Annotated in this window: 43 protein-coding genes (2 of these 43 only partly in view); 25 read left to right on the top strand and 18 right to left on the bottom strand. The window is 40.3% G+C overall.

The features are described 5' to 3' along the window. Positions 1–599, top strand: the end of a protein-coding gene (locus tag TSYNT_RS08860) for a [FeFe] hydrogenase, group A (protein ID WP_059033198.1). Its footprint begins 1381 nt before the window's first position; the window shows 599 of its 1980 coding nt (coding positions 1382–1980); its start codon lies beyond the left edge, outside the window; it ends in the stop codon at positions 597–599. A gap of 253 nt (positions 600–852) precedes the next feature. On the opposite strand, the gene TSYNT_RS08855 is transcribed toward TSYNT_RS08860, so the two are convergent. After that, positions 853–1371, bottom strand: a complete 519-nt coding sequence (locus TSYNT_RS08855; protein WP_059033196.1) for a permease — start codon at positions 1369–1371, stop codon at positions 853–855. 284 nt (positions 1372–1655) lie between these two features. Here TSYNT_RS08855 and TSYNT_RS08850 point away from each other — a divergent pair, with 284 nt between their 5' ends. Beyond that, positions 1656–3662: a helix-turn-helix domain-containing protein gene (locus TSYNT_RS08850; protein WP_059033195.1), complete on the top strand. Its 2007-nt coding sequence runs from the start codon at positions 1656–1658 to the stop codon at positions 3660–3662. Positions 3663–3892: 230 nt separating this feature from the next. Then, complete coding sequence (locus TSYNT_RS08845; protein ID WP_238142685.1) at positions 3893–5212, top strand: MATE family efflux transporter; 1320 nt, start codon at positions 3893–3895, stop codon at positions 5210–5212. A 251-nt stretch (positions 5213–5463) separates the two neighbouring features. Here TSYNT_RS08845 and TSYNT_RS08840 read toward each other — a convergent pair whose 3' ends face one another. Together TSYNT_RS08840 and TSYNT_RS08835 are read right to left on the bottom strand one after the other, a co-directional pair. Next, entirely contained in the window at positions 5464–6027 is a 564-nt protein-coding gene (locus TSYNT_RS08840) for a chromate transporter (protein ID WP_059033191.1), read from the bottom strand. Continuing rightward, complete coding sequence (locus tag TSYNT_RS08835; protein WP_059033189.1) at positions 6024–6566, bottom strand: chromate transporter; 543 nt, start codon at positions 6564–6566, stop codon at positions 6024–6026. The genes TSYNT_RS08840 and TSYNT_RS08835 overlap by 4 nt, the downstream gene beginning before the upstream one ends. A gap of 206 nt (positions 6567–6772) precedes the next feature. On the opposite strand from TSYNT_RS08835, the gene TSYNT_RS08830 reads away from it, so the two are divergent. The 4 genes from TSYNT_RS08830 to TSYNT_RS08815 are packed head-to-tail and all read left to right on the top strand — an operon-like array spanning position 6773 to position 19264. Continuing rightward, entirely contained in the window at positions 6773–9832 is a 3060-nt protein-coding gene (locus TSYNT_RS08830) for a hypothetical protein (RefSeq protein ID WP_238142684.1), read from the top strand. Positions 9833–9842: 10 nt separating this feature from the next. After that, positions 9843–16091: an IPT/TIG domain-containing protein gene (locus tag TSYNT_RS08825; protein WP_114272613.1), complete on the top strand. Its 6249-nt coding sequence runs from the start codon at positions 9843–9845 to the stop codon at positions 16089–16091. 6 nt (positions 16092–16097) lie between these two features. Beyond that, positions 16098–17750, top strand: coding sequence for a hypothetical protein (locus TSYNT_RS08820; RefSeq protein WP_059033187.1), 1653 nt, complete (start codon positions 16098–16100; stop codon positions 17748–17750). An 8-nt stretch (positions 17751–17758) separates the two neighbouring features. Beyond that, positions 17759–19264: an S-layer homology domain-containing protein gene (locus tag TSYNT_RS08815; RefSeq protein ID WP_083497722.1), complete on the top strand. Its 1506-nt coding sequence runs from the start codon at positions 17759–17761 to the stop codon at positions 19262–19264. Between the two features lie 373 nt (positions 19265–19637). On the opposite strand, the gene TSYNT_RS08810 is transcribed toward TSYNT_RS08815, so the two are convergent. From TSYNT_RS08810 to TSYNT_RS08795, 4 genes are all read right to left on the bottom strand, one after another. Further along, the gene (locus tag TSYNT_RS08810) at positions 19638–21002 is read right to left on the bottom strand and encodes a PFL family protein (protein ID WP_059033185.1); all 1365 of its coding nucleotides are present in this window, start codon (positions 21000–21002) and stop codon (positions 19638–19640) included. 12 nt (positions 21003–21014) lie between these two features. Continuing rightward, complete coding sequence (locus tag TSYNT_RS12130; protein ID WP_059033256.1) at positions 21015–21284, bottom strand: ACT domain-containing protein; 270 nt, start codon at positions 21282–21284, stop codon at positions 21015–21017. 345 nt (positions 21285–21629) lie between these two features. After that, the gene (locus TSYNT_RS08800) at positions 21630–21938 is read right to left on the bottom strand and encodes an ArsR/SmtB family transcription factor (protein WP_059033183.1); all 309 of its coding nucleotides are present in this window, start codon (positions 21936–21938) and stop codon (positions 21630–21632) included. 36 nt (positions 21939–21974) lie between these two features. Beyond that, on the bottom strand, positions 21975–23327 hold the full coding sequence (locus TSYNT_RS08795) for a radical SAM/SPASM domain-containing protein (protein ID WP_059033181.1): 1353 nt from the start codon (positions 23325–23327) through the stop codon (positions 21975–21977). Positions 23328–23691: 364 nt separating this feature from the next. Between TSYNT_RS08795 and TSYNT_RS08790 the strand changes: the two genes are divergently transcribed. After that, on the top strand, positions 23692–25194 hold the full coding sequence (locus TSYNT_RS08790; protein WP_059033179.1) for an aminotransferase class I/II-fold pyridoxal phosphate-dependent enzyme: 1503 nt from the start codon (positions 23692–23694) through the stop codon (positions 25192–25194). Between the two features lie 60 nt (positions 25195–25254). Here TSYNT_RS08790 and TSYNT_RS08785 read toward each other — a convergent pair whose 3' ends face one another. Continuing rightward, entirely contained in the window at positions 25255–26202 is a 948-nt protein-coding gene (locus tag TSYNT_RS08785; RefSeq protein WP_059033177.1) for a slipin family protein, read from the bottom strand. 159 nt (positions 26203–26361) lie between these two features. Between TSYNT_RS08785 and murI the strand changes: the two genes are divergently transcribed. Then, a complete protein-coding gene (gene murI, locus TSYNT_RS08780; RefSeq protein ID WP_059033175.1) occupies positions 26362–27174 on the top strand; it encodes a glutamate racemase in 813 nt (270 codons plus the stop codon). 7 nt (positions 27175–27181) lie between these two features. Here murI and aroQ read toward each other — a convergent pair whose 3' ends face one another. The 10 genes from aroQ to pheA all read right to left on the bottom strand — a co-directional run bounded on the left by aroQ (position 27182) and on the right by pheA (position 35778). Beyond that, the gene (aroQ, locus tag TSYNT_RS08775) at positions 27182–27622 is read right to left on the bottom strand and encodes a type II 3-dehydroquinate dehydratase (protein WP_059033172.1); all 441 of its coding nucleotides are present in this window, start codon (positions 27620–27622) and stop codon (positions 27182–27184) included. 13 nt (positions 27623–27635) lie between these two features. Beyond that, a complete protein-coding gene (locus TSYNT_RS08770) occupies positions 27636–28145 on the bottom strand; it encodes a shikimate kinase (RefSeq protein ID WP_059033170.1) in 510 nt (169 codons plus the stop codon). 27 nt (positions 28146–28172) lie between these two features. Continuing rightward, positions 28173–28991 (bottom strand): shikimate dehydrogenase, encoded by an 819-nt coding sequence (gene aroE / locus TSYNT_RS08765; RefSeq protein WP_059033168.1) that lies wholly within the window; start codon positions 28989–28991, stop codon positions 28173–28175. Beyond that, positions 28988–29248, bottom strand: a complete 261-nt coding sequence (locus TSYNT_RS08760) for a chorismate mutase (protein WP_059033254.1) — start codon at positions 29246–29248, stop codon at positions 28988–28990. The genes aroE and TSYNT_RS08760 overlap by 4 nt, the downstream gene beginning before the upstream one ends. Then, entirely contained in the window at positions 29236–30345 is a 1110-nt protein-coding gene (aroC, locus tag TSYNT_RS08755) for a chorismate synthase (protein WP_059033165.1), read from the bottom strand. The genes TSYNT_RS08760 and aroC overlap by 13 nt, the downstream gene beginning before the upstream one ends. Then, entirely contained in the window at positions 30323–31627 is a 1305-nt protein-coding gene (aroA, locus tag TSYNT_RS08750) for a 3-phosphoshikimate 1-carboxyvinyltransferase (protein WP_059033164.1), read from the bottom strand. The genes aroC and aroA overlap by 23 nt, the downstream gene beginning before the upstream one ends. Before the next feature lie 22 nt (positions 31628–31649). After that, positions 31650–32717 carry a 3-dehydroquinate synthase gene (gene aroB, locus TSYNT_RS08745; RefSeq protein WP_059033162.1) on the bottom strand — a complete coding sequence of 356 codons (1068 nt, stop codon included), beginning with the start codon at positions 32715–32717 and terminating at the stop codon, positions 31650–31652. Further along, positions 32686–33570: a prephenate dehydrogenase gene (locus TSYNT_RS08740; protein ID WP_059033159.1), complete on the bottom strand. Its 885-nt coding sequence runs from the start codon at positions 33568–33570 to the stop codon at positions 32686–32688. The genes aroB and TSYNT_RS08740 overlap by 32 nt, the downstream gene beginning before the upstream one ends. An 11-nt stretch (positions 33571–33581) precedes the next feature. Beyond that, positions 33582–34595: a 3-deoxy-7-phosphoheptulonate synthase gene (aroF, locus tag TSYNT_RS08735; protein ID WP_059033157.1), complete on the bottom strand. Its 1014-nt coding sequence runs from the start codon at positions 34593–34595 to the stop codon at positions 33582–33584. Positions 34596–34926: 331 nt separating this feature from the next. After that, positions 34927–35778: a prephenate dehydratase gene (gene pheA, locus TSYNT_RS08730; RefSeq protein ID WP_238142681.1), complete on the bottom strand. Its 852-nt coding sequence runs from the start codon at positions 35776–35778 to the stop codon at positions 34927–34929. A gap of 368 nt (positions 35779–36146) precedes the next feature. Here pheA and TSYNT_RS08725 point away from each other — a divergent pair, with 368 nt between their 5' ends. The 16 genes from TSYNT_RS08725 to TSYNT_RS12125 all read left to right on the top strand — a co-directional run. Beyond that, positions 36147–37067 carry an aspartate carbamoyltransferase catalytic subunit gene (locus TSYNT_RS08725; protein WP_059033153.1) on the top strand — a complete coding sequence of 307 codons (921 nt, stop codon included), beginning with the start codon at positions 36147–36149 and terminating at the stop codon, positions 37065–37067. Next, on the top strand, positions 37067–38362 hold the full coding sequence (locus TSYNT_RS08720) for a dihydroorotase (protein WP_059033151.1): 1296 nt from the start codon (positions 37067–37069) through the stop codon (positions 38360–38362). The genes TSYNT_RS08725 and TSYNT_RS08720 overlap by 1 nt, the downstream gene beginning before the upstream one ends. 100 nt (positions 38363–38462) lie before the next feature. Further along, complete coding sequence (gene carB / locus TSYNT_RS08715; RefSeq protein ID WP_059033149.1) at positions 38463–41645, top strand: carbamoyl-phosphate synthase large subunit; 3183 nt, start codon at positions 38463–38465, stop codon at positions 41643–41645. A gap of 34 nt (positions 41646–41679) precedes the next feature. Beyond that, positions 41680–42477, top strand: a complete 798-nt coding sequence (locus TSYNT_RS08710; RefSeq protein ID WP_238142680.1) for a dihydroorotate dehydrogenase electron transfer subunit — start codon at positions 41680–41682, stop codon at positions 42475–42477. Between the two features lie 12 nt (positions 42478–42489). Then, complete coding sequence (locus TSYNT_RS08705) at positions 42490–43422, top strand: dihydroorotate dehydrogenase (protein ID WP_059033147.1); 933 nt, start codon at positions 42490–42492, stop codon at positions 43420–43422. Between the two features lie 23 nt (positions 43423–43445). Next, the gene (pyrF, locus tag TSYNT_RS08700) at positions 43446–44141 is read left to right on the top strand and encodes an orotidine-5'-phosphate decarboxylase (RefSeq protein WP_059033143.1); all 696 of its coding nucleotides are present in this window, start codon (positions 43446–43448) and stop codon (positions 44139–44141) included. A 62-nt stretch (positions 44142–44203) separates the two neighbouring features. Next, positions 44204–44785: an orotate phosphoribosyltransferase gene (gene pyrE, locus TSYNT_RS08695; protein WP_059033142.1), complete on the top strand. Its 582-nt coding sequence runs from the start codon at positions 44204–44206 to the stop codon at positions 44783–44785. A gap of 91 nt (positions 44786–44876) precedes the next feature. Further along, the gene (argS, locus tag TSYNT_RS08690) at positions 44877–46586 is read left to right on the top strand and encodes an arginine--tRNA ligase (RefSeq protein WP_059033138.1); all 1710 of its coding nucleotides are present in this window, start codon (positions 44877–44879) and stop codon (positions 46584–46586) included. Between the two features lie 126 nt (positions 46587–46712). After that, positions 46713–47351, top strand: a complete 639-nt coding sequence (locus TSYNT_RS08685; protein WP_059033137.1) for an MBL fold metallo-hydrolase — start codon at positions 46713–46715, stop codon at positions 47349–47351. 139 nt (positions 47352–47490) lie between these two features. Beyond that, entirely contained in the window at positions 47491–49092 is a 1602-nt protein-coding gene (locus TSYNT_RS08680; RefSeq protein WP_059033136.1) for a CTP synthase, read from the top strand. A gap of 90 nt (positions 49093–49182) precedes the next feature. Continuing rightward, positions 49183–50265: a lipid II:glycine glycyltransferase FemX gene (locus TSYNT_RS08675; protein ID WP_059033134.1), complete on the top strand. Its 1083-nt coding sequence runs from the start codon at positions 49183–49185 to the stop codon at positions 50263–50265. A gap of 12 nt (positions 50266–50277) precedes the next feature. Then, the gene (locus TSYNT_RS08670; protein ID WP_059033133.1) at positions 50278–52662 is read left to right on the top strand and encodes a Lon protease family protein; all 2385 of its coding nucleotides are present in this window, start codon (positions 50278–50280) and stop codon (positions 52660–52662) included. 320 nt (positions 52663–52982) lie between these two features. Further along, entirely contained in the window at positions 52983–56432 is a 3450-nt protein-coding gene (locus tag TSYNT_RS08665; protein WP_059033132.1) for an S-layer homology domain-containing protein, read from the top strand. A gap of 486 nt (positions 56433–56918) precedes the next feature. Continuing rightward, positions 56919–57155: a hypothetical protein gene (locus tag TSYNT_RS08660; protein ID WP_059033131.1), complete on the top strand. Its 237-nt coding sequence runs from the start codon at positions 56919–56921 to the stop codon at positions 57153–57155. 78 nt (positions 57156–57233) lie between these two features. Next, positions 57234–57530: a BlaI/MecI/CopY family transcriptional regulator gene (locus tag TSYNT_RS08655; protein ID WP_238142679.1), complete on the top strand. Its 297-nt coding sequence runs from the start codon at positions 57234–57236 to the stop codon at positions 57528–57530. Between the two features lie 2 nt (positions 57531–57532). Then, a protein-coding gene (locus TSYNT_RS12125; protein ID WP_059033127.1) for a M56 family metallopeptidase crosses the window boundary here: on the top strand, positions 57533–57671 show its 5' portion. It continues 107 nt past the right edge of the window; 139 of the gene's 246 nt are visible here — the first part of the coding sequence; it begins with the start codon at positions 57533–57535; its stop codon lies off the right edge, out of view.

Below are 57671 nucleotides of genomic sequence, written 5' to 3'. Positions count from 1 at the left end.
CAGTTTCGGGATTAGGTAATGCAAAAAAACTTCTTGAAGACTTAAGAGCCGGGAATAAATATTATGACTTGATAGAAGTAATGGCATGTTCTGGCGGATGTATAGGAGGCGGCGGTCAACCTCAGCCGAACAGCAATGATATAAGAAAAAGCCGAAAACAAGGTCTCTTTGGACATGAAAAACTTATGCAGCTTAAATCTCCCCTGGAAAACCCGGTAATAAAAGACCTATATAAAGACAATCTCGGTGAGCCGGGAAGTGCTAAAGCTCATGCAATGCTCCACACGACATATACAAATCGAAAGAGAATCAATGAAAGTATATGCTTTTTTGAAGAACAATTAAATACTGCTAAAAAAAGAGTTGTAAAAGTGTGTGTGGGCACATGCTGCTATCTGTCAGGTGCCTATGACCTGTTTTCGACCTTAAAGGATAAGTTGAGCCAAGAGGATTTTAAGGATAAAGTAGAACTTGCTGCAACATTCTGTTTCGAAAATTGCACACAAAGCCCATGCGTTATGGTCGATGATGTGCTGATTGGAGAAGCCACAGTTGAAAAAGTAATTAATGAAATTTTAAAACAAACTGCAGTGCAGTAATTAAAAACTCGATTTTAAGAGTAGTAACATAAGAAAAAATTAAAAACAGAATAAAATCAAAGAGCACAGAGAAGAACACAGTAGTAGCAAAAATCTTTAGCTACATCGGCGCCAACCACAGAACACAGAGGGACGGTTCTTTTGTGTTGTCTGACAACACAAAAGAACCGTCCCTCTGTGTTCTGTTGCCTCTCTCCTCTCTGTGCTCTGCATGCAACAGATGAACAGATGTACTTGGTCAAGTCATACTTGGTCAAGTCATAAACCACGGTATAGTCTCCAGGAACCATGCCACTAGTCCGGCGAGAATCGGAAGAATAAAACTGCTTATTACCTGAATCATAGTAAACTTTGCGCCCATGACAGCGGCTTCTAAAGGAATACGGCCAATGGACCACAGACCCCATGCACATACCATGGCCACAGTAGCAGGCACACTTGCTCCCATACGCATGATGCCGGCAAAAAACGGCAGTGCGGCATATGGAGAGCCGGGAGTCAGACCGCCTATAAGGCTTCCTAAAAATATACCTTTAAAACCGGAAGCGCCGCCAAGATATGAAGTTATCAGGTCTTTAGGAATTAGCGCCTGAATATAGGCGGCAATGAGCATAGAGGAAATTATAAGCACTGCATATCTTACAAAAAGGGTTAAACCGTCTTTTGAAGCAGATACGGCCAATGATGCATCTTTAATCAGTACAATAATAAATAATGTGATTGCAGCCGCCATAAAACCCAAAGTGGTAGAATCAAATATCTTACTTAACAATTCTCCTTTCCCTCCCTTGCTTTTTAACGACAAATTGTAAAACAACTTTTAGTTGTGATACATAATCTTCAAATGCAGCATAAGCAATTGACTCAAATTTTGTCATAACTAACAGGTGTATAGTAAGTAATATATATTAGTTACTATAATACTAGCACGAATTATCAAAAAAATCTATCATCAATTATATAGTAGGGGCGCTCATCGACTGACCGCTCACATCTCGCCTTTTATGATATAATAAAGGTATCAGGGCAAACTAAGATTTGCAAGGAGCATATCATATGCGAAGAGAACATATAAAATATATGGAAAACATACCCATCAACATTGAGCTTTTAGATATCAGAGAATATCCCATACATTGGCATGAAGCTATAGAAATTCTGATGATATTAAAGGGCTCCATAGAGGCTACGGTGGAATCCGACACTTACAGACTTATTGAAAATGAAGTGGAAATAATAAACTTAGATGAGGCTCACAGTTTATCTTCAAATGAGCCAAATCTTGTGCTTATGCTGCATATAGATCCTAATTTCTTTCAAAAGTATTATGAAGATATCAGAAATATATACTTTTATACAGACTGTGCTTTTGAAGGAGAGCCTCAGGTAGGGGATAATTATGAGATTTTTAAGAAGTATCTTTCAACAATACTTTGTGAAGCGGTGCAAAAGGGCGAGGATTACGATGTTTACATTCGGGAAACTCTTGTTGAGCTTTTGTATCTTTTGATAAATGAATTTCATTATTTAATATATGAAAATAGAGATTTAAAAGACAACGCCGAACAGCTTCAGCGCTACCACAGGATAGCAAAATATATATTCAACAACTATAACAATAAAATTTCATTGCAAGATATAGCAAAAAAGGAGTTTTTAAGCGCTCAGTATCTTTCCAACGAAATTAAATATGCACTGGGAATAAGCTTTCAGGATTTTGTAAACCTGACAAGGGCTGAAGAATCTGTAAAGTTGCTGCTTGATACAGATATGAGTATCTCTGAAATATCTGAAGAAGTAGGTTTTTCCCATACCAGGTATTATAACAAACACTTTAAGCGCCATTACAAAATGACCCCTCTTCAATACCGCAAAAAATACAAAATGGATGAAGAAAAATTTAATAAGGCAAAGCAAATAACTTCCTACGATCTTGGCGAAGCCTTAAAGTATATTTCATCTTACCTGGAAAATTATGAAAGGTACAATTATGAAGAAAAAATTTCAAAAATTAATGTAGATGTTTACAAAAACGAGGGAGAATTTTTCCATACTTACAAAGATGCAATAATTCTTCCTAAAGCCTCTGCTATCCTAGAAAAAGAAATTCAAGAATTTCTCATTACAATCCAAAAAGAAATCGATTTTGACTACGGAATTTTAAGAGATTTGTTCTCAAGAGAGATTGGGATATATCCTGAAGGAAATATAAACTTTAGATACGCAAAAAAAATTATAGACTTGATTCTTTCTGTTAATTTACGTCCGGATATTATTTTTGGTTTCAAAGAATTTACACCGGCCCGTTATAAAGAAATTATTACAAATTTTTTAAATTATTTTCAAGAAGAATATGGGACCTACGAACTTAGCAAATGGAGATATAGTATTGAAAAGGATGCTCCAGAGGATTTCAAAAAGATATTTTATGGCATCTTAAGTGACGAATGGGGCTTTACCGCAAAGGAAGAAGATATAAAAGACCGTGATATAAATTCAGTCTATGATATGGCATCTATGGTACCACTTGTTATAGATAAAGCGGTAAATGGCGACGACCCCTATGTATTAAAGGCAATAGACGATATCGCAAGGGAAGAAAATCCGGAAAATGCCGTATTTTTTGGCGATAAGGGGCTTTTAAACTGGGAAGGCATTAAAAAGCCCGCATATCACGCCTTTTACTTTTTAAGTAAGTTAGGAGATACGGTAATAGAAAAGGGAGAAGGATATATTGTCACATCTAAAGGGGAAGATTTCCAATTGCTTTTATATACTACAGGAAAAGAGAACACTGAAAGGAACCTATCACTAAACATAGTAAACTTATGGCGCGATTACCGGGTAGTAATGTACGAAGCAAGTGAAAATACAAACAGCGCCTACAATCTCTGGAAGGCTCTGGGAGAGCCACTGTATCTTACTGATAATGAAGTTGAACTCCTGAAACTTGCGTCAATTCCTAAGATAACAACAGATTTTAGGAAAAAGAAGCCTGTCCAGCACTTTAAATTAAAAATCCGCGGCTGTGGAGCGATTCTCCTGATGTTTTACGCAACTTGATTATTAAAACACCTTACACAAAGGTGTTTTTTCTTTTTCCCGAAAAAAGCGTTTTTTGCAAACACCTTAAAAGAGTACCTCAAATCATGCTGAAGAAGTGAATGAAAACTGCATACCTGATAATATACAATAGGTACTGTAATAAATGTGTTATATAAAAGACGAATTTAGGAGCGTGTTAGTATGGGATAAACACTAAAGCTTTTGCTGAAGGTAAAGTAGAAAAGGTATTGCTTCGATTTGCTCTGCCGGCGATAATCTCCTTGCTTGTCTCTGAGCTTTATGGTATGGTGGACACATTTTATGTCGGCAGATATGTAGGCCCGAATGCTATTGGAGCATTAACCGTGGCTTTTCCTATTCAAAGGCTTTTATCGGCTACAGGGCTTTTAATAGCTGTAGGCGCATGCACGAAAGTTGCGAAATATTTTGGAGAAAAGGATTACGAAAATCTTAAAATTACAATTACAACTGCTATAGTGCTTACTACAATTGTAATGACCGTGATGCCGCTTTCTATATATTTCTTTTTGGACAAGATTTTAATAAAAATTGGAGCAAGCAACGTTACTTTGCCTATGGCAAAAACTTATGCCGCAGTGGTGCTGGCCGGCGGGATTTTTCAAGGATTGACCTTTGTTACTTGTTATATCATAAATTCCCTGGGAAATCCGAAAGTTACATTATATGCTACATCGCTGGGCACAGTGGCAAACATAATAATTGATGCAATCTTTGTTATCGGCTGCAACATGGGCGTAAAAGGTGCGGCAATAGCAACGGTAATATCTCAAATTGCATCGTGCAGTTTTGCGCTTTACAATTTCTACAAAGTTTCAAAATCTATTAACCTAATGGACAGTTTTAAATTTGATATAGAAATACTAAAATCTATAATAGCAATAGGTTTTACAACATTTGTCATAGAGATATCAGATGCTGTCGTAGCAGTTATACTTAATAATGTGCTTTTTGCCCACGGCGGTGATAGGGCAATAATTATATCAGGCACGATTATGAAGGTATCCATGTTTATGTATATAAACATTATTGGGATAACCTCGGCCATGCAGCCTATAGTAGCTTTTAACTATGGTGCCGGAGATTTTGACCGCTTAAGGGAAACTATAAAGAAAACTATTAAGGTAGTTGCCCTTTCATCTATATTCCTGTGGGGGATAATGATGCTGTATGCAGAACCCATGATAGCAAGTTTTGTAAAGGATGAAGCATTGGTAAAAGAATGTGCCCGGGCATATAGAATTATGATAAGTATTTTCCCAACTGTGGGCCTGTATTATGTAGCAATTTACGCGTATCAGGCCATGGGGGATGCAGGCACAAGTTTTCTCCTTTCGATATATAGACAGCTCGTTATTTTTATACCGGTTATGCTCATATTTGTAAGACACTGGGGCGTGACTGGTGCCTGGTTTGCATATCCTGCATCGGATTTTATTGCTGCGATTACGGGAATTATATACATTCAGCGAGTCAAAGAGGACATAAATGAATATGCAGACGATATGGAAGCTGAAATGATAGTATAGAATAAGCTAAATACTCTAATCCAAAATAAACTGAAGTAACTAATGCAAAAAGAGGGGCGTCTTTACCCCCTCTTTTTTTTACATTGTTCTTTGCCTAAACACAGATCTTTCGCTGACATTTAGGAAATAGAAATGTTAGCGAATATTCAGGATGGCATATATGCAGCGGATACTTAGGATGATAGATGCACCAACGGATGCCGCGAAAGACAGATTTTATTGTTCAATACACCAATTTTATGTTTATTTTACTAGAATTTGAATACAATTCCTATTATAGCCGCTCCTACTAAAAAGTATATGGGATGTTTCTTGTATTTATTCATTAAAAACACAATGATTGCAAAAAGTGCGATGGATTTTAAGTTAAAAAGCGCAAAAAGATTATGCGTCTTTAAGTAAGCTTCAATATTAAACAGCGCAATTTTTGCAACCTCAAACCCTGCCGCTGCTATAAGACCTGTTACAGCAGGTCTTACTCCGTAAAAGCCTGCCTTCACCAACGGTTGTTCACTAAACCGCATGTAATAATATGCGATTAAAACTATTATAATAATTGAAGGAGTCACTTCTCCAACTACAGCAATTATTGCTCCTGCGAATTTAGCAGTTTTATAACCTGCATATGTAGCCATATTAATGCCGATAGGGCCGGGAGTAGATTCTGAAATTGCTATCATATCCACTAATTCTCGCAGACTAAACCATCCCGTTTTTTCTGATATATCCTGGAGAAAGGGGATAGTCGCAAGACCGCCGCCTATTGCAAATAAACCTGCCTTAAAAAATTCCACGAATAATCTTATATATATCATTTTACATCAGTCCTCACACGCATCCCGGATATTCCCAGAAGCGCAGAAATCACAACTACAGGAATAGGAGAAATATTAAAAAAAGCCACTGCTAAAAAAGATCCGGAAAATATAATAATTCCCAGCCAATCCTTTACAGATGTTCTCCACATTTTGATTATTGTGTTTAAGATAAGAGCTGCCACAGCGACTCTTATTCCTCCGAAGGCATGCTGAACCACTGCATAATCCTCAAAATTAGTGAGATAGGCTGCAATAACGCTAATTACTACAACGGAAGGAAAAACAACGCCGCATGTAGCAACTATTGCACCTATTATTCCCCTCTGCTTAAAACCTATAAAAGTTGCAGTGTTTACTGCAATTATCCCCGGTGTGCACTGGCCAATGGCATAATAATCTATAACTTCTTCATCTGTTGCCCAGTGATTCTTTTCCACAACCTCTTTTTGGATAAGGGGAAGCATCGCATAGCCACCGCCAAATGTAAATGCTCCAATTCGGCAAAAAACGATAAAAAGTTTCCAAAGCTCTTCCATCCTGCACCACCCCTTTGCTAGTCTACTAAAAAGTTTAACACTTATATCATGGAAAAGCAAAAATATTAGAAGGCGAGGACGGCCCCCCATTCCTTTTGCAAAAGTTTTCTTCGATAAGTTAGAATTTATGTAATTCTATGGTATAATAAGGAAAAATGGATAAGAATTAGCAAGCGTTAAGCGTATGGGATGGAGGAAGTGCCGGCATGAATATTAAACAGCAAAAAAATAAAATCGCAATTTTTTTGTTAGCTTTGATTATAATTTCTTCTCAAGCTTTTTTTAATGCAAATAGCGTGTATGGTGAAACTTACATAAATACTCTTTCTGATGATGGTCCGCAAAATGGCTCCCCGGAAGAGATAATTGAAAATACTTACCCTTTAAACAATCAAACACAGGTTGAGGTTAAGCCAACTATAAAGATAACTTTTAAATACCCCATAGAAATACTAGACAAATCAAAAATTATACTTAAAACCGGTGATGATTCCTATCCCGTAGATGAAGAGGAGATATATCTTTCGGAAGACGAAAAAACTTTGTGCTTTGATGTGGGAAGAATCGGGAAACCTCCATTAATGAGAAACACCCTTTATCGTTTTGCGGTTTTAGAAGGTGCTGTAAAACTTAAAGACTATGAGATTACAAACCGGGATATAATTGTAAATTTTATTACAAGAAGCGCAGGCCAAAGTCCTAAAATTCTCGGCTATTCTTCAGATGTATCAGGCAGTGATGATATCACTTCAATATCAGGAACGGGCCTTTCTGCCGACGGTTCGGTATATATTCGTTTTGACAGAAATATTAAATGGGCGAAAAACACCGATAAAGAGCGACTTTTAGAAAATACTAAACTCTACCGCATACCCAAACCCCTAGAAACCGATTATGACGATTCCGGTAATTTGTATGACAAAGTATTTGAATTTAATCCTGAAATCACGGAATCCCAACTGAAAAGTGAAGAATACCAGCAAGAGACAGCAGTTAAAGATATTGAGATAGTAAATGGAAATACTGTAAAAGTAACACCTGCTCTGCCGTATCTAAATCTTACTCAATATCACCTCATTATTAAAAAAGAATTTATAGAAGATATGAACGGTTATGCCCTAGAAAATGATGTGGATTTTTATTTTTGGACGATACCAAAAACAGAAAAGACTCCTTTAAGCTGGTACGGTATTCAAGACATGGTACCTGATACCATTAAAGATGACCCTTTAACAGGAGGAAAGGTGTGCACCGTAAACGGCACCTGGGCTTATGGTCCGGAAAACCCTTTTGTTTTTTATATTGAGGGCCGTGTGCTGCCCCGCGCCGGTGAAATATCTTTTCTTAAAAGGATTACACTTGTAGAAGGATACGCACCGGAAACTGCAGTAAAGATTTCTAAAGTTCGCTTCGAATATTATAATGAGGGCGACAAGCAAAAGACAAAATTGGTTATTTATCCGGAAAATAGCCTAGATTGGGGCAAATATTACATACTTAGTATATCAAAGGATGTATTACAAGACCGAAGCGGCACATTTTTACCTCGCTTTGATATGAAATTTACAGTAGGTGGAAAACGAAACGGGGATATTGGGATTTACAAAACGGAACCTGACACCTTCCGGCTTTCAGATATTTATAAAGGAACAGCATCTTTTATTATCAAGGGATATAACTTTAATGAAGATATAGAGTATATAAAACTTAAAATGATAAGCGGCAAAAATGCCGGAATGATTTCCGAGACAATAGATAAAAAATATATAGAATTTAGCAGCATCACCGAATTAAATGTAAAAGTAGAAGATCCAAATGTAATCGATAGTATTTATAAGGGCGGCAGTGGCGAGTATTCGATCGAGATATTTTTTAATGACGGACGCTCAGTGTCGAATCCTAATACGACAGTAAAAGTCTTGTCTGCCGGAAAACCTCAAGTAATTGCAACAGAACCGGCAGGCGGCACATGGTCAAATGAAAAGATGTTAAATCCCAAAACTATCGACGGCACAACCCGCTACTTTTTGAAAATAACCTTTGAAGATGAAAATGACAGGCTGCAATTTGATAAAGAGAAAGGCCTTAGCCTGCTTCAAACGTCTACGGTATTTTCCGAAGGGCAAAATGAAGTATCCATGATAGATCAAGAATTTCTCAATTATATACAAAATCTGGAGGATATTGCTAAGCGAGATGCCTACATCGCAAATTATATTTTTATAAAAGACAGGACAGCCAATAGGGCTTACTTATTTGTGCCTGTAAAGCCGCTGATGTCTCAGACGGTTTATTCAGTTATGATAAATGAAGGAATAGTCTATTTTGCCGGAGCAGAGGAAGATACTGAGCGAAACGAGAAAGTTAGCTGGACGTTTACCACGATGGCAACCCCTGTAATTACCTTAAATAAAACCGGAAGTGTTGTGGAAAATTATGATGAAGATGTGCCTATAATTCTTTATGGAGATTTTCTCTATGAAGGTAGCGTAAAAGTCTATTTTAACAACATTCCCTCAAGAAGGGTTAAAATATCTACCGACGATGATGGCAAAACCATTCTAAAAGTATACCTGCCTGCAGGCAGCGACCGCCTAGATCCGGGCATTTACTCCATTTTAGTACAAAATGATAAAGATCATAAAACCGAGGTATTTGGTGCGCTAAGTGTGGTAAAAGAAGGAGACTATGTCCCTAATGAAGATTATAAAATAATAGATGATACAAAGTTTGGCAAAGCAATGGGAGACCTTTTGCGCAGTGAAGATACCTTGGTTCTAAATAGAAATTATACCGACAGGCGCCTTGTGGAAATTGATTTAGATGATATTATGGGGGCTGATAGTCTTATTAGAAAAATATGTTTTGACGGCAGAAGAAATGACAGGATATCCACCTTGAAGACTTTTTCAAAATGGGCGGACATAATCTTTTATAATGTAGGAATTGATGATTATTCAAGGGATAAGAAGGCGTGTGCCGTCCTTGGCCGAACAGATCCTTTAGCTGCAAGAAATTTAAAGCAAAAACTTGCAGGCCAAAAAATAAAATCAGAATTTATTCAAGTATCATGTGAAAATCTCGATTTTACCAGATTTAAAGTTGTAATTCCGTTTAAAGAAAGTGATGGGGAAAACCTTAAAGTGATAAGATATGATCCGGCTATGCTGGAGTTTTTTGAAGAAGATTTTTCAATAGACATCTTCAGCAAAACAGTAACTGTTGAGGAAACAGACCCGGGTATATTCGTAGTAGTGGAGGATTAGGAGGGAGAAGATGATAAAGAAAGGTAGAGCAGCAATTTCGGCGCTTCTTGCGATTTTAATACTATTTTCTATGGTTGTGCCGCATAACGCAGAATTGGCATATGGATATGATAAAGATACCTATGCAGTAAGTGAAATAGTTATAGGGAAAGAGCACGACAGCAACAGACTTACCACAGGGATGTCTTTATCAATCAAAGGAAGTGAGCTGGAAGGAGCTCCTGTTTTTATAGAATATGGCTCTAAATTTGAACAGCTTAAAGGCCCTAAGATTAATACATATGGGTTACTTTATTTCGAATTTACAAAACCTGAGGACTGGGAAAAGCTAAAGAATATTAAATCTATAGTAGTGGGAAATGCCTCAATTCCCATTGGCGACAAAGGCGCTATGCCTACTATTACTGATGTCACTCCAAAAGTAAATAAAGATATGGGAACATTGTATATAAAAGGAACAAATTTTGATTTAATCACAGATACCGCCGAAATAACAGTTAAGTATGGAACAGGCGTTCTTTTTAATACCATTCCTAATGATTGCTTTAAAACAAATCCTGCGCAGATAAATGAATTTCAAGAAGGAGAATTAGGCCTTCAAGACATAGAGATTACCAGGAAATTCGATACTGATCCTATAAAATTTAATGATTTGAATTCTGGAAAAAAAGTCAAAATTACCATAAACCACACATATAACGGCCAATTTCGTCTGGTGGAGGATTTGAATATATCTACTGACATTGAAATGTTTCCTAACAGAGGCGCAAAAGGCGGAAAAGTATATTTTAAAGCAAGTCAGCTGCGCCAATATGATGTATATTTCTTGAAAGCTACAGACGGCACAGATCCTTATACAACCGCAAACAAGGGGAAAAACCCCAGCCCCCTCCAGCAAACCGATGACGGCAAATATGTATTTACCGTTGAAGTGCCTGATATTACGCCGGGAGAGTATTGGGTGGTCCTTACAAACCAGGTTCCCGATTATAAAGATCCAATGCAGGCAGTCTCCGGAGAGTATATATATCAAAAGGAAAAATTTACCGTAATCCAAGGATCTAAAAGTGCAAAAATCGATATTATACAGCCCAACAAAGGACCTGATACCGGCTCTACAGCTACCATTACCGGAAGATACCTGGGAAGCCTTAATATAGATGATTTACAAATTGATGAAAACTGCCTTCCGAACATAGACATTTTATCAGATGGCGTTATGAAATTAACATATAAAAGCAGTGATAATGCAGCTGTCGGAACTTATCGAAACTTACCTGTAACAACAGTTGAAAAAACAATAAAAGTGATAATAGGTCCTCAAGCAGATGTCATTAAAGAAGGCTCCACTTTTTCTCCAGATATAGACAAGCTTGCGGTAAAGATAAATGCTGATACCAATGAGAGCAATCCAGTAAAAGATGTAGTAGTGGAAACCACTACGAGAATTGTCATAGGCAGTAATGAAAAGGAATACCTTTTTACTGAAAGAGCAGAGCTTCCAAAAGGCTATACTTTTATACCCAGCAGGATAAAGCCTGAAGCAAACAGCATAGTGCCCGGCGAAATTCACGTAACAAAGAAAAACGATGGCACATATGTAATTCCTCAAGATTTGATGATAGGTATATATGGCAAGAATTTTGCAATCTACAAATATACAGTAGATGGTGCCATAAAAGCTGTATACCCAATTATAAGCTTTGGGGATGTAAAAATTAATAAAAACGAAAATAGCAATATTCAGCTTTATGTAATGGACGATGCCGGAAATATAATGGATGGTTCAACAGGCCAGGAAGCAGGCACCAGGATTCTTTTGACAATACCGAAAGACACCAAAATTCCTGAAGAATATGTAAACACAAATGTTCCTGTAGTAGTTACAAATCCGGTTAGAAATTCCGATGTTCCCGGTCTTTCTTCAGAAAGTTCGCTAATGGTGAAGTTTATATTGTCAAAGGATGACAAAACTCCTGTTATTGAAAGCGTAGTTCCTGATGTAGTAACCGTAAGCGGCGGCGAAACAGTAACTATAAAGGGAAGTAATTTCCTACAAGATGTTAAGGTTTTTATTGATGGAAAGGAAGTTTCGAGTATAAGACGAGAAGGAGACGGCAAAACCATAACATTTAAAGCACCGCCGGGCAGAGAAGGCACTACACAGCTTCAGGTTATAAACCCCGGCGGCGGCATTGCGGTAAAAGAGTTTAATTATGTCAAAACATATACAGACCCGAAGATTACTGATTTTGCTCCTAAGGTAGGCAACACAGGCACGTTGGTCTTAGTTACCGGAGATAATTTTCTTGCGCCTGATCCCACATCTACCGGTACAACCACTTCTGAAATATATAAATTGATAGGCACAAGGATACTTCTTCAAAATCAAGATATAAATGAATACAATACTGATCCGGAAACTAAGCGCATCACACTGCAATATTATGCATCACCGGAAAACGATGAAATTTTAAGCATCGGTGAAACAGTTGATGGCAGAAAGTATTTGAAAATTGCTGATTACTGGCACAGTATAGTTTTCAAAGATTCCCAAGACAAGTTTTACACACTAAAGCAGGATTTTCAAGGAAACGCCATACTTTCCGACGGAGTTAAAAATACATACACAATAGGTATAAAGTATGATGATACTTCTAATGACTATGCACTTATGGCCTCTAAAGAAGGAGGCAGCGATTATAAAATTGAAATTGATACAGTAAATGAAATTATCAACGGCAAAGATGTAAAAGTCACTACACTTTTAATAAAAGAAAACCCGAGCATCAAACTCTATATGCAGACTTTATATAAAGTCGATGACAGCGGTGTTATAGTTGGCAATAACGTAAAAGTAATTGACAAGAATAAAATTATATTTAAAGTGCCGAAACTTTCCGCAGGTGACGGTTATTATGACCTAACAGTACTAAATCCGGATACCAAAAGAGATAGCCGAACAGGCACCCAAGGTTTTTATTACTATACTCAGCCCCAATCAAGACCTAAAATCGTTAAAATTGTCCCTGACAAAGGTTCGACTGACGGAGGATATACTGTAGATATTATAGGTGAAGACTTTAAAGATGACGGCACATATAAGTCTAAGGTTTTTATAAACGGTGTAGAAGTTAAAAAAGAAGATACAATTGTAAGTGTTGATGGAAAAACCATAACAGTAAAAGTGCCTCCCTTCAGCGGCGATTTATCAAAGGAAAAAGGGACGGATCGCATAACAGTTCCCGTAGTAGTGTTAAATCCTGACGGTGCAAGCGCTGGCAAGGAAGATGGCTTTACATACATGGTACCCACCAGTTATCCTCGCATAACTCGGGTAGTGCCGTCTCAAGGCAGTGCTGCCGGCAAGCAAATTGTCGAAATAACAGGCAGCGATTTTAGATATTTTGAACCTTACAACGATGATAACAGAAATCAAATCAAAGATGAAAATGAGATATATCAAGATTTAAACGGCAACGGTATATGGGATGATTTCAGACCTTCCGCGGTAAAGGAAAGACTTGGCAATTCTTTTGACGAAAACAAGGACATTATTCAAAACCTGAAAGACTATTATGGAGAAAATTTTGACAAAATAGTGTTGTCGGTTTTGCCGAAAATATATTTTGGAAATCAGACAGCCGAAATAGTAGAATTTGCTGACGGATATTTAAAAGTTAAGACTCCGGCAGCATCTGCCGGCACAGTAGATGTTTATATAGTAAACAATGATTCCGGAATATCAAACAAAGTAAAATATACCTATACATCCACGAAGCCTGTCATAACTCGGATAGTACCCTCTGAAGGTAAAAAACAGGGCGGCGACCGGGTGGAGGTTTTCGGCTCCGGCTTTGCGCAAAGCGATATGAGGATAGTTGATGCAGATGGAGCAGTAAATTTAAAGCAGATGGCAGCAATTCGATTTGGGAATATCACCAATCGCAATATTCCAAGAGAAGAAGAAAATTCAGGCAGGATAGACAATCAGCGGACCACTGTAAACCTTGCAGGAGGTCTTAGGGTAGAATATGCCAATGGCAAAATATACCTTACGCTTTCAGAAGGCGGCCGTGAGTTTGTAACATTAAATCCCATACCCTTTGACGGAAATGCCATGTTTGTTTCAACACGACTATTAAAAGCAGAAGGAACAAACCCTTATCCTTACAGTGAGCTTATTCGCCTTGAAATTTCCGACAGGAGATTGTTTGTGGAGCGGGGATATGCACCAGAAGTAGAATTCTTAAATAGTGGCCAGCTTGTTGTAACGACGCCTGCATATTATACTATCGGGCAGGTAGAGGTTACCTTGATAAATCCTGATGGTGGAACTGCTCAGAGCACTTTTATGTATAAATATCCTGCCAGCAGTCCGTATATTGTAAATCTAACTAAAGAAGGAAAATCTCCCGAAGATGCGAATATAAACGGCAGAGATATAAAAGTCTTATATTTAACATATAAGGGAGGAAATACGGTAAGCGTTATCGGCGGCGACTTTAGAGAAAACGCCAAGATTCAAATCTCTGACGTGGCAACGATAGAGCCAAAAGATATAACTTACACCCTTCCTACAAAACTTACATTTACAATGCCTCAAGTTCCGGAAAGCGCTGTAGGCAAGCTCCACAGATTAGTTGTTATTAACGAAGATGGCGGGCAGGCGGCATCAGACAAAGTAAGCCCAAAACCCATTTATATTATGTTTGTTAAAGGAGAAACTTCTCCTGCAATAACCAAAATAACGCCAGATAAAGGGCCTTCCTCAGGTGGCACTAGTGTAAAAATTGAAGGCAAAGACTTTCGCGAAGGTTTAAAAGTTTATTTTGGAGAAACTCCGGTTCCGGAGGATAATATACAGGTTATCGACTATAAAACCATACTGGCAGTGACTCCACCCCATGCTTCAGGCACCGTGGATGTAAAAGTAGAAAATCCGGATGGCGAACTTTCAGCTCCATCAGGAAAGTTTACATATCTTAGCACTCCCAAAATATCTGCAGTGGTCGATCCTACAGATCCTTCCGAAACCACTAAGATTACACGAATTTCGATAAACGGTGGCCAAAGGATAAAGATAAAGGGCACGGGCTTTATGACGGGAGCACGAGTAATATTTGCGCCAAGCCTTAAAAAAATTGATAGCGAAAGCGACGCATCAGGCACCATAGTCTATGTAGATGGTATACCCTATCTATTGGAAAACGGCATTGATGGCACTGGTGTAAATGTCATAGATTCTCAAACAATAACTGTCATAACCGCACCGGCAAAACTTGACAGTAAAGGTGTCTTAGTAATAAATCCGGACGGCGGCGCCACTGACATTTACGAGCAGCTTACTTATGGACTGCCGGAACTTAGCGCTCCTATGAATGTAACAGCAGAACTTGTATATGACCGCTATATTAAAATAAGTTGGTCAGCAGTAGAAAGCGCCAAAGGCTACGAAATTTATGCTGTAGTCGATGACAATAATATAGACTTTGTTGGAAATACTGAACTTACCAGCTTCGTTTATAGCGATTTAGAGCCTTATACCATGTATAAATTTGTAGTAAAAGCCCTGGGTGATTTCGGATCTTCGCCTCCCTCCGCCGAAAGCAACACCGTAAGAACAGGCGGCAGGGTAGGGCCTTCAGATGAAGATGGAGGCCTTGTGGAAGAAACTACCACAGAAAAAATCGGCAATACTGTGCGCATAGTTATAGGAACCAAAGATTATAGAAAAGACATTACCGTAAATCTTGTGGACAGCAATTTCCTAGGCGCAAATACTGTGACGATTACGATGCCTGTAGAGATAATATCAAAATCCAACTCCGGTGATATAACTATTCTGGGGAAAGATTTTACATTAAAATTCAATCCTAAAGCCTTCTATACATCTAAAGTTCGGCAGTATGAAGACAAAGACAATACGGGAGTAAGATTTGAAATAACTTATGGCACAGAAAGCACAGGATTTGGAAATCGCACCCTTCTTTCCGGCCAATTGTTAATGAAAGCAGGGCTTTATGTAGGAAGCGACACATTTGATTTAGATTATTTAAACGACTCAATGCAATTTGGCGTTGATTTTGACAGGGCTAAAGCTAATCTAAGAAAAATAACTAACATTGCCTTGTACCGCTACGATGATGCTAAAGGAGATTGGACGAGCATTTATGAAAGATACAGCGGTCCCGATGTGTCGGTTAAGACAACAATTAACCGGCTGGGCAAATACGCAGTTTTTGGAACAAGGGGGTAATGGCAGGTGAAAAAACTCAAAACTGTTTTACTGATCTTTGCAATACTTTGCGGGATGCTGCTGCCTTTTCTGCAAGATAAAAAAACAGCCCTTGCAGCACAGAGCCTTGAAGGCTATATAATAGACATGAATACCCAAGAATCTTGGATTAAGGTAGAAGAATACAACGGAAATCAAAAGCAGTTTAAAGTCACAGCGGACACAGCTTTAAACATAGATCAGATACCCGTCTATCTTAATGATTTAAAAATTGGAATGGAAGTATATGGAGAATATAACAGAGATACACTTATCTATCTTGAAAGTTGGTCTACTGAAAATCCCGGATATATTCCTCCGGGCGGAAAGGTCCGCGCAGGTATTATCAAAAAAATTGACAGAGACCAAATAATATTAAGGCTTACAAGTGGGAAAGAGGAGACATATTATACAACACCTGCCACTATTGCCATAAAAAATAGTGTAAACGTGCCTTTAAGCACTTTGTACGAGGGCGATTGGGTCCGCCTTTACTTTGACGAAAAGGATTCTGATATTATTAGCCGTATGAAAATTCAAGGAGACTCAGTTAAGATTAAAGCTTTATACAAAGGACAATTAGATGCTGCAAGTATGGTAGATGACGCCCTGGTTTTAAAAAATGCCCAGATTTTCCAGAATGGAAGCTGGCAAGAATATAAAAATATATTGCGTATAGACTACTTGACAAATTTCCCGGTGTATTATGCGGGAAAGGCTATACCTTTCAACAATCTTAAATATCTTCAAGGCAAAACTATTTATATAGCGGCAAAGGACTTTTTTGGAAAAGATACGGCAGAAAAAATGGTTATAAAAAGTCAATATGAGACCACATTTAGTGACAAAATACAAGAAATCAACTGGTATGCATCGGCATTTGAACTTAAGAACAAGCGAAATATTGATTTTAACGAGGGTACCATCTTTATAAAAAATCAACGCATAGTAGACGGATACTCGGTGACCCCCGGCACAGACGCTCTTGTGGTAGCCGATGGCAAAGGCGAAAAGGCATTGGCGAGCATCGTATATATTTACGATCAAGATATAAATAATTCGAATATCGGTCAGTATTATTTCTATTCAGGCAAACTGGAAAGTGTTTTAGAAAATAAAGTTACACTTTCAGATTTCTTTATACTCAATCACAATGATTGGGAATCCTTTGACGATGAAAAAGAACTTTACTATGACAATGACACATACATCTTTGACATGGAAAAAATGAAGAAAATAACCCCGGAAGAATTTTTTGCCATGGACTATGGGGTAGGCGAAAGCAGTTCTTCGGACAGAAAATCTTGGTATGCTTACGCCTATACTGATGGCGACAGAATAGCGGCTGTAGTATTAAAAAAGGATATGGATTCATTACTCAGACAGCGGGTAACCATCGGCACAATAAACAAAATCGAAAATGATGGAGCTATTGGAGCCAGTGTTACACTGACAGATGCAAAAGACTGGAGCAGTAGAAATGAAAAATGGATGCCTAAGTCGCTGCCGGTAAAAGTAAGGATTGAAAAAGCATTGCTGATTAAAGATGATAGGGTTATAAGCTTTGAAGATCTGCAGGCAGGAGACAGCATATATATGCTGCGAGATGACTTTGAAGGCAAATTCTTATTAGTAAAGTAGGGAAGTGTATGATTATTAGAAAACTAACCGCATATTTTGTTCTTATAGTATTCTTGACAATTCCATTTCAGGCATATGGAACGCCTTCCGGTTTTGAAGGCGGTGTAAACAATGAATATCTTTATGAAGAGATGGTTTTTGTCAGCGGCAAGCCCATGAAATTTTCCGGCGAACTTGCAATATCAGAAGGTGGGCGAGGCGATACCGAAACTATAACCTATAAGTATAACCTTACCGGTGATGATAGTACAGTAAAAACAAAACTTACCCGAAGCGTTACATTCTCAACAAACTACAATAACCGAAATGATAAAGGGCAAGTTATTGGCCAGACTACTTTAAGCAAGTACTCGGAGAAAATAGAGATAGGTGAAGATAAATACGAACTTGAGGACTTCCAATTTTCAAAGTCTGATGTCATAGACAAGAGGCCGGCCTCAGACTTTTACTCAGGAAATTTTGAGGGCAGAAAGTATTACACCATAAACCGAGACGAGGGCCAAGTAATAGTTACTATTTCCGGGGGCGATGTTGGATACAATAATTTTTGGGGAAGCACGGAAACTCAAATAATTAATTATTATATAACTTCCAACAGAAAGGTAACTGACGAAGAAGGCAACCAGGAAACGGTGTCCTGGGAAGGAAGTGCAAAGGTCCAGGTGTCAGACAGCTTAACGAAAAAATTGGTATATTCCGAAAACGAAGCCACCCTTTCCAGCTTTGACGGGGGATATATCCGCACAACTAATAGAGAGATGGTTTCAAGATATGATTACGACATGCCAAAAATCCAAAATGGCATCATCGACAGCAAGAAACGTTCTAGCGGCAAGGTAAATCTCTCTGCAGAAATGGTGCCGAAAGTGGAGCGTTTGGTTGTTCCTAAATTCCGGGATGTAAAAGGGCACTGGGCTGAAGAATATATAACTAAACTTTATTCACTGGATGTATTTGATGAGAGCCAGACATTTTTTACGCCTGAGATACCGATGACTAGAGCTGAATTTATTAAAGGAGTTATTAGAGCTTGCGATATAAGGCCTACTGTTGAGCAAACAAGCACAGCAAGGACAAGCAGGCGAAAACAGCCTCCTGAAACATCGCCTTTTAAAGATGTAAAGGTAGAGGATAAAAATTATCAGTATATAAAAGAAGGCTTAGAAAAGGGGATAATGACAGGAGTTTCAAGTGTCTATTTTAAACCTAATGACCCTCTCACGAGAGCAGAAGCGGTTACTGTTCTCATTCGCGCCTTAGGATTCGGAAATAGAGCGCCAAACCCCGGATATTATACTTATTTTTCCGATGACGACAAGATTCCATCATGGGCAAAAGATAGCGTATATGTAGCTCGCGAAATTGGCATTCTTGAAGGCGACAGTTATAACAAGTTCAATCCGGACAAAATTATGACACGTGCGGAAGCATCAGCGATGCTGATAAGATTTTTAGAGTTTCTAGAAAAAGATTTACAGCAGGATTATCGAGAAAATATAATCTTGTATAATTAAATCAAAATCCTTCGCTTTGCTTAAAATGACAGTAAGATGTAATACTAAATCGTGCTTTTGTCATTTGTGCGCTAGCGAAGGATTTTTTTTGTTTGTGAACAACCGTTTTAAGACCATTTTCCTATTGCATTTTTTTATCAACATTCATGTGGATAAGTTATCCCCATTGTGGAAAAGTGCATTCAGCTTAGACAAAATCTTAAGGACAAGGTTTAAAGTTATCAACAGCTGTTGATAACTCTGTGGATAACTTAATTATTTAGACCTACATAATCGGTCTATGTATTTTTTTATTATCACTGAAAAGGCTCTACAAAGAAGAAACTAAATTATTTTTTTAAATAGGTCTTATGTTTTTTGCCCTAATTTTTTGCTAATTTGTTAAGCTTTGTATCGGAGGTGGAATTTGCCCGCCTCGCCTGGCAAAGACTGACGAATCAAATGGGTTCACCGGCATTACAGGGGCTCTTCCCAAAAGGCCGCCGAACTCTACAAAATCTCCTGCTTTTTTACCCGGAGCAGGTATTATTCTAACAGCAGTAGTCTTTTTGTTTATAACCCCTATTGCCATTTCGTCTGCAATAATAGCAGTAATAGTCTGGGCTGAGGTATCGCCGGGAACGGCAATCATATCAAGACCTACCGAGCATACACAGGTCATTGCCTCAAGTTTTTCTAATGTAAGCGCTCCGTCAACTGCGGCGCGTATCATGCCTGCATCTTCGCTGACAGGTATAAAAGCCCCTGAAAGACCGCCTACATATGAAGTTGCCATTGCTCCGCCTTTTTTAACGGCATCGTTTAAAAGCGCTAAAGCAGCTGTTGTTCCGGGGGCTCCGCAGCGTTCAAGACCAATCGCCTCTAATATATTGGCCACGCTATCTCCTACAGACGGAGTTGGAGCAAGAGACAAGTCTATAATCCCAAAAGGAACTCCCAACCGTCTTGAAGCCTCACGGCCGATAAGCTCCCCGACCCTAGTGATTTTGAAAGCCATGCGTTTGATGGCCTCTGACACTTCTCCTAAATCTGCATCTTTAGGAAGATTCGATACAACGGTATTTACTACGCCCGGTCCGCTAATTCCTACATTGATGGCGCTTTCCGGCTCTCCTGGGCCGTGAAATGCTCCTGCCATGAAGGGATTGTCATCAGGAGCATTGGCAAAAACTACCAATTTAGCGGCTCCGATTCCATTTTCTTTTTCGGTTAAACGTGCCGTCTTTTTAATAATGCTTCCCATTGCTTGTACTGCATCCATATTTATGCCGGCCTTTGTGGTGGCTGCATTTACAGAGGCACAAACCCGCAAAGTGGAGGACAGAGCTTCGGGAATGCTATTTAAAAGGTTCATGTCCCCCGGCGTAAAACCTTTCTGAACCAATGCGGAAAATCCCCCTATAAAGTCAATGCCAAGTTCTGCCGCAGCCCTGTCCATAGCCGAAGCTATCGGAGCGTAGTCGCTTTCGCTGCAGCTTTCAGCTACGAGAGCTATGGGAGTTACAGAAATTCTCTTATTTACAATAGGAATGCCAAACTCCTTTTCAAGCTGTAGAGCAATCGGCACCAGTTCGCTGCCTCTTTCCATTAGCTTGTCATAAATTTTGCGGGCAGTATAAGAAACTGAAGGACCTGAGCAGTCCCTGAGACTAATCCCCAAAGTTATCGTTCTAATATCCAATTGTTCGGCTTGAACCATGCGTATAGTCTCGATTATTTCATCTCGGGTAAAATTCATTGTGCGGCCTCCTTAAATCCTGTGCATAAAATGAAAGACTTCTTCTCTCTGAGCGTCGACTCGGACTCCGATTTTTTCTCCCTTTTCGGAAAGCTTAACTTTTAAAGCCTCAAAATCTATATTCGCTTTACTTATATCTACTACCATTATCATGGTAAAAAGACCTTCGATGGCAGTTTGCGTAATGTCAAGTATATTCACATTAGCTTTCGCAAGGACATCGGATATGCCTGCGATGATTCCTACCTTGTCTTCGCCTATTACAGATATTACTGCGCGAATACTGGGAATTTCAGCAGAATAAGCGGGTTCCGGCACCTGCTGGCCTCCTACGAATAACTTCATCCCTTCTTTTGCTGCATAGATTTTAGCTTCTTTTGTTATTAGTGTTCCCGGGGGGAATTCAACAACTTCTTCTCCCTTATGCTGTTTTAGTACATCAAGCGTAACAAGTATCTCCAAGTTTTACTTACCTCCTGTTATTTTTGTTGTAATCAGTATAAAGCAAAAACCAAAATGTAGCAACAATTATGTAAATATCTTTTGTCTATCTTGTTACAGATTTATTGAAAAAAAATAAGCTGCCGCCTTATCGTCCGTGCGGCAACTTATTAGAATTTATTAAGATTAAGCACCTTCAAAGGATTTTCTTCGCATTAAAATGAGCATTTCTTCTAGCGAATTTAAGAATTCCGGTATACTTTCATCTCGCAAGCTGTAGTAAACGTACTTGCCTTTGTTTCGACTTTTGACAATACCTGCACTTCTTAAAAGTTTAAGATGTGTTGAGATGTTGGCTTGGGAACTTCCAACAGATTCAACCAGTTCAGATACTGTCCTTTCCCGTTCTTTTAAAGCTTCAATAATCTTTAAGCGTGTATTATCGGCTAAACTTCGTAAAAACTCAACTTTGTATTCAGAAAGGCTCAATACCAACAGAAGAACCTCCTTTCTGCCGGCTAATTGGGTATCTTATTTTACATTAGCTGAGGTTTTAAGGTATTTCTCATCAGCTATTTTCCCCCACTCATCGGCGTAGGGTTTGAGCTTCTCTGCAAATTCTTCCGGTGTCTCATCTGCGCTTAGCTGAGTAGAATATGCTTTGCTCTCTTGTACAATTTCTACCATTAATTCAGGATTGTCAATAAGCGGGCATGGTCTGTGATGATTCATATTAAATGGCTGGCGCTTTTGGTATGCAAGCATAAGCGGCGACCTAAGAGCATCTTTTAGCGATACATCTTTTATGTTGCATGTTGCATAGTGGATGAAGGCACATGGTTCTACATCTCCATGGGCATTGATGTGCAAATAGCGTCTACCTCCTGCGATACAACCATTGGAAGCTTCGCCGTCGTTCCAGAAGTCCATGATGAAAATTGGCTTTGTGCGTCTGTATTCCAGAATTTTATCGTACATATAAGCTCTTTGCTCCGGAGTTGCCATCATTTCTACATCTGCGTCCCGCCCAACAGGTATATAAGTGAAATACCAAGCATAAGTAACACCCTTGTCTACCAGCATATCTACAAATTCTTCGCTTGCAAGTTCTTCAGTATTGTATCTGTTGTATGTGGTGGAAACGCCGTAGATGAGGCCGGCCTTACGCATCCTGTCCATAGCATCCATTACTTTTTTGAAAACACCTTTGCCTCTGCGGGCATCAGTCGTTTCTTCAAAACCTTCAATACTGAAGGTAAGGGTGATATTACCTACACGTTTCATATCTTCGATGAACTTGTCATCTACCAAAGTTCCGTTTGTAAAAAGCAGGAATCCCTGGGAAGAATGTTTCTCGGCAAGCTTTACAATATCGTCCTTGCGCAAAGTAGGTTCGCCACCGGACATGATTATAAAGTAAATCCCCAATTCTTCACATTCAGTAAATATCCTATCTAATGTATCGAAATCAAGCTCATCTTTTTGCGAGTATTCACCTGCCCAACAACCGGTGCAATGCAGATTGCATTTTGCAGTGGGATCGATTAAAATTGCCCAAGGCACCGAGCAGCCCAATTCCTGCGCCATTTTTTGCTGCTTGGGGACACCGAGGAAGTTTGCATTTAAGAAAAAGTTTATGCCAAGTTTTTCTTTTACCTTCGGATCGGTTTCGGCAAGAAGCCTTTGCCCAAGCTTATACCAGTTAGAGTCTTTGTTTTGTAGGAATGTTTTAACTGATTCAAGATCTTTCTTTTGATGTTCAGGCATTGGCAACTTTTCTGCCCAACTTATAAGTCTATTAAAATCTTCCATGTCCTTTGAGAGAAGATATTTAAGACCTTGAGCAAGTACTTTTTCGCCTAAATATGTGTGAGCTAAATCCATCGAAATTACCTCCCTTATATAATCATATAAGCATATAATTATATATTATTATAATACAGGTAATATACTTTGTCAAACAGGCTGCAGAGTAATTAACTTTTGATAAGAACCTGTTATATACTTTTATACCTTATTATATATCCTAATGCACTTTTATAAACGATGGTTTTTTTAAATCTACACTGTTTATATGTTTTCCTCTTACTTGCTACATAATTTATCAAAAAAAATTCGTAAATAGTATTGAATTTCTAGTCAAACTGTGCTTTAATTGTATTTGCGTATAAAACTTGCAGCTATAATCTTTGCGGATTATACAAAATATTTGAGTGAAAATCATTGATTGAAAGGGGAGTGACTCTCAATGAGATTTGATGAGCAGCAAGAAACACCGCTTTTTGCCGCCCTGAAAAAATACGTGAACGATAAAACTGTTTCGTTTCATGTACCGGGCCACAGAGGCGGCAGAGGAATACCTGAATTTTGTGATTTTGCAGGAAGAAATATTATGTCAATTGATGTTACTTCCGGAATCTTGGATCTAGATACCATATGCAACCCCACAGGCGTCATTCATGAGGCCGAGGAACTTGCGGCACATGCCTTTGGCGCAGATCATGCTCATTTTTTGGTAAATGGCACAACCTCGGGAATCCAGGCCATGATATTATCGGTTGCCGGACCGGGCGATGAGATAATAATTCCGAGAAATGCTCATAGGTCAGTAGTTGGTGCGCTTATTTTAAGTGGGGTGCATCCGGTTTATATAAAGCCAGTAATAAATGAGTATATGGGAATAGCCATAGGCATAACCGTAGAAAGCGTAAGACGCGCCCTTGTGGAGCATCCAAACGCAAAAGCTGTTTTTGTAATAAATCCCACATATTACGGAGTAGCTTCAGATCTTAAAAAGATTGTGGAGGTAGCTCATTCCTATGGAAAACCCGTTATAGTAGATGAAGCCCATGGAGCACATTTGAAGTTTCATCCCGATTTGCCGCTGTCGGCAATGGAAGCGGGAGCAGATATTAGTGCGACAAGCATGCATAAACTTGGGGGCTCCCTGACACAAAGTTCGATTTTACTGGTAAAAAGCGATTATGTAGATGACAGAACAGTCAAAGCAGCCTTAAATCTTACCCAAACCACCAGTCCATCGTATCCTCTTATGGTATCACTGGATGTGGCGCGCAAGCAGATGGCTTTAAAAGGCAGACAAATGCTGGATGAAACCATAAAGCGGTGCGAAAGGACGCGGAGGCAGTTAAACAGTATAGAAGGCATTTATGTGATGGGACATGATATAGAAGGCACCGAAGGGTGTTTTGCATATGACCCGACAAAACTTGCCATAAATTTAAGAGAATTAGGTCTGTCGGGCTTTGAGACGGAAAAAATCTTAAAATACAAATATCATATCCAAATGGAACTGTCGGACTTATACAATGTTCTTGCGGTTGGAGCTATTGGCGATACAGACAAAAACATGAACATTCTGATTAACGCAATAAAGGATATTGCAGCGAAAAACAGGCGGAAAAACGTAGTAAAAGTACCTGCCGATATTCCTGATAATCAAGAAATGGTAGTCTCTCCCCGCTTTGCATTTTACAGCGAAAAAAGAGTTGTCCTATTAGAAGATGCAGAAGGTGAGATAAGTACCGAGATGCTCATGGCATATCCGCCGGGCATACCGATTTTGTGCCCCGGAGAGCGAATAACCCGGGAAGTCATTGACTACGTCAAAGCATTAAATTCCGAAGGCTGCCACCTCCAGGGGACAGAAGACCCCGAGGCAAAAGCAATAAAAGTTCTGGCAGATGCCCAAGCAGTAAAATATTATGAGAGAATAAAACAAGTGGTATAAAAAAGAACTGCTGTAGAGGGAAAGAATTTTGTTCTACAGCAGTTCTTTTTTATTTCCTACTTAATTTTCTTTAGGCGCAAAGGCTTTTAGCAGTTCTATAGGCAGTGGGAATAAAATTGTGGAGTTTTTCTCCACTGCTATCTCGCTAAGCGTTTGAAGGTAGCGCAGCTGCAAAGCGGCAGGTTCTTTTGATATAACTGAGGCAGCTTCCAAGAGCTTTTGAGCAGCTTGGTATTCGCCGTCTGCAGCTATTATTTTAGCACGGCGCTCCCGTTCTGCCTCTGCCTGCTTAGCCATAGCACGCTTCATAGTATCAGGCAGCTCGATACTCTTTATTTCCACAGCGGTTATCTTTATGCCCCATGGATCAGTATCTTCATCTAAAAGCCTGCGCAGTATTTCGTTGAGTTCTGAGCGCTTAGACAATATCTCGTCCAGTTCATGCTGGCCTAGCACGGAGCGCAGTATAGTTTGGCCAAGTAGCGTTGTGCTCTGAGTGTAATTTGCAACCTTAGTGACAGCAAGCACAGGGTCAAATACATTAAAATATACAACTGCATCTACTAATACAGGAACATTGTCTTTCGTGATAACCTCTTGTTTCGCCACATCTATGGTAAATGTGCGCAAGTCTATTTTTACTACTCGATCTATTCCAAAAGGGAAAATAATGTTAAAGCCCGGCTCTATAATTCCGATAAGTCTGCCTAAGCGAAAAAGGACACCGCGCTGATATTCATTTATTATTACAACCATGCTTGGCAGAACTATAAATGGTACGATCATTAAAACTACCAAAGTAAAAAGCGGACCTACCGGCATAATAATAAAAGGGTACCGGCTTGCTCTTATTGTAAAAATAGCAATTGTGCCCCATATGGCTAAAGTGCCGAGAACTACGCCAAATACAGAGTACTTTCTTCGGGCTAATGCAAGAAAAACCCATACAAGCCACCATACAGCCTCAGCAGCTATTATGGCAGTTAAAATCGTAACTAGCGGGTTCATATAATCACTCCTCTGCAAATTCAATCGCATTAATTATATCACTACAACAAAGTTAAAACATAAAAGGCCTTAATTTTTTTTGTTGTAATACAAAACAAATCATGGTAATATTTAATATTATAATTTATTTTGCAGGTATCTGCCGGATGGAGTGAGATAATGGATGACAGAAACAAACCTATCGGAGTTTTTGATTCAGGTATAGGCGGCCTTACTGTGGCCGGCGAAATTATGAAACTGCTTCCTAATGAAGACATAATTTACTTCGGGGATACTGCCCGGGTGCCTTATGGTTCCAAATCTCCCGAGGTAGTTACTCAATTTGCCTTTGAAGGCCTTAGGTTTTTAATAAGACAGGACGTAAAACTGATTGTAGTGGCCTGCAATACCATTAGCGCAACTTGCCTTGACGAACTTTGCAAGTCGTCTCCCGTACCGGTTATAGGTGTGATAGAGCCCGGAGCAAGAGCTGCGGCGAAAGCCACAAAAAATAATACCGTTGGCGTCATCGGAACTGAGCGAACGGTAAAAAGCGGCGCGTATGAAAATGCGATTCACAGACTAAATGATAGGGTAAATATATATGCTAAGGCCTGCCCGCTTTTTGTGCCCTTAGTGGAGGAGGGGTGGCTTGAAAACGAAGCTGCTTTTTATACAGCAAGAATATATCTTGAGCCTCTTAAAGAGTTTAAAATCGATACTTTGGTATTGGCCTGTACCCACTATCCTCTTTTAAAGAAAACCCTTCAGCGGGTTATGGGACCAAATGTAAAGCTGGTAGATTCCGGCGAAGAGACTGCGATAGAAGTTCAGCGGATTTTAAGAGAAAAAGATTTAGAAAAGAAAAGTGAAGTTTTAGGTTTTCATCAATATTTCGTAAGCGACAATCCGACAAAATTCGTGAGGGTAGGAGAAAATTTTCTAAAAAGGCCTATAGATCCTATAAATGTAATTGACCCTCAAATAAATTAATTCTGTTTTAACCTTTTCCGCTTAAAAAATCCTTTAGCCCCAGCATTGCCATTATATAACCATAGATGCCGAATCCGCAAATCTGCCCGATGCATGCGCCGGCAGTAACGGATTTTCTCCTAAACTCCTCCCGTGCGTGGATATTGCTTATATGAACTTCGATAGCAGGTATACTGACGGATTTTATGGCATCATATATGGCGATGCTGTAATGGGTATAGGCTCCGGGATTTATGATGATACCGTCAAATTTTCCATAAGCTTTTTGAATGTAGTCTATAATTTCGCCTTCGCTGTTGCTTTGAACGATAGCAAGGGATATATCCATTTCTTTGGCGGCCTTATAAAGCAAGTCGCATGCCTCTTCATAACTTTTAATTCCATAAACATCTCTTTCTCTAATTCCCAGCATATTTATATTTGGACCATTTATGATAGTTATGTTCATAATCTTACCTTCCTTATTCTATGGTTTTTACAATATTGAGTATCCTATCAACCGCATCTGAAATTTCTCTGTCATTTAAAATCTCAAAATCCGAATATTCCTTGTAAAGGTCATATCTTATATCATAAAGCTTGTATATGTTTGAAATGTCATCAGCTAAAAGGGGCCTTACAGAAGCATCTATGTCGCTGATAATATTTTCAAGAGGCCGGTTTATAAAGAACACTATGCCGTTTTGCCTTAAAAGCCGCATATTTTCACTGTTGAGCACAGTGCCTCCGCCGGTTGCAATTACGGTTCCTCTCCGCTCCGAAATTTCTCTTACCACACGGCTTTCAATAGATCGAAAATATCTTTCTCCACAAGTCCTGAATATTTCCTTTATACTTTTATCAAATTTATTTTCTATATATTCGTCAAGATCACAAAAGGACATATTTAAATTTTCTGCAAGCAGCCTGCCAATACTGGTCTTGCCGGAGCCGGGCATGCCTGTAAGAACGATATTGCGGTAATTTTTCATAATCCATCTTCCTCACACAAGAAAATTTTATATAAGAAGATCTTTGAGATCTTCTTCAATAACTTGGTCTATCACAGTATCATAAATAGCTATCTTGTGCCACATTTCCTGAGACTTTGCCGCTTGAGCGACAAGCATATAAATACCGTTTATCGCAGGAATATTAAGTTCTTCCGCCATTTGAAGAAGAAGGGTTTTTAGAGGATTGTATATTACATCAACAACAGCCCCGAATTTTGAAATTACATCCTTTGAAACAGGAGATGCATCTACGTTCGGATACATGCCTACAGGAGTACAGTTAACTAAAATATCAGCTTCTTTTATATTCCTTAGCTTTTCATATGATATTATCTCTAAGTCTTGAAATACAGAGTCTGCCTTTTTGCCTCCGCGGCTTGCCAGGACGATGCGCCTTGCCCCTGCATCTAAAAGATAGCATACAACTGCCCTAGATGCGCCGCCGGTTCCTAAAACTACGGCAGTTTTACCGGCCGGGTCTATGTTATATTTTTTGAGCATCATGCCAAAACCGTAATAATCAGTATTTGCGCCTGATATTCTATCTTCCTGAATTATTAAGGTATTAACCGCCCCTATCTTTTTTGCTTCCTCTGAAATATCATCCAAGTATTTAATAATTTGTGTTTTATAGGGGATAGTAACATTTGCTCCCTTTATGCCGAGGGCCTTAAGTCCTGCAACTGCATCGGCCAGCAGTTCTCTTTTTACTTCAAAAAGGCCGTATTTTCCCGATATGCCGGTTTTTTCAAAAAAGGCTTCATGTATCTTCGGCGAAAAGCTGTGAGAAAGTTTTTCTCCTATAAGACCATATATATTGCTCATTCCTTCACCTCTTCCTGGACTGCTTTGCTAAGTTTTATAATCACAGCAAAGAACTCCTCTAATTTTTGACCGAGAGTCGGGTCTTTAAGATAAAGCATGTTTTTTGCAATTACTTCTTTTTCCCGCGCTTTGTCTGTTATAGGCAGATTGTTTTTTACTTTATAGCGCGCAATTTGACGAGATACTTCCATCCGCTCTTCAAACAACGCTACAAGTTCTTTATCTATTCTGTCAATCTGCTCTCTTAGTTTTTCCATTGTATCCATTTTTCACCGTACCTTTCCAGCAGGAAATCTAAAATTACAACAGAGGCAGCAGCTTCTACCACCGGCACTGCCCTTGGAACAATGCAAGGATCGTGACGGCCTTTTATACAAATAGAAGACTCCTCAAATTTTGAAATATCTACGGTTTTTTGAGGAAGGCTTATGGAGGGAGTAGGCTTTACCGCAACCCTAAATATTATCGGCATTCCATTGGTAATACCCCCCGCTATGCCGCCGCTGTTGTTGGTTGATGTTCGTATTTTGCCGTTTTCTATTACAAATTCATCATTAGCCTTAAAGCCCCGCATTTTCGTGATGTCAAAACCTGCCCCAAATTCAACGCCTTTTACAGCAGGTATGGAAAATAGTATATGGGCAAGACGGCTTTCTACGCTGTCAAAAAACGGAGAGCCCAGTCCTGCCTCAAGGTTTACAACTGCGGCTTCGATAACACCGCCTACTGAATCTTTTTCTTCTTTTGCATTCAGTATGCATTTTTCCATTTTTTCGCCGGCATCCTTGTCTAGAACAGGCAATGCAAGATATCTGAGGGATTCAAGGGTTTCTGCCTTAAGATTTACATAATCGAAACTTTTATCTTCTATATTATGGATGCTTTTGATATGACTTCCTACTGCAATATTCTGTGTGCTGAGAATTTGTTTTGCAATCGCACCTGCAAAAACCAGGGGAGCCGTTATTCTGCCGGAAAAATGCCCTCCTCCTCTATAATCATAAAATCCGTCGTATTTTATAAAAGCGGTATAATCTGCATGGCTTGGACGCATCAGGTTTCTTATTGCCGAATAGTCTTCAGATCGGACATTTCGATTAAAGATTATACCGCAAAGGGGAGCCCCTGTAGTCATGCCATTAAAATAGCCGCTGAGAATTTCTACCTCGTCAGCCTCACTTCTGGCAGTGGAAAGAGAACTCTTGCCGGGACTGCGCCTTGCCATTTCTGATTTAATAAATTCCATATCAAGCTTTATACCCGGCGGCAGTCCGTCTAAAACGACGCCGATTGCCTTACCGTGAGATTCGCCAAAAATTGTGATTTTAAACTTATGACCGAAAGAAGAACTCATCAATCTGTCCTCCCAACTTTACAAAATCCTTCCAAAATCCCGGATAAGATTTATTTACTGCATCGCTTCCCTTTATTATAACGGGCATTTTGCACCTTACGGAAGATATGGCAAGGGCCATTGCTATTCGATGGTCATTCCAGCTGTATACTACCCCGCCTTCTAACATATCCCGCCCTTCTATTATAAGACCGTCCGGCAGCTCCCGGATTTTTGCTCCCAATTGGCCAAGTTCAGAGGACATTGCCTTTAATCTGTCCGATTCCTTGAGTCTCAGCCTTTCAGCATTTGTTATTTGGGTTGTTCCGGAACTTAGAGCTCCAAGCACCGCAACTATGGGAACAAGGTCAGGGCACTGAGAGGCGTCGATTACAGAACCGACGGTCCGACAAGCCTTGGCTCTGATGAAACTGCTGCCGATTATAGGTTTTGCTCCCATTTTTTTAATTATATCGATTATGTATTTGTCCGGCTGCTTTGAATTAATATTAAGATTAAGACAAGTAACATCTCCCCCTAAAACGCCTGCCGCAAGCCAAAACGCGGCTTGGGAAAAATCTCCTTCCACTATGTAATCAGCGGGTTTGTAACTCTGACTGCCACTGATTAAAAATCTTTCATAATTTTGGTTCTTTATCTTTATACCGAATTTTGACAAAACTTCTAGCGTAAGGTCTATATAGGACCTTGATTCCAGCGGAGATTTTATAATAATCTCAGAATCGCCTTCAAGGCATGGAAGAGCAAAAAGCAGACCCGATATGAACTGAGAGCTTACATTGCCCGGTATCTCAAATATATCAGCCTTAAGTTTTCCTAAGACGGTAAGGGATAAGCCATCTTCCCCAAGTTGGTAGTGGATGCCCTGTTTTTCAAAAATATCATAATAAACATCAAGGGGCCGCGAAAAAAGCCTGCCGCTGCCGGTAAATGTAACATGACTGCCGAAAAGCAGAGCAACAGGTATTAAAAAACGCAGGGTAGAGCCGGACTCCTTGCAGTCAATTACGAGGTTCTCCGGTATATTCTCAGGCTTTATTCCTTCTACAGAAATATCATTTGCTTTATCATCCATATAATTTCCCAGATACCTGATATTTGCGCCAAAAGCCCGCATTCCCAGGATGGTAGCCGAAATATCATCTGAAAAAGCTACATTTTGGAGGACACTATTCCCCTGAGCAAGGCTTGCGCATATAACGGCTCTATGACTTATACTTTTTGACGGCGGAACCAAAACTTCGCCCTGTGGACAGGGAAGTGACACCTCAAGGTTTTTCAATGACAACACCTACTTTGACAATTTATAGTGCAAAAAATTTCGGGATTTCTTCTTGGGCGATTTTCTTGACAAAACATTCGCCGATGGATTTTAGCAGCACAATATTAAGATATGAACCACTGCCTTTTTTATCCGTACTCATATTTGCTATAAGCTCAGGCTTATTTACCGGGGGAAGCTTATAAGGAAGATTGTATTTTAAAAGGACTTTTTTCAATAAAGTACTGGTATTATTTGCTGTTATGCCAAGCTCCTCGCTTCTTTTAGTTATTTGGTACATCCCCATAGCAACCGCTTCACCGTGAGTATAAGTAGTATAGCCGAAATATTTTTCGATGGCGTGTCCTAAGGTGTGGCCAAAGTTTAGTATCATTCGAGAGCCCATATCTCGCTCATCTTCTTCCACAACCTGTTTTTTAACGCTGAGGCATGCAAGAATTATGTCTTCCATATGTTCTAATAGTTCTTCCTTTGTCTCAAAGCTTAAAAGTCTTTCAAATAGTGCACTGTCCCTTATACATCCATATTTTACTACTTCCGCCATTCCATCGCTGAAAAATCTTGCATTTAATGTCAAAAGCACCTTTGGGTCTATAAATACAGCTAAGGGGTGATAAAAACTTCCAATTAGATTTTTGCCCTCCGGAAGATCAATACCTACTTTGCCTCCTATACTGCTGTCAACTTGAGCAAGAAGACTTGTAGGAACCTGAACATAGGGTATGCCTCTCAAGTAAGTGGCCGCCGCAAACCCTGCCAAATCTCCCACAACTCCGCCTCCCAATGCAAGAACCATGTCCCAGCGGCTTATTTTGTTCATTATAAGCTTTTTATAGACCTTCATAAGAGTATCGCAAGATTTACTTTTTTCACCAGGCTCAACCTGTATAAGGCAAGGGCTAAAACCGGCTGTACTCAGTGAATTCATAACTATTTCGCTGTATAATGCGCCTACATTCGTATCGGTAATAACAGCGACTTTTTTTGCCTCGGTTATACCTTTTAACATTTCGCCGATTTTAGTGATTAATCCTTCTTCTACACATATAGGGTAACTTTTATCTTTCAGATTTATTTCTAGTGTCGGCACCCAGATCAAAACTCTCCTTTCGCTCGCATGCCTTTGCCAAGAGAAATTTTAGGCGGCTGTAGTCTTTTTTACTTACAGCTTCTTCGAAATCCCATATATTTTCTTTAAAAATTTTTAAGTGTTTTAGAACATATTCTGAATTGTCAAGAAGCAGCTGAGCCCAGAGGTCCGGGTTTATCCGAGCTACTCGCGTCATATCCCGAAAGCTGCCGCCGGTATAAAGGGTTTCTTCGGCCATAATGGGATCCAGAACTATTGATGCTGCGATGATATGAGGCAAATGGCTTACAAATGCTATCATGTCGTCGTGCAGACAAGGGTTGATACAAACCACATTGCCGAAACCCAGAGTTTTTGCGATTTCTTTTATTAATTCGATGTTTTCAGGTTTATTTTTTTCGGTAGGCGTTATTATATAATCTGCGCCTTCAAAGATATTGTCTCCGGCAAACTCCAACCCCTTGCTTTCCCTGCCTGCCATGGGGTGACAGCTGATGTAATCTATGTCATCTCTTAAAACAGGAGCTATAGCAGATAAAAGAGGAACCTTAATACCTGCCGCATCTATAATGATAGCACCATGTTTGAAATTATCCATATGCTCTTTTACAAATTCTACAGTTTCTCTGGGATAAATGCAAATAAATACGATGTCCGATTTTTGGAGGGGTTCTCTTGCGGACAAAAATCCCCTGTCTATGATGTTAGTACTTTCAGCATGATCTAAAACATTGGTGTTTACGTCTATTCCCCATAAATTTTTAGGGTTAAGCTTTTTTTTAACGGACATTGCAAGAGAACCGCCTATAAGTCCGAGACCCACTATGGCAATATTAAAGTCAGAAAAGTCCAATTCGACCACCCCTATATTTCTCGGCCCTGAAGTTTTGCTATTTCTCTAATGCTTTCCATCAAATGCTGGAATTTTTCAGGTTTTATGGATTGGTTGCCGTCTGATAAGGCATTTTGAGGATCGTTATGCACTTCTATCATCAAACCGTCTGCCCCCACTGCCACAGCAGCTTTGGCAAGAGGTTCCACCATCCACCATATGCCTGCGGCATGGCTGGGGTCGACTATTACCGGAAGGTGGCTCTGTTTTTTGATAACAGGTATTGCGCTTAAATCCAATGTGTTTCTGGTATAAGTCTCAAATGTCCTAATACCTCTTTCACATAATATGACATTTTCATTGCCGCCTGCCATGATATATTCGGCAGCCATCAAAAGCTCTTCAATAGTTGCTGAAAGTCCGCGTTTGAGTAAAATCGGTTTAGTAGTTTTGCCCACAGCTTTCAGTAGTTCAAAGTTTTGCATATTCCGTGCGCCTATCTGGATAACATCTACATCTCTTTCAAAAAGATCCAGTTTGTCCGGTGACATCAATTCCACCACAATGGGAAGGCCGGTTCTTTCACGAGCTTCTTTTAAAAGTTCTATGCCTTCTTCTTTAAGGCCTTGGAAGCTGTAAGGGGATGTTCGAGGTTTGAAAGCTCCTCCCCGCAAAAAACCTGCACCTGCCTCCTTCACTTTTTCTGCAACTTCTAGAATTTGCTCTCTGCTTTCCACAGAACAAGGCCCGGCGATTATTGCAAGTTTTTTACCCCCGATGGTTCTGCCTCCCACGGTAATTATTGAATCCTCCGGATGAAATAGTCTGCCTGCTTTTTTGTAAGGTTCCTGAACATGGATCACTTTTTCCACACCTTCGATTCTCTCAAAAACCTCTGAGTCAACCTTACTGGTATCTCCCACCATGCCTATGATATGGTAGTTAAGGCCTATTGATTCATAAACCTCCAGCCCCATATCAACTATTTTGTTTTTAACAGCTTCAACATCATTGGGATTTGCATTTTTCTTCATAACAACTATCATACCTTTCCCTCCTGAAAATAATTTTTTGGTAAAATAAAAAAAGAACCTCATCAAGTGAGATTCTTTTTTATCTGCGTAAAAAAATACAATTTGACAGTTTAAGTAACTATATGCCGGCCTCTAAAGACGGCTTATACCTATATTTAAATCTGCCGGAAACCCCACTTATGGAAAAGACTATTTTTTTGCAGAACCAATAACCAGTGCTAAAGTAAAAATAGTACTGGCTAAAAAAGTAATAAAGTCCTGCAAATGTCTTTCCGTTAAGGTTTTCCATTTATCTGTAATCCTCCGAAATAAAATGTAAAAGTATTTTTATTATTATATGAAATCAATTGGATAAAGTCAAGCACATTTTTGGATAAGATCCTAAAATTTTGCAAAAACCCGAAATACGCTTAAGTTCTTCAATCGCCGATTTAAGAGGCTCTATGCGTCTGTGGCCTTCTACTTCGATGAAAAAAATATATTCTCCTAAAACTCGTCTGGAAGGCCTGGACTCAATTTTTGTTAAATTTAAATTTTTATCTGCAAATATCTTTAAACACGCAAAAAGACTGCCCGGCCGGTTAGCCGTTGAAAAAACAATAGTAGTTTTATCATTGCCTGTAGGTTCCGCATCTTTGTCGGATAAAACATAAAACCGTGTCATATTGTTTTTGCCGTCTTGTATATTATTTGCTATTACTTTAAGGTTGTAGAGCTTTACAAGAGATATTCCGCCTACTGCGGCAACGCCCGGCAAAGCTGATTCAGATGCTATTCTTGCTCCTTCTGCGGTGCTGGATACCTCTTTGAGTTCTGCATTAGGCAGATTTTTCATCAAAAACTTGCGGCACTGATATAAAGCCTGAGGATGGGAATATACGTATTTGATTTTATCAAAAGGGATTTCTTCTTTTGCAAAAAGATGCTGAGTGATAGGCAGCACTACTTCAGCATGAATCTTAGCATCAGCTTCGTGAATAAGGCAGTCAATGGTGGTATTAACGGAACCTTCAAGAGAATTTTCTATCGGAACTATTCCCATATCGATTTGACTGTCCACCGCATTTATAACATCGATAATCGTGGGAAAGGCTATCTTTGTGCAAGCTTCCGGGGCAGTCCCTGACTTTTCTATCCAAACATCCAAAGCTTCCTCTGAAAATGTACCTTTCGGCCCTAAGAATCCTATATTCATAATCAACCTCCACAGCTTACTGTAATTTCTTTTCATAGATTATAACATAAGCTGCCTTAACTGATAATACAGAATTTCTTTTATTTTTCTACCCGTTTTTGGCAATAATTTTTGTTTGACAAGGTTATTCGGCTGTGGTATAGTAGAGCAAGTAAAAAACAAATCGAATGCAAGCACCTTTAAATCTGGTCCAGAGAGGCCGGCAAGGTTAGGCGCATTTTTAAACTGGGGACAAAAGTGCCTTTTCCTGCTGGGGAAAAGGCTTTTTAAAAGCCAAAATTACTGTCCCGACTAAAATACAGCGACAAAAACCAAACCCTGCCCCTTGCGGACAGGGTTTTTTTAAAAATCATAGAGGGAGGCGCTTTATGTTCAGCAAAAAACATCTCCTAGGTTTGGAATATGTAGAGAAATCAGATATTGAAGTTATTTTAGATACGGCTGATTCCTTCAAAGAAATCATCGACAGAGATGTCAAGAAAGTCCCCACCCTTCGTGGGAAGTCAATAGTTAATTTGTTTTATGAACCGAGCACCAGAACCCGCACTTCCTTTGAACTTGCCGGTAAGTATTTAAGTGCCGACACTATCAATTTTTCCTCCTCAGGAAGCAGTGTCCAAAAAGGTGAAACTTTAAAAGATACTGTGAAAACCTTAGAAATGATGGGCATTGATGCAGTAGTTATCAGACACAGCTCATCGGGAGCTGCAGAATATATTTCAAATTATGTCAAGGCATCCGTTATAAACGCCGGAGACGGCACCCATGAACATCCCACCCAAGCCCTTCTTGACATGATGACAGTTAGAGAGAAAAAGGGCACGCTTTCAGGCCTTAAAGTCGCCATTTTTGGAGATATACTATACAGCAGGGTAGCTCGTTCCAACATTTTCGGCTTTACAAAAATGGGTTCAGATGTTTATGTAACAGGTCCTTCTACCCTAATACCGAAAGATATAGAAAAAACGGGAGCAAAAGTTGTTCCCACATTAGAGGAAGCAGTGAAGGATGCAGATGTGGTAATGGCATTAAGATTACAGTTAGAGCGTCAGAAAAAGGGTCTTTTCCCTACAGTGCGAGAATATTGCAAGTTTTTCGGACTGAATAGGGATAAATTAGCCCTTGCAAAATCTGACGCTCTTTTATTGCATCCGGGACCGGTAAATCGGGGAATCGAGCTTACTTCAGACGTAATCGACGGCAGTCAATCCATGATAAATGAACAGGTAAAAAATGGTGTTGCAGTGCGCATGTCAGTTCTATACCACCTGATAGGGGGAAGCCGATAATGAAAAAGCTTTTAAAAAACGCAAGGGTAATAGACCCGCTTCAAAATTTGGACTCTAAAAAGGATATACTAATCGCTGACGGCCGCATTGCTGACATAGGCGGCAATATAGATATAAGCGGGGCAGAGATAATAGAGCTTTCAGGCATGATAGTAACCCCCGGCCTTATAGATATGCATGTGCATTTTAGGGAGCCGGGCTATGAATATAAGGAAGACATTGAATCCGGCAGTATGAGCGCTGCAGCAGGAGGATTTACTTCAGTTGCCTGCATGCCCAACACAAACCCGCCAATAGACAATGCGGCCCTTGTTGAATATGTAAAATCAAGGGCGGCTTCTATAGGCAAAATAAAGCTTTTACCTATAGGCTGTGTATCAAAGGGACAAGAAGGCAGAGAAATTGCAGAAATAGGAGATATGGCTTCTTGCGGCGCTGTGGCATTTTCTGATGACGGAAAACCTGTATCCGACAGCTCCCTTATGAGAAAAGCCATGGTTTACGCTTCTGCCTTTGACAAAATAATCATAGACCACTGTGAAGATTCGGCGCTTTTCGAAGGAGGCCAGATAAATGAAGGCTATATTTCCACACTTTTAGGCCTTAGCGGAATTCCTGCATGTGCCGAAGAAATAATGGTGGCAAGAAATATCCTTATTGCAAAAGAAATGGGGGTTGCTGTTCATATAGCCCATGTAAGCACCAAAGGTTCGGTAGAGCTAGTAAGAAGGGCAAAAAGCATAGGCGTTAAGGTAACGTGCGAGGCTACGCCGCATCATCTCATACTTACTGAAGATGCAGCTATGGGATACAACACAAATGCGAAAGTCAACCCGCCGCTTAGAACAAAAGAAGATACAGAAGCGCTGATAGAAGGATTAAAAGACGGCACGATTGATGCGATAGTTACAGATCATGCCCCACACCACATAGACGAAAAAGACGTGGAATTTGACAAGGCGGCTTTTGGGATTGTAGGTCTTGAAACATCCTTAGGCCTTATTCTGACTCATGTTGTAGAAAAAGCCGGTGTGAACCTTTCTACTGCAATTTATAAGATGACAGCAGGTCCTGCTGCAGTATTAGGCATCGAGGGAGGCACACTAAAAATAGGAAGCGCTGCGGATATTACAGTAATAGACCCGAATCTTGAGTGGACCGTGGACAAAAACAAATTTTTCTCAAAAGGGAGGAATACACCTTTTGACGGATGGAAGCTGAAGGGTAAAGCGGTCATGACACTAATGGACGGCAAAATAACTTATACTGATGAGACTATGCATAATTATTCATAAAAATAGATTGACCATCTGATTATTTAGGTGTTAAAATACAATAAAATGAATAAATATACTATATGTAAGTTTAACCGGCTTTACGAAAGGAGATTTTTTCATGCCTAAAGATAAGAGTATAAAAAAAGTAATGGTGATAGGTTCCGGCCCTATCATAATAGGACAGGCTGCAGAGTTTGACTACGCAGGCACACAAGCATGCCTTTCCTTAAAAGAAGAAGGCTTGGAAGTTGTATTAATAAACAGTAACCCTGCCACAATAATGACTGATTCCCATATAGCCGACAAGGTCTATGTAGAACCAATTACACCGGAATTTGCCGCAAAAGTTTTGAGAATGGAAAAGCCTGATGGCCTGTTGGCGACCCTCGGCGGTCAAGTAGGCCTTAACATGGCAGTAGAACTTGCGGAAAAAGGTATTTTAGACAGAGAGGGCGTAAGACTGCTGGGAACGCCCCTTGGTTCAATTAAAAAGGCTGAAGATCGAGAGCTGTTCAAAAACCTCATGGAAGAAATAGGCGAACCGGTGCCTGACAGCCGCATAGTGCACAGCGTTGAAGAAGCTATTGACTTTGCCAAAGAAGCCGGCCTCCCCCTTATAGTCCGGCCTGCATATACCCTTGGCGGCACAGGAGGAGGCATAGCCCGCACTGAAGAAGAACTTTTGGAAATAACCCATCACGGTCTCAGACTTAGCCGAATTCATCAAGTACTTTTGGAAAAAAGTCTTTTAGGTATGAAAGAAATAGAATTTGAAGTTATAAGGGATAGAAAAGACCAGTGTATCTGTATCTGCGATATGGAAAATATAGATCCGGTAGGAGTCCATACCGGTGACAGCATAGTAGTGGCACCTACTCAAACTCTGACTCGAGATGAATATAAAATGCTAAAGGATGCCTCATTTAAAATAATCAGGGCATTGGGAATTGAAGGAGGATGCAATATCCAGTTTGCATTGGATTCTGCTTCCGGCAATTATTATGTCATAGAAGTAAACCCAAGAGTCAGCCGCTCAAGCGCCTTGGCGTCAAAAGCCGCAGGCTATCCAATAGCCAAGATAACTACTAAGATTGCAACAGGGCTTTGCTTAGATGAGATAAAAAATCCAGTAAACGGCTGCGGCAGCGCTTATTATGAGCCTGTGGTAGATTATGTTGTTGTAAAAGTTCCCCGCTGGCCCTTTGATAAATTCAGCTACGCCGATCGCTCTTTAGGTACTCAGATGAAAGCTACGGGAGAAGTAATGGCTATTGATACAAACTTAGAAGGAGCCTTAATGAAAGCGATACGGTCATTAGAGCAGGGGATTATGGGCTTGTCGCTAAAAAATCTTAAATACGCCGATATCGAAGCTTTAAAAGACAAAATTCAAAATCCTACAGACGAGCGGCTATATGCAGTAGCTGAAGGGCTGAGAAGAGGGCTGAGCGTCGAAGAAATACAGGATCTTAGCAAAATAGACAAATTTTTTCTTGAAAAGATAAAAAATATAATTTCTATGGAAGAAAAACTTACAAAAGAAGAACTTTCGCCTAAGCTTTTAAAAGAAGCAAAAGCCATGCAGTTTCCCGATAAGCTAATATCTGAGATTACCGGCAAAACTGAAGAAGAGATTGAATCATTGAGAGACAAAAACAGCGTCCTTCCTTCATATAGGGCGGTAAAGACCTGCCCCTTCGAAGATACAAAAGCGCTGCCCTACTTCTATTCATCCTTTGAAAGCCCTGACAGGGACTATACCCAAGAAAAGCCGCCTGTTATCATTATAGGTTCCGGCCCGATACGCATAGGACAGGGCATAGAATTTGACTACTGCTCAGTCCATGCTGTATGGGCAGCTAAAGAGGCAGGCTGCAGAACTGTCATAATCAACAACAACCCGGAAACAGTCAGCACTGACTTTAATACTGCCGACAGACTTTATTTCGAACCTCTGCATATTGAGGATGTGCTTTCAATAATCGACAGGGAAAAACCCCTTGGGGTGATAGTTCAGTTTGGAGGCCAGACCGCTATAAATCTTGCGGCACCCCTGGAAAATCATGGCGTAAAAATTTTTGGCACCAGCGTAAAATCCATAGACCTTGCAGAGGATAGGGAGAAGTTTGACGCCCTTTTAAACGAACTGGGCATACCCAGACCAAAGGCGGTAACCGCAAGAAGCGTAGAAGAAGCCTTGGCTAAAGCGGGAGAAATAGGTTTTCCGCTGCTTGTAAGGCCTTCATATGTGCTTGGAGGCAGGGCTATGGAAATAGTTGATAACATGGATGAGCTGAAAAGCTACATGGAAAACGCCGTTGAAGCTTCCAGCGAAAAACCGGTACTCCTTGACCGATATATAGCAGGCACTGAAACAGAAGTAGATGCAGTCTGCGACGGTAAGGAAGTCCTGATTCCGGGTATAATGGAGCATATAGAGCGGGCAGGTATTCATTCCGGAGACAGCATAGCTGTTTATCCCCACAGGACCCTAAGCCCTAAAGCCGTAGAAAAGATTGTAGATTATACTACTAGGATAGCACTGAGACTTTCTGTAAAAGGCCTGATAAACATCCAATTTGTAGTAGAAGACGACGATGTTTATATAATAGAGGTAAATCCTCGTTCAAGCCGCACTGTTCCATACATGAGCAAGATAACTAATGTTCCGATGGTGAATATAGCAACTAAAATAGCCCTGGGAGCAACCCTTGCCGACTTTGGCTATAAAGGCGGGCTTATGCCGCCGAGGCCTGACTTTGTTGCAGTAAAAGCTCCTGTGTTTTCCTTCTCCAAACTGCGGATGGTGGAGCCTTCCCTGGGCCCTGAAATGAAGTCTACCGGTGAGGTTTTGGGCATGGAGAAGACTTTTGAAAAAGCACTTTACAAGGCATTTATTGCCTCCGGCATTACGGTTCCCACCGATGGAGCAATACTTGCAACCATTGCAGACCGAGATAAAGAAGAAGCAGTAGAACTCATCAAGAAATTCTGGCAGCTGGGCTTTAAAATATACGCCACCAGCGGAACGGCAAAGGCGCTGGAAGCGGCAGGAGTCCCGGTAGAAGTGGTGAATAAGGTAGAAGAAGGTTCTCCGAATATAATCGACCTAATTCGGGAAAACAAAATTGACATGATAATAAATACCCTGACTCGAGGCAAGGCTCCTCAAAGAGACGGGTTTAAAATAAGGAGAGCGGCAGCGGAAGACGGAATTCCGTGCCTTACCTCTCTTGACACTGCATGGGCGCTATATGAAGTAATAGAGTCTACATCGGTTCACTGTGTGCCCCTTACCTAAAAACCGAAATATCACAAAGGAAAGGAACATTAACTTGAGAAAACCTGTTGTGTTAATGGCGCCAATTGTGCAAAACACAGAAATAGCGCCGGGAATTTATAATATGAAGCTTGAAGCGCCTGATATAGCAAAAACAGCAGAGCCCGGCCAGTTTCTCCACATTCGCTGCTCTCAAGCCCTTGCCCCTCTCCTTCGACGACCTATAAGTATAGCAGATGCTGATGAAAAAAATGGCCGGATAGATATAATATACAGGGTAGTAGGAGAAGGCACGAAGCTTCTTTCCGAAAAACTTCCCGGCGAAAAAGCGGACATTATAGGCCCTTTGGGAAACGGATTTTACATGCCTCCTAAAGACTCATATCCTATCATAATCGCAGGAGGCATCGGCACAGCACCTATTTTATATCTTGCAAAAAAAATCGCTTTAAAAAGCAATAGCAGCGCTTCTGTTATCTTAGGCTTTACAACTGAAAGTGAAATTTTTGGAACAGATTATCTAAAGTGCCCGGGTATAAACTTGTCAATTACAACTGATGACGGAAGTTTCGGATACAAGGGGTTTCCTACTGATATATTAGAAAATCTGCTTAAAAGTTGGAAAAATGCCGCACCCCCCATCATATATGCCTGTGGTCCCAAACCTCTGCTGGTAAAGATAAAGGAAATTACTCAGCGGGAAAATATTTTGGCGTATCTTTCCCTGGAACAGCGCATGGCCTGCGGCGTAGGAGCATGCCTGGGGTGCTCGGTAAAATCTTCTTTCGGCGGATACAAAAAGGTCTGTAAGGATGGTCCGGTTTTTAAGGCTTGCGAAGTAGAACTTTGCTAAAGGAGAATCTAAATGAAGGATAGTATTGATATAAGTGTCAATATAGCAGGAATTACAATACAAAATCCTGTGATGACAGCATCGGGGACATTTGGATTTGGCAGGGAGTATGGGGATTTTTATGATGTAAATAAACTTGGGGCCCTTGTGACAAAGGGCCTTACCCTTCTTCCTAAGGAGGGAAACCCGCCTCCCCGCATATGGGAGACTCCTGCCGGTATGCTAAACTCTGTGGGGCTTGAAAATCCCGGCGTAGAAAAGTTTATAGAAGAAGAATGGCCTTATCTTTCTAAGCTCAGCATTCCGGTAATCGCCAATATCGACGGTGATACGATTGAAGAATATCAGGAAACTGCAGAAAAACTTTCGACTTTAAAAAAACTTGCGGCATTAGAGGTGAACATCTCTTGCCCCAATGTAGAAAAAGGCGGCCTTGCATTCGGCCAGGATCCAAAAAGCGCCTTTGAAGTAATAGAAGCCGTGAGAAAAGCCACAAATCTTCCCATAATAGCCAAACTTTCTCCAAATGTGACCCATATTCAGGAAATAGCAAAAGCCGCAGTATCCGCAGGAGCAGACGCACTTTCCCTTATAAACACCATTGTTGGCGCGGCAATAGACATTGATAAACAGCAGCCTGTATTCTCAAGAACATTTGCAGGCCTATCAGGACCTGCAGTAAAACCTATAGCGCTTCGAATGGTTTGGGAAGTGTGCGATGCAGTAGATGTGCCTGTTATAGGGATGGGCGGCATAACTACATGGCAAGATGCGGTAGAATTTATTTTGGCAGGTGCAACAGCAGTGGCCGTAGGCACCGCAAATTTTGTAAATCCTACTGCTCCTCTTGAAATTATAGAAGGCATAAAATCCTATGTTAAAATGAAAGGTCAATCTATGGAAAGTTTAATCGGAGCTGCAAGGAACGGTAAAAACAATATTTAGTATTTTAAAGGAGGCAGTTATTTATGACCTACGACTATAATAAGGTTATCATAGCTTTAGATACGCCGGATGACAGAAAGGCCCTTGATATTGTCAGGCTTTTAAAGGATAAAATATCTGTTTTTAAAGTAGGATTAGAGCTTTTCTGTGCCTCTGGTCCTGAAATCGTAAAAAAAATCAATGATGAAGGATGCAAGGTTTTCTTAGATTTAAAATTCCATGATATTCCAAACACAGTAGCCGGCGCTGTTAAATCCTGCATTAGCGCCGGCCCGTTTATGCTTGACGTACATGCTTCCGGAGGGCTGGAGATGATGACAAAGGCAAAAGAAGCGGCAGAAGGCGCACAGAGTGGCAAAAAACCAATTTTACTTGCCATCACAGTGCTTACAAGTCTTGATGAAAAAGATCTTGCAGCCATGAATATAGATAAGATGCCGAAGGAGCAAGTAAAAACTCTGGCATATCTTGCAAAAAAAGCAGGGCTTGACGGTGTTGTAGCATCTCCTAAAGAAATATCCGCTATAAGAGAGACGGTAGGAAAGGACTTTCTCATAGTGACTCCGGGTGTAAGGCCGACTTGGGCAGCAGCAGGCGATCAAAAGCGGATAATGACACCGGCTCAGGCTTTAGACAAAGGGGCGGACTATATAGTAGTGGGGCGGCCGGTTACCGCTGCGGCAGATCCCCTCGATGCTCTTAGCAAGCTATTTCAATAAAGGTGAAGATATGATATATTAAAAGCAGCAAAAAATCGGCATATTTGAAAGGAGAAATTTTCATGACAGATGATGAGATATTAAAACTTTTTTATGAGACCGATGTCCTTAAGACCGGCCATTTTCTACTGACCTCCGGCCGCCACAGCAACAAATATCTGCAGTGCGCCCAACTTCTTCAATATCCGAAGGCTACAGAGCAGGTCGTAAAAAAGCTCGCTGAAAATGTAAAAGATCTGGGCATTCAGACAGTAATAGGACCTGCCATGGGAGGAATTATAGTTTCCTATGAGATGGCAAGACAGCTGGATGCCAGAGCGATTTTTACGGAAAGAGGAGAGGACGGAAAGATGGCTCTTCGCCGCGGATTTACCATAAAGCCCGGTGAAAAAGTGCTTGTGGTAGAAGATGTTGTAACTACCGGAGGATCTGTAAAAGAAGTTATATCAGTAGTAAAGGAACTTAAAGGAGATATAGCGGCTGTTGCGGCACTGGTGGACCGCAGCGGGGGTAAGGTGGATTTCGGGGTGCCTGCTTATTATGCATTAAACCTTGAGGTAGAGTCCTACCTGCCTGAAGAATGCCCCCTGTGCAAAGAAAATATCCCCATAGAAAAGCCCGGCAGCAGAAAAAAGCAGCAATAAAGCCTGCTTGTTGCAATTCGAATCTTTGAGTGGTAGAATTTATTTGCGCAAACTAGCTTTGCCATTGAAACACATTTTGCAGGAGGATTTTATGAAAGATCTAAAGACAGAAGTTCAGCAAAAACTAAAGAATGCAATTTTATCTGCTTTAAAGGCAGCCATAGAAGAAGGCGCACTACCTGTTAAAGATATACCTGACTTTTACATGGAAGTTCCGCAAGACAAAGAACATGGGGATTTTGCCTCAAATATTGCCATGATTCTTGCAAGGGAAGCTAGGATGGCGCCTGCAAAAATCGGCAAAATCATAGCAGACAGAATAGATATGGAAAAGGAGCCTCTAATTGAAAAAGTAGAGATAGCAGGCCCCGGCTTTATAAACTTCTATCTTGTGCCTACTTGGGCAAATGCCGTTATATATGATGTTTTGAAATACGGCAGAGACTTTGGGAAAAGCAACATAGGAAAGGGCACAAAAGTCCAAGTGGAGTTTGTAAGCGCAAATCCCACCGGTCCCATGCACATGGGAAACGCCAGAGGAGCAGCTTTAGGCGATGCTCTGGCATCAATACTTGAAATGACGGGGTATGATGTTACAAGGGAATTTTACATAAATGATGCCGGCAATCAGATTGAAAACTTCGGCCTTTCTCTTGAAGCCCGCTACCTACAGCTGTTGGGCAAGGACGCCGAAATACCTGAGGGAGGCTATCATGGAGAAGATATAACGGAGCATATGAAGGAACTTATCGAAAAAGAAGGCGACAGGTTCTTAAATATGGACTCTAAAACCAGAAGAGCTTATTTTATAGAATATGCCCTAAAAAAGAATATCCAGCGCATGAAAGAAGATTTAGAAGCCTTTGGCGTGCATTTTGACGTGTGGTTTTCCGAACAGAGCCTTTATGAAAGCGGAAAAGTAGATGAAGTTATAAGCGAGCTTACAAAAAAGGGCTACACCTACGAAAAAGACGGGGCATTGTGGTTTAAGGCTTCAGCCTTAGGCGAGGCGAAGGATGAAGTGCTTATTCGAGCAAACGGCCTGCCTACCTATTTTGCCTCAGACATTGCCTATCACAAGAATAAATTCGACAGGGGTTTTGATTGGGTGATAGATATCTGGGGAGCCGATCACCACGGTCATGTAGCCAGGATGAAAGGGGCGCTTAAAGCCTTAGGCTATGATCCGGACAAACTTACTGTGATTATTATTCAGCTTGTAAGGCTTTACCGAAACGGCGAAATAGCCCGTATGTCGAAGCGCACAGGCCGGGCAGTAACCCTTAGCGATATCATAGAAGAAGTAGGAAAAGATGCAGCCAGATTTTTCTTTAACCTTAGAAGTGCCGATACTCATCTGGATTTTGACCTGGATTTGGCAATAAAACAATCAGAAGACAACCCTGTATATTATGTGCAGTATGCCCATGCGCGAATATCCAGTATACTGCGGCAGGCAGCAGAGCAGGGAGTCGGTATTCCCGATATAAATAATTTTTCCGAGGAAGAAATAAGCAAATATCTTGAGCTTCTTACAGAAGAGGCAGAGACAGATCTTATTAAAAAGATGGCTGATTTTCCCGGTGAGATAAGGCTTGCGGCAGACAACCTTGCACCATACCGAATTACGGTTTACTCTCAAGAGATTGCCTCTGTATTTCATTCCTTTTATAATAAATGTAGAGTACTGACAGATGATGAGGACCTTACCACAGCAAGACTTTTGCTGGTAATGGCGGCTCAGCAGGTTATAAAAAATGCTCTCAGCATACTAGGCATCAGTGCCCCCGACCGTATGTAACTAATTTCTTAGAAAGATAAATGCCTTACATAAAGAAGGAATTTTAACTTTTAGCAAGAATATATATTAGTTAGGACGATTTTATTCCAATAAAATAAATTGGGAAAGAAAGGGAGGTTGCATATTGTGAAGATTCGATGGTTGGGTCATTCTTGCTTTTTATTGGAAGCAAATGACGGTACCAAAATAGTCACCGACCCCTTTGACGGCAGTGTAGGCTATAAGATACCGATGGTAGAAGCAGATATAGTAACTGTAAGTCATGAACATTATGACCATAATTATGTGGAAGGAATTCAAGGCGAGCCGGAAGTTATAAGATCAGCAGGCGAATGTGCAATAGACGGTATAAACATAAAGGGAGTTCCGGCCTTTCACGATGAGGCAAAGGGAGCAAAAAGAGGACCCAATATAATCTTTGTGTTCGAAATCGACGGTTTAAGAATCTGCCACCTTGGAGACCTGGGCCATTTGCTTTCTAAGAGCCAGCTGGAGGAAATCGGCGACATAGATGTTTTATTGATTCCCGTAGGCGGCACATTTACGGTAAATGCCGAGGGAGCTCTAGCTGTAATAGATCAAATTTCTCCAAAGATTGTAATTCCCATGCACTATAAGACACCGGCGGTAAGCATGCCAATTGATCCGGTGGACAAATTTGTAGAAAAGATTGGAAATGCGGAGCGGATTGATTCCAATACTATTGAGATAACGCCGGAAACCCTTGGAGACGAAAGACGCGTGATAATATTAAATTACGAATAAAATATAGCCCTATAAATCCCCTTAAGAGTTTTACCTTTTGGGGATTTTTTGTAGGTTTATCTATTGACAACCACTATAGCGAATGACTAAAATAGAATGTAATTGTCTTTTTAAGATAAATTTCAAGGGGGATTCAAAAATGCCAACTAAATACATATTTGTAACAGGAGGAGTTATTTCTTCCCTGGGAAAAGGTATAACGGCAGCTTCTATCGGCCGTCTGTTGAAAAGTAGGGGTCTATCTGTCACCATGCAGAAATGTGACCCCTATATTAATGTGGATACCGGAACACTGAGTCCCTATCAGCACGGAGAGGTTTTTGTAACAGATGATGGAGGAGAAGCTGACCTTGATTTAGGTCACTATGAAAGATTTATTGATGTAAATCTTACTAAAAACAGTGATATTACCACAGGACTTATTTACTGGTCTGTTATTAAAAAAGAGCGGGAAGGAAAGTACAGCGGTAAAACTATTCAGGTTATACCTCATATAACAAATGAAATCAAAGAGCGGATAATGCAGGTAGGAAAAGAATCAAAGGCCGATGTGGTAATCACTGAAATAGGAGGCACCGTAGGGGATATAGAAGGCCTGCCTTTTTTGGAGGCTATAAGACAGATGAAGACCGATGTAGGGCGAGAAAACGTTCTTTATGTGCATGTAACCCTAGTGCCGTATATCGCAAAAGCCGGCGAGCTGAAGACAAAACCTACTCAGCACAGCGTAAAGGAGCTTCGGAGTATCGGTATTCAGCCTGATATCATTGTATGCCGCAGCGAACGGGTGATACCGCAGGACGTAAAGGAAAAAATAGCGCTTTTCTGCAATGTGGAGCCTGAATGCGTAATTCAGAACAATGATGTGGAAACAATATATGAAGTGCCTCTTGTCTTAAGAGACGAAGGCCTTGATGAAATAGTCGCAAAAAAACTGGGAGTTGACGGCAAAAAAGCAGACCTTTCAGAATGGGAAGAGATTGTAAGAAAGATAAAAAACCCACTGCACCATGTAAATATTGCCCTTGTAGGCAAGTATGTGGAACTGAGAGATGCGTATATCAGTGTAGCTGAAGCCTTAACCCACGGAGGTGTAGCAAATAACGCAAGGGTAAGCATAAAATGGATATCTTCTGAAAAACTGGAATGCGAAGATGCGGACTTTTCCTCGATTTTCAGCGGGATAGAGGGCATCATAGTACCGGGTGGCTTTGGTGAGCGGGGCATAGACGGCATGATAATGACCGCAAAATATGCAAGAGAAAACAAGATACCGTTTTTCGGTATTGGAATAGGAATGCAATCTGCTGTAGTAGAGTTTGCCCGAAATGTATGCGGCCTAAAAGATGCCCATTCTACAGAAGTAAATCCGGAAACTCCTTACCCAATATTTGATTTTCCGCCTGAAGAGCCGGGAAAAGAAAGAGGTGCCATGCGCCTTGGCAGCCATCCCTGCAAGCTTAAAAAGGGAAGCCTGGCAATGCAGGCTTACGGCACAGAGCTGATACATGAGCGCCACCGCCACCGCTATGAATTTAATAACTCATATAGAGAAGTGGTTGAAAAGGCAGGTATGGAGCTTTCCGGAATATCGCCTGACGATAAGTTTGTAGAGATAATAGAGCTTAAAGATCATCCGTGGTTTGTAGGCTCCCAGTTCCATCCTGAGTTTAAATCCAGGCCCAACAGGCCTCATCCCCTGTTTAGCCGGTTCATAAAAGCATCTCTTGAGAAAAAATAATATTTAAATCCTTTAATAGTCAGCCTAATCGTGTATAATAGAAGAAAGGCTGACTTTTTTATAACATTGCTTGGAGGTTTTACGATATAAATGGAAATAAAAATCATAGATGAAACCGAAAAAGATATTTTTAACAATTTTATGGCTTATGGGCCAAAAGGGCATGTGCTTCAGTCCTATGAGTGGGGGGAGGTAAAGCGCAGCACCGGCTGGCAGCCCATAAGGCTCCTGGTAATGGATGAAGGCAAGCCGAAAGCCGGGATTTCCATATTAAAAAGAAAATTGCCTATCCCGGGTTTTAACAAATGCATCTTCTACGCTCCCAGAGGACCTGTGGCAGACTACACCGACAAAGCCGTATTGCGATTTTTGTTTACTTATGTGAAGTCTCTTGCCAAGCAGCACGGCGCCATACTTATGAAAATAGATCCGGATATAAAGGCACCCAACAATGAAGTTGTCCGCAATCTAAAGTCCCTGGGATTTAAACCGGTGGATTCCGGCAAGGACTTTGAAGGCGTCCAGCCGAAGTTTGTGTTTCGCCTGGACATCAGCAAGCCACTGGAGGATGTGGCAGCTAATTTTCACAGTAAGACCCGCTACAATATCCGCCTTGCAGAGCGAAGGGGAGTTAAAGTCAAGGTTGGCACAAAAGAGGATTTAAAGCCGTTTTATGAAATACTGCAGGAAACCTGCATAAGAGACAAGTTTTTAGTAAGAAGTTTTGAATACTTTGAAACTCTTTGGGATGTCCTCGTAGAAAGCGGTATGGCAAGACTTTTTATGGCAGAATACGAAGGGAAGTATATAGCCGGCACTTTAGCTTTCATATTCGGCGACAAGGCCTGGTATATATACGGAGCATCTTCTAACGAAGATCGCAATGTAATGCCGAACTATGCCCTTCAGTGGGCTATGATTCAATGGGCGAAAGAGAATAACTGCACCATGTATGATTTTCGTGGGGTTTCCGGCGACACCTCTCCTGACAATCCACTTTACGGACTTTACAGATTTAAAAAAGGATTTGGCGGTGAGTTTGTCGAATTTATAGGTGAGTTTGATATGCCGTTTTCGCCGTTTTTTTATTATCTTTGGGTAAGCGTGATCCCGGCATACCGCAAGGCAAGACAAAATGTGGTTAACTTTTTCAGGCAAATAAAAAAATCATGAGAAGGTGCGTATATGCTGACAAAACTTAAACATGATCAGCTAAGAGAAAAATGCGATAAGTCTATTTTTACTTTTCAAACCACAAAAGAGCTGGTTCCTCCAACAGATATAATAGGTCAGGAGCGGGCTGTGCGTTCTATGGAGTTTGGCCTCAAGATAGACCTTAAAGGCTACAACATTTTTATGACAGGTCTTACCGGCACCGGCAAGACAAGCTATGCAAGGGCAGCAGTCACAAAAGCTGCCGAATCAAAACCTGTCCCAAATGATATAGTCTATGTATACAACTTTGCAAAACCGGAAAAACCCATTGCCATAAGCCTGCCGGCGGGAAAAGGCTCTGAATTTGCAAAAGATATGGAAAAACTAATCGAAGATATCCGTTCTGAGATAGCCAGAGCCTTCGCCGATGAAAGCTTCGAAAAACAGCGGCAGGAGATTATTGAACGGTATCAGCAAAAATCCATGGAGATTCTTTCCAAACTGGATGAAATTGCCAAAGCGGAAGGATTTCTGCTTCAAAAAACCGTCCAGGGCATCATAGCTATACCGCTGTCTTTTAGGGAAATACCTCCAAAACCCATGAGCCAGGAAGAATATGAGGCGCTTACTCCTGAACAGAAGAAAATACTGGAAGAAAAAGGCCGCAAGATTCAAAATGAGATCGATGAAGCCATGCGAAAAATGCGCTCTCTTGACAAAGCCGTCAGAGAAGAAATGGTAAAATTAGAGGAGGATACCGCTCTTGCAGTAATAAGCCCTCTTTTTGAAGATGTGATGAAAGATTACAGCGATTATGAAAAAGTTCTGGAATATCTTAAGGCGGCAAAAGATGATATTGTAGAAAACCTGGGTATTATAAAGGAAGAGAAAAAGGAAAGGCCTGAAGGCATGGAATTTCTGCCTTTTTATCCGGGTCCTGCTCCATCAGAGTTTTTCCAAAGATATCAGGTAAATGTATTCGTTGACAATAAATCTGCCGCTCATGCTCCTGTGGTGTTTGAGACAAATCCTACATATTACAACCTTTTTGGAAAAGTAGAGGGTAAGGCCCGCTTCGGCACTGTAGTCACAGATTTTATGCTTATAAAAAGCGGTGCGATCCACCGGGCAAACGGCGGCTATCTTATCATCGAAGCCGCAGATCTTTTTAAGGAGCCTTATGCTTGGGATGCCCTAAAGAGAACGCTTACAAACGGCGAGTCAAGGCCAGAAAATATAGGTCAGGAATACCTGCTTTTCCCAACTGTTACATTAAGGCCTGAGGCAATTCCCATAGATGTTAAGGTTATCCTTATCGGAAATCCCTATATCTACAGCCTGCTAAATGTGTATGATGAAGATTTCAAGAAACTTTTTAAGGTCAAAGTCGATTTTGATGTAGAGATGGACCGGAACGCCCAAAACATTAAAAAATATGCTCAGCTGATATCAGACATCGTAAAAACAAGGGGACTTTTGGACTTTAATCCGGACGGTGTTGCCGAGATTATAGACTACAGCTCCCGCCTTGCAGAAGACAAGACAAAACTTTCCACAAGATTTAATGAAATCTTGGACGTGCTTTATGAAGCAAGCACCTGGGCTCAGCTTGCCGAAAAGAGCATCGCAGACAAGGAAGATGTAGAAAAGGCTGTGGCAGAAAAGGTCTACCGCTCCAACCGCATAGAAGAACGCCTGCTTTCTGCGATTCAAAGAGGAGAAATTCTGGTAGACACAGAAGGCACTGCTGTCGGCCAAGTTAACGGGCTTTCGGTGCTAGATACCATAGACTACATCTTTGGCCAGCCTTCTCGCATTACCGCAAGAGCGTATCTTGGAAATTCCGGTGTGGTGAACATCGAACGGGAAGTAAAGATGAGCGGCAAGATCCACGACAAAGCTGTTATGATCCTTACAGGTTATCTGGGCGAAAAGTATGCAAAGGATATACCTCTTAGCATATCTGCAAGCCTTACCTTTGAACAAAACTACGGTGGAGTGGAAGGCGACAGCGCAACCTGCGCGGAACTTATTGCGCTGCTTTCTGCCATATCTTCGGTGCCTGTGCGTCAGGATATAGCGGTTACAGGTTCCCTTGACCAGCACGGAAGGATTCAGCCGGTAGGCGGCACTACTTACAAGATAGAAGGTTTTTATCATGCATGCAAGCTCAAGGGGCTTACCGGAACCCAAGGTGTTGTAATTCCCTGCCAAAACATTACAAACCTCATGCTAAAACCTGAGGTGGTATCGGCTGCCGAAGAAGGAAAGTTCCATATTTATGCTGCCGAAACCTTTGATGATGTTATAGAGATTATGACAGGGATGCCGGCAGGAGAATTTCACGGCAAGGTCAAAGAATCCTTGAAGAACATGGCTGAAAACGCCAAGAAATTCGTCGCAGGCGAGAAATAACACTGCTTTTAGATATTACATTTGTGTTACATTTTGTCAAAAATGTTGACCACTTACCTGACCGATGCTATAATATTGCTAGATGCGGGACATTGACACCTTGATAAAAGTTAAAGTTTCTCTTTAACTTTCAATTTCGGCGAGCAATTATAAATCAATACGTAATGTTACATTTATAATTGCTCTGTTTCAGTGTTTCATGGCCCTTCAATGTTTTCAATAACTATTTGGAAAGGGAGGGAGATAACACCGAGAGGAATGTAAAATGCCTTTATCTGGAATTTAGTAATATCTCTTAAAATTAAAAGGAGGATTTGAGTATGAAGAAAGCAAAAAAATTACTTGTCACCCTATTAGTATTCGCGTTTGTGCTCAGCACATTCACAGTAGGGTTTGCAGCTACTTCTTCTTCAGCAAAAGTAACTGACGAGAATCTACCCAAAGAAGTAGTAAGAGCAATGGCCCTCGGATACTTAAAGGGCGACGACCAAGGCAATCTAAACTTAGACAAACCCATCACAAGAGCAGAGGCCCTGGCTATAATTATCAGAATCTCAGGCCTGGAAACTTCTGCAGACTTAATGAAGGGACAGACTAAGTTTGCCGATGTAAACGCCGATCCCTCTCTACAGTGGGCAACAGGCTACATAAATCTGGGAGTGGGCCAGGGAATTATCAACGGCTATCCTGATGGAACATTCAGAGGAAACGCCAATGTAACATATGCCGAAATGGCAAAAATGCTTATATATGCCATGAACTACGGCGTAACAGTGGAAGGCGCACCATGGCCTGCAGGCGTAATGGGCAAAGCCGATGATCTAGGACTGTTTGACGATGTTAACGCATCACCTGATGTTCCCGCAATCCGCGGCGATGTGGTAATGATGGTTGACAACTCCTTAACCGTTGCACATCTAAAGCAAACCGGTTATGGCGATCTAAAGCAGTATGAAGAAGATCCCGATACCACCTTCTTATCCAAGATGAAAATCGACGAACTGGAAGATGCAAGAGTCACAGCAATAGCAAGAGTAGACAGCACACTTGATGATGATGAAATCGAACTTACAACATATGACAGCAAAGGTAACGTAGAAGATTCCGATGTCTACACACTCTTAACCGACGAAACACCCGAAGCATTGTTTGGACTTAAAGTTGATGCATGGATTAACGATGATGATGAGATAGTATTTGTAGATGTTGCAACAAATGCGAAAGATATCCTACTTGACACAGTAAAAGGAACACCTGCAAAAGACGAAATCGAACTTAAAGTTGCAGACGATACATTCGATGTAGCAACTGGTGCAGAAGCTTATGTAAACTTTGATTCAGTATCTGATTTTTCAAAGATTCCTGTAGGTTCATATGGCAAATTTGTTCGCGAAAGCGGCAAGATTGCATTTGCAAACTTGTTTGACTTCGATAAGATAGGCGTAGTAACAGAAGTTGACAAGAACGTTATAAGCTTCGTCGATGCTACAAATGGCGACGATGACGAGATAGATCTTGACGATTATGATGATGTATATGTTTACAATCCTGACTTTTCAAAAGCAGATGTAAAGGACATCAAAGAATACTCGGCTATCTTCTTCTGGGAAGATGATGACGAGATCAACATCGTAGTAAAGAACGATTCAGTAGAAGGTAACGTAGACGCTGTAAAAGCAGATTCCATCAAAATTGATGGCACCTGGTATGACAGAGGCGACGATGCCGTAGTTACCCTTGACAAAGGCGATAACTATGATGTATGGGAAGACCTTGACAGTGTAGAAGACTTTGTTGATGAAGATGTAACAGCAGTCATCGACCTCAACGGCGAAGTTATGCTGGTTACCGGCGCAGCCAAAGCCACAAGCGGCGACCTCTACGGCGTAGTAACATATGCAAAAGACGGCAGATATGTCACTCTTACAGTCTTCAACAAAGACGGTGAAGAAGTAGACTACACAGCCGAAAGCTCAACAGAATTTAGAGATTTAGTTAATCTGAAGTATTATAACACGGTAGACAATACTACTGCACCATTAAGCTATGCAGCACTAAAATACAAACTTACATCCGACAGTGAAATTGCCAAAGAAAAATCAGTAGTTTCCATAATTACTGGCATGACACCTACTGTAAATAATAGCGAGACCTTTAGTGGAAAACTTACAAAAGATGCCGATAAGAAGTATGTTGACCTTGGCAGTAACAACAGATTCTACATTGCAAGTGATACAGTAATTATGCAGGCATTAAACACTGATGGTGAGCTTGATCCATCACTTATAACCGTAGATAAGTTCGTTTCACTCTCAATAAATGATAAGAATGAAGCGCTTGTATTCGGAGAAAAGGGCAAAGATGCTAAGTTTATCGTAATGCTTAACAAAGAGTTCGAAGGCGCTGAAGAAGACCTCTATTACGGCGTAGTAACTGACAAACCTTATAAATCAGGCGGTTCATACTATGCAACAATCAATGTCTTCGGCGAAGGCGAAAAAGATTATAAGATAGACGATGCAGCAAACTTCCCGAAAGCTAAAGTTGTATGTTTCAAGTTTAACAACAAGGGCGAAGCAACCATCTATAAAAAAGCGACAACAAACGCAGAATACACTTATAATGATAGCTATGTAAAAATAGGCAGTAGTACCTATAAAGTTGACAGCTCAGCAATACTCTACAGCCTAGATGAAGATAGCGACTTAGATAAAAAGATAAGCAGAACTACTCTCAAGAACTATAAATATATCAATTACGTCTTAGATGACAGTAATGTAATCGTTGCGGCAACAGTAAGTGGAAAAGCTACAGGTGAAGAGGAAACACCAATAGCAGGGGCAGTAACTTATATTAACACTACAACAATAGGAAAAGTAGATATAGTAGATGGTAAGCTAACACTAAAAGCCACAGATGCACATCAAACCATCAATGTTAAATACAAAAATGATACCAACAAGTTAGTAACATTTGCACCTACTGACCTTAAACTCTATGTAGAAGATAATGAGACAAAACAAGAAGTAGCAGCTACTGGTCCTAATGCTAACTCTGTGGAAGTCAACCCGGGAGCTACAAAAAATCTATTTGATGCAGGTTTAACGCTAAGTGTTGGCACAAACCCAGGCGAATTAAAGCCAGGAAAAGCATATACAGTCAAGTTGATACTAAAAGGCGAACTACAAGATGAAACACTTAGTGTATATGTAAAATCTGATGATAATAGCGTTGAAAAGGTAACTGTAAAAGGCGTAGAAGCAGATTTAACTGCAACGCCAGCATCTGTAAAACTTCCAGCAGGAACAAATTTAGCAAACCTCAAAGTTTCCGATGTAGTAATTAAGCCAACTCATGCAAAAGCAACAGTTAAGAATGTCGCTTTAAATACTTCAGTTACTCCGGCAACATTAACATTTGATATCGAAGCCGAAGATGGAACATCAGTATCTTATACAATAAATATTTCAGTTATAAATCCACCAACAGCAGCAACGACGACGACAACTTTTGATATTGCAAACCCAGCTGATGTTGACCTTGGCTTTACACTAAATGATGGTGGAGGAGTTACTGGAGTTAAACTAGGCACTAGAACTTTGAGTAGTGCAGAATACACTGTAGCTACTTCTCCCGCTAAAGTAACTATCAAAAAAGAAGCAATAAGTGACTATGTATCAGCTAACGGATTAGTAGCAGGCAACGAAATAAAAGCAGTAGTTACTTTCCAAGTCGGAGGAAGTATCGAATACACTATAACATTACAATAAGGAACACAAGGGGACAGTCCCTCTGTGTTATAAGAAATAGTAGCAATCAAGAAGAACTGACCTTAACCGGTTGGTTCTTCTTTTTTTTCAAAGGTGCCTGGCACCGCCCGAGTTTTGTCAAAAACGGACGGGCACGGCAACCAGCGGGTTTGAGCTAAAAAACACAGACACCTCACAGGTAGAGATACTTGTGGGGTTCTTTCTTATTATCATTATATCGTTACTTTTATCGATTCCAAGTAAGCGCAGCATTCTTAAACCTCCTGAAGATGGCCTTTTCCATTCCTTAAATCAGGGATGATATATATTACTGTTTACTGTATAATATAATTAAAAGCAATTTAAGTGTAAAAGGATAGGTGCACGGAGGCAAATATGATATTTAATAAAGTATTTATTTTTTAAATTGCCTGGAGAACTATTTTGTATGACATAGTATCATGAGCCTTAAATATTTATGAGAAATACAAAGATGAGGTAGAAAGTTTGATGATAATTAAATTGGCTTTTTCCTATATAAAAAAGCAAAAAGGAAAAACTATACCACTTTTGGCAGGTGTAGGATTAGCGGTTATGCTAATCTTTTCAATGCTTGTAATCAGAGATTCGGGATATGATAGTCAGATAAGAGAAGCAAAAAACTTACATGGAGATTATAATCTGTTTTTTGATGACATTGATATGAACTCAGTAGAAGAACTGAAAAAGCAGAAAGAAGAATAAAGAAATGTTATAGTTAAATATTATAATTATCAATATTTAACTTTCATTTGTTGAATGTTTAAATCTGTAAAAGAAAGGATGCCTAGAGCGATTCCTTCTATTTTAAACAGACTTCTTAAAAAGCAAGCTATAACTCATAAAAAATCCGGAAGGAATTATATCTACTATCCGGCAGTATCTCGTGATGAATACATCAAAGCAGAAAACAAAACCTTTCTGCACAGGGTATATGATGGTGCTGTGGGTATGCTTTTTTCAAAGTTCCTAGAACAAGAGGAACTGACAGAAAAGGAAATCAAACATCTAGAAAATATTCTAGAACAGAAAAAAGCATCTAAAAAAACCATAGAAAATTTAATTGATGAGGGTTTTTAAAAATGATTATTGTATTAAAGAAAATATTCTTGAGGGTTTTATATGCGTCTTTGACATCAACAACAATAGCCTTACTCATTCTTTTTATCGGGAAAATATTTAAAGATAAACTTACACCCAGATTTCATCACATTTTATGGC

It is taken from the genome of Tepidanaerobacter syntrophicus (genome assembly GCF_001485475.2).
Lineage (GTDB): Bacteria > Bacillota > Thermosediminibacteria > Thermosediminibacterales > Tepidanaerobacteraceae > Tepidanaerobacter > Tepidanaerobacter syntrophicus.
Note: the sequence above shows the minus strand (reverse complement) of the source record. Positions and strands in the feature narration are given on the sequence as shown.

Bases quoted from the DNA above. Each gene is read 5' to 3' on its own strand.
- TSYNT_RS08850 (WP_059033195.1), top strand. From the start codon at position 1,656: ATGCGAAGAGAACATATAAAATATATGGAAAACATACCCATCAACATT.
- TSYNT_RS08840 (WP_059033191.1), bottom strand. From the start codon at position 6,027: ATGATATATATAAGATTATTCGTGGAATTTTTTAAGGCAGGTTTATTT.
- TSYNT_RS08835 (WP_059033189.1), bottom strand. From the start codon at position 6,566: ATGGAAGAGCTTTGGAAACTTTTTATCGTTTTTTGCCGAATTGGAGCA.
- TSYNT_RS08830 (WP_238142684.1), top strand. From the start codon at position 6,773: ATGAATATTAAACAGCAAAAAAATAAAATCGCAATTTTTTTGTTAGCT.
- TSYNT_RS08825 (WP_114272613.1), top strand. From the start codon at position 9,843: ATGATAAAGAAAGGTAGAGCAGCAATTTCGGCGCTTCTTGCGATTTTA.
- TSYNT_RS08815 (WP_083497722.1), top strand. From the start codon at position 17,759: ATGATTATTAGAAAACTAACCGCATATTTTGTTCTTATAGTATTCTTG.
- TSYNT_RS08810 (WP_059033185.1), bottom strand. From the start codon at position 21,002: ATGAATTTTACCCGAGATGAAATAATCGAGACTATACGCATGGTTCAA.
- TSYNT_RS08795 (WP_059033181.1), bottom strand. From the start codon at position 23,327: ATGGATTTAGCTCACACATATTTAGGCGAAAAAGTACTTGCTCAAGGT.
- TSYNT_RS08790 (WP_059033179.1), top strand. From the start codon at position 23,692: ATGAGATTTGATGAGCAGCAAGAAACACCGCTTTTTGCCGCCCTGAAA.
- TSYNT_RS08785 (WP_059033177.1), bottom strand. From the start codon at position 26,202: ATGAACCCGCTAGTTACGATTTTAACTGCCATAATAGCTGCTGAGGCT.
- murI (WP_059033175.1), top strand. From the start codon at position 26,362: ATGGATGACAGAAACAAACCTATCGGAGTTTTTGATTCAGGTATAGGC.
- aroQ (WP_059033172.1), bottom strand. From the start codon at position 27,622: ATGAACATAACTATCATAAATGGTCCAAATATAAATATGCTGGGAATT.
- TSYNT_RS08770 (WP_059033170.1), bottom strand. From the start codon at position 28,145: ATGAAAAATTACCGCAATATCGTTCTTACAGGCATGCCCGGCTCCGGC.
- aroE (WP_059033168.1), bottom strand. From the start codon at position 28,991: ATGAGCAATATATATGGTCTTATAGGAGAAAAACTTTCTCACAGCTTT.
- TSYNT_RS08760 (WP_059033254.1), bottom strand. From the start codon at position 29,248: ATGGAAAAACTAAGAGAGCAGATTGACAGAATAGATAAAGAACTTGTA.
- aroC (WP_059033165.1), bottom strand. From the start codon at position 30,345: ATGAGTTCTTCTTTCGGTCATAAGTTTAAAATCACAATTTTTGGCGAA.
- aroF (WP_059033157.1), bottom strand. From the start codon at position 34,595: ATGATAGTTGTTATGAAGAAAAATGCAAATCCCAATGATGTTGAAGCT.
- pheA (WP_238142681.1), bottom strand. From the start codon at position 35,778: ATGAATATAGGATTCTTAGGGCCGAAAGGTACATTTTCAGAGGAAGCT.
- TSYNT_RS08725 (WP_059033153.1), top strand. From the start codon at position 36,147: ATGTTCAGCAAAAAACATCTCCTAGGTTTGGAATATGTAGAGAAATCA.
- TSYNT_RS08720 (WP_059033151.1), top strand. From the start codon at position 37,067: ATGAAAAAGCTTTTAAAAAACGCAAGGGTAATAGACCCGCTTCAAAAT.
- carB (WP_059033149.1), top strand. From the start codon at position 38,463: ATGCCTAAAGATAAGAGTATAAAAAAAGTAATGGTGATAGGTTCCGGC.
- TSYNT_RS08705 (WP_059033147.1), top strand. From the start codon at position 42,490: ATGAAGGATAGTATTGATATAAGTGTCAATATAGCAGGAATTACAATA.
- pyrF (WP_059033143.1), top strand. From the start codon at position 43,446: ATGACCTACGACTATAATAAGGTTATCATAGCTTTAGATACGCCGGAT.
- pyrE (WP_059033142.1), top strand. From the start codon at position 44,204: ATGACAGATGATGAGATATTAAAACTTTTTTATGAGACCGATGTCCTT.
- argS (WP_059033138.1), top strand. From the start codon at position 44,877: ATGAAAGATCTAAAGACAGAAGTTCAGCAAAAACTAAAGAATGCAATT.
- TSYNT_RS08680 (WP_059033136.1), top strand. From the start codon at position 47,491: ATGCCAACTAAATACATATTTGTAACAGGAGGAGTTATTTCTTCCCTG.
- TSYNT_RS08675 (WP_059033134.1), top strand. From the start codon at position 49,183: ATGGAAATAAAAATCATAGATGAAACCGAAAAAGATATTTTTAACAAT.
- TSYNT_RS08670 (WP_059033133.1), top strand. From the start codon at position 50,278: ATGCTGACAAAACTTAAACATGATCAGCTAAGAGAAAAATGCGATAAG.
- TSYNT_RS08665 (WP_059033132.1), top strand. From the start codon at position 52,983: ATGAAGAAAGCAAAAAAATTACTTGTCACCCTATTAGTATTCGCGTTT.
- TSYNT_RS08655 (WP_238142679.1), top strand. From the start codon at position 57,234: ATGCCTAGAGCGATTCCTTCTATTTTAAACAGACTTCTTAAAAAGCAA.